This is a genomic window from Lentzea sp. NPDC058450 (assembly GCF_042721395.1).
Lineage (GTDB): Bacteria > Actinomycetota > Actinomycetes > Mycobacteriales > Pseudonocardiaceae > Lentzea.
In genome coordinates this window covers 1-54261 of the sequence record NZ_JBHXLO010000048.1, presented here as the reverse complement: position 1 = coordinate 54261, position 54261 = coordinate 1, and the positions used below count along the sequence as shown (strand labels likewise).

Below are 54261 nucleotides of genomic sequence, written 5' to 3'. Positions count from 1 at the left end.
GACACGATGGCCGAGTTCGACCGCGCACTGGTCGACGTGCCGAACGTCGTGGAGGCGCAACGGTTGTTCGGCAGCCCCGACTACCTGCTGCGCGTCGTCACCGCGGACCTCGCGTCGTACCAGCGGTTGTACGAGGAGACGCTCGCGAAGTTGCCGGGCGTGCGGGGGCTGACGTCGACGATCGTGATGAAGCAGGTGATCGAGCCGCGCCCGTTGCCCACCAGTCCGTGAGCGCGACTACCAGCCGAGCGCTTTCCCGTAGGCCGAGCGCACCACCTGAAGGCAGTTCAGCGAGACGTGCGAGGTCGTAGAGGTCTCGTGCGGCGTGCCGGTCCGCCCAGGCGAGGGTCTTCATCGCCGCGAACGCTGGCTGTTTCGCTTGTCCAGAGCGCCCAGTCCTCGTGATCGAGCAGTTGGGTTCGGACCCGGAGATCTGTCGTGGTGACGAGAACGCCTTGCCCGACAGCGGTTCTCGCGGCCGGCAGCGGAGGATCCCGCCTCGTGCCCGGGACTTGCGGCGCAGGGCTCGTGGAAGTTTGTTCGTCGAGTGCGACTGCGACCGCAGGGTGATCAGGCGCCCAGAGGGACGTGGCTGATCAGGTGGTCTCGCCTGACCTGATCCTCCGCGACGCCGAACGTGTCGGCGACCGCGAAGAGTTCGTCCTGGTCAAGCAACCGCGACCTCCTTCATCCGTGCCAGTGCTCCCGGCCTGTGCTGGTCACGTGCGAGCTCCTCGACAACGGTCCAGTCGATCTTTCGGGCGAGCGCCCGCAAGATCGACCAGGCGTCACTTTCCGCGATACCACCGAGCTTGGGTCGAGCGGCGATGTCGAGCGCGGTCTGCTCGGGGGTGGTCATCCATCCGGCGGTCAGTTCGGTTTCGACGCGTTCCAGGTCCAGACGGCTCACGTCGCGCTTCACGAACACCACGACACCCACGTTCGTGTGCAGAACGGGCCGCTGTTTGGGCACGGCGACGACCGCGGTGCCGGTGGCCCTGGGGAGCGCGCCGTGGCGGCGTGCCGCAGTGATGCCCATCAGTGCCACGGCGTCTCTTCCGTAGTCGGCCTGGCCCACGCCGAGCGCCGCAGCCGCGAGATCCGGGCGCCAGCGCGGATCTCCGAGCCGCTCCATCGGGGCGATCGCGTAGTAGCCGGTGCTGATGTGGCTGAGCACGGCTTGGTCCAGCAACCGCTCGAACTCGCTGCGGGGATGGGCGTACACGTCCGCCGCGTCCCTGGGGCGCACTACCTTGTTGGCTCTCCTGGTGAGCTTGGTCGGGATGGTGACCCGGTCACTCATACGATCTCCGTAGGTTCTTAGCCTACGTTCATAATACTCGTCTCGACCGGGCATGCGCGGAACGCGCACGGGCGTTGACTCGTTGTATGAGCCTGCGCTTCTCACTGATGGGTCCGGTACGAGGCTGGCGCGACGACGAGGAGATCGACCTGGGCCCGCGGCAACAGCGGGCGGTGCTGGCGGCGTTGCTGCTGAACAACGGCGTCCGGCTGAGCAACGACCAGCTGATCGGCATGGTCTGGGACGACCCGAGGCCGAGCGCGGTGATGGCGCTGCGGACCTACATGTACAAGCTCCGCAAGGCGATCCCCGAGCTGGACCTGAAGTCGAAGGACGGCGGCTACACGCTCCACGCCGAGCTGTTCGACGACTGCCGCGGCGAGCCGTTCGAAGGCCTGAGCAGCACGTACTTCGAGGCGCAGCGGGTCAGGATCGCCAACGAGCGGCTGCAGTGCCGGGAGGCGTTGCTCGAACGCGAGCTGGACGTCCTCGACCTGCAGAAGCACGTCGCCGCCTTCCCGTTGCGGGAACGGCCGCGTGCCCTGCTGATGCAGGCCCTCTACCGCGACGGCAGGCAGGCCGAGGCGTTGGAGCAGTTCCACGAGGTGCGGTCGCTGCTGAACGAGCAGCTCGGCCTCGAACCGGGTCCCGACCTCCGCGCGACGCACGCCCGGATCCTGAAGGGCGATGTGCTGCTCTCCCGGCGGCTCGAACAGCTGCCGCCCGCGTTGCCCGACTTCACCGGCCGCACCGCCGAGGTCGCGCAGGCGTTGCGCGCCCTGCCGCAGACCGTCGGCATCACCGGCATGCACGGCAGCGGCAAGACGGCGTTGGCGTTGCACGTCGCGCATCTCGCGAAGCGCCACTACCCCGACGGGCACCTCTTCGTCGGGGGCGACGACGTGGCGGGCGCGCTGCTGCGGGCGGTCGGCGTCGAGAACCCCGCCGGCGACAAGGCCGCGCTGTGGCGGGAGAAGGCGCGCGGCAGGCGGTTCCTGGTCGTCGTGGACGACGTGCGTGATCCGGCGCAGATCGCGGACCTGCACACGCCGGGGTCCGCCTTGATCCTCACCAGCGTGCGGCGGTGGAACGAGCTGCCGGGCGTGCACTGGCTCAAGATCGCGGGGCTGACCGAGGCCGAGGCGAACCAGCTCTTCCGCCAGGTGCTCGACCCGGCACGGGCCGACGCCGAGGCCGACGTGACCGATGTGGTGCTGAAGAGGATCTCCTACCTGCCGAACCCCATCCGGGTGCTCGGCGGCAAGCTCGCCGGTCGTCCTCATTGGACGGTCGCGATGCTGCTGGCGCAGATGGAACGGGAGACGACGCTCGGCGACGCCATCCCGTCCGACTGCCGGGCCGTGCTCGCGCCGATGATCAAGGCCGCCGCCCAGCTCACCGACCAGGAACGGCACCTGTTGCAGTGCTTCTCCCGGCGCGACGCGGACGTGATCGACGTGTGCGAGGCCGCGGAGATGTCCGGTGGCGATCCCGGTGCGATCGAGTTCCTGCTGGAGGCGCTCGCCGACGTGCACCTGATCGAACCGCTGGTGCTCGGCCGGTACCGGCTGCCGCACTTCGTCCGGATGTACTTCGGCTGGCGCGTACCGGCGCTGACCAGCTGATTCATCCGGAATTTATGGCGCGACGACATGGCTCGGCCACGTTAGGAGACATGTCAACCAAGGAACTCGCAGGCAAGAAGGCACTCGTCACCGGAGCCACCTCGGGCATCGGCCGCGCGATCGCGGTCAAGCTCGCCGAGGCCGGCGCCACCGTCTACGTGAGCGGCCGCCGCGCCGAGCTCGGCAAGGAGACCGTCGCGCTCATCGAGGCAGCCGGCGGCACCGGTCACTTCATCGTCTCGGACGTTGCCAGTGTCGCCGACGTCCGCAAGCTCGCCGAGGAGGTGGGCGAGGTCGACGTGCTCGTCAACAACGCGGGCATCTTCCCGTTCTCGCCGACCGCCGACCAGTCCGTCGACACCTACCAGCAGGTGTTCGACGTGAACGTGCGCGGCACCTACTTCCTCACCGCCGCCCTCGCCCCGGCGATGGTCGCGCGGGGCAAGGGGTCGATCGTCAACGTCTCGTCGATCGCGGCCGTCGTCGGCACCCCGGTCGGGTCCGTCTACAACGCCTCCAAGGCCGCGATGGACGCGCTGACCCGCTCGTGGGCCACCGAGTTCGGGGCCGCCGGCGTGCGGGTGAACTCCGTGGCACCCGGCCCGGTCGCCACCGACAAGGCGCTGGCGGAGGCCGGCGAGGTGTTCGACGCGATCGCGAAGGACCTGCCGTTGCAGCGCGTGGGCCAGCCGGAGGAGATCGCCGAGGCCGTGCTGTTCCTGGCGACCGACCGGGCCAGCTTCATCACGGGCTCGGTGATCACCGCGGACGGCGGCTACGTCGCGAGCTGAGCGAGCAGGGCGGCGACGGCCGAGGGCGACTCGACGTGCGCGTTGTGGCCCGCGCCGGGGAAGATCACCGGCTCGGGCACCAGCTCCTTCAGGTGCTCCTGGGGGCTCATCGGGTCGTTCTCCCCGGCCGCCAGCACGACGTGGGCCTGCGCGGCCATGATCAGCCCGGCCATGTCCGGCCGGCCCACGCCGAACGCCCGCATGTCGAGCGAAGGCGCCCACCCACCGTCCACTTCGGACACCCCGTGCCGGAGCGTCGCGCCCGCCATCTTCGACGCCCGCTCGGTCGCTTCTTCCGCTGTCGCGAACACCTTGCCGGGCCTGGCCGCGAGAGCCGCCGCCTTGGCCAGCTCCTCGTCGGTCCACTGCACCTTGATCCCGACGCCGACCGCCGTGGTCACCTCGACCCCGAACCACCCGCTGGCCAGCGCCAGCCCCACCACGCCGCCCAGCGAGTGGCCGACGACCGTGACGGGCTCCTGCGGGATCTCCTCGGCGACGGCCGCGGCCAGCGCGCCGAACGTGTACCGCTGCAACCGCGAGCTGCGGCCGTGACCAGGCAGATCGGGGGCGATCCAGCTGCCGGGCCACTGGTCCGCGACCTCCTGCCACACCTCGCTCGTGGCTCCCAGCCCGTGCAGCAGCACCAGCAACGGCCCGTTTCCACCACGTTCGACATGAAGCACGTCAGAATCCCGTTCTATGCGGACCGATGCCGAGCTGATCCTCGACCCAGACACGTATACCTCGGGCGTACCGCATGACGCACTAACCCGCCTGCGTGAGAAGAACGTGGTCCGCGTGGCCGACTTCTGGGCCGTCCTCCGCCACGAGGACGTCCGCACGGTCCTGCGCAGCCCGTCCGTCTTCTCCTCGCACCGCGGCGCCACCCAGATCCGCGACCCGCGGCCGTCCGACCTGGCCTACGTCCAGCGCATGATGCTCAACCAGGACCCGCCCGGTCACACCCGGCTGCGCCGCATGCTCACCCAGGCCTTCACCCCGCGGGCGGTGGCCCTGCTGGAATCCCGGATCCGGGACAACGCCCGCGCGATCGTGTCCGCTCTGACCGGCGACTTCGCCGCGGACGTGGCCGACCTGCCGTTGCTGACCCTGGCCGACATCTTCGGCGTCCCCCGCCAGGACCGCGCGCTCCTCTACGACTGGAGCAACCGCGTGATCGGCCACGAGGACCCCGAATACGCCCTGTCCTCCAGCTCCACGGCGGGCATGACCGACATGGCGTTGCAGGCCCTGGAACTGCGCCCCGACGACGGCCGCGACCCGCGCGCACGCGACGGCATGCCTGATCTGTACGCCTACGCGCACGCGCTGGGTGACCACAAACGCTCCCATCCGGCCGACGACGTGGTCAGCAACCTCATGCGGGAGGACCTGTCGCTGGAGGAGTTCGAGAACCTCTTCTGGCTCTTCTCCGTGGCGGGCAACGAAACCCTCCGCAACGGCATCCCCGGCGGCCTGATCGCGCTGCTCTCGCACCCGGACGAGTACGAGCGCCTGCGCGCCGACCGGTCGCTGCTTCCCCTTGCGGTGGAAGAGATGTTGCGCTGGTGGACCCCGGTGATGCACTTCCGCCGGACCTGCGTGCGCGACACCTCGTTGTCCGGCACGGAGATCAGGGCGGGGGACAAGGTCGTCGTCTGGTTCTCGTCGGCCAACCGTGACGAGCGGGTGTTCACGGACCCGCATCGGTTCGACGTCGGCCGGCGCGAGGCCGACCACCTGAGCTTCGGGCACGGACCGCACTTCTGCCTGGGCGCGCAACTGGCGCGGACGCAGCTGCGGGCGATCTTCGACGCCGTCCTGGACCTGCCGCGGCCGCTGGAGCTCGACGGCGAGGTCAGCCGCCTGCGGTCGAACTTCCAGAACGGCGTGAAGCACCTGCCGGTGCGCTAGACCGGCGTCTCCGCGGTCGCGACGAGCACCGCGCGCCCGAGGACGTGTGCGGACATCAGGAACCCGAGCAGCGCGGGCGTGCCGTCGGCCGGCACCCCGATCGACTCGACGCCGAGGGCGTGCACGACCACGAAGTAGCGGTGCTCGCCGTGCCCGGCGGGCGGCGCGGCGCCGACGAACTGCGCGAGGCGGGCGTCGTTGGGCAGCTGGATCGCGCCCTCCGGCAACCCGGAACCGCTTGCTCCCTCGGGAAGTTCCGTGCACGTGGCGGGGATGTCGGCGACCGCCCAGTGCCAGAACCCGGACCCGGTGGGGGCGTCGGGGTCGTAGACGGTGACGGCGTAGCTCCTCGTGCCCTCAGGTGCCCCGCTCCAGCTCAGCTGGGGCGAGATGTCCTTTCCGGACAGTTGCTCGGGCGGCAGCGGGGCGCCGTCGGTGATCGAGGTGCTGGTGACGGTGAAGGACGCGGCCTCGGGGAGGCGGGCGAACGGGTCGTTGCTCATGCGATCGACGATAACACAGATAATCGATTATCTGAGGGTTCATCTATGCTTCGGCCGTGACGAAGTCGATGCTCTCCGAGCAGGTCCACGCCCGGCTGCGGGACGCGATCATGCACGGTCTCCACGCTCCGGGTGCCCCCTTGAAGCCTCAGGACCTGGCCAAAGAGCAGGGAGTGAGCCTCGCCGTCGTCCGCGAGACCCTCGTCCGCCTGGTGGGTGAAGGCCTGGCCGACCGCCTGCCGAACCGCGGCTTCGCCGTCCCCGCCTTCACCGACCGCCGCTGGCAGGAGATCGCGGAGGCCCGCCTGGCCGTGGAACCCGTCCTGCTGCGGATGGCGATCGACCGTGGCGACGTGGAGTGGGAGGCACGCGTGCGGGCCGCGCACCACCGTCTCGCGCGGACGCCGGCGTTCGTGGAGGGGGAGGGCGAGTACTACAGCGACGCCTGGTCCGAGGCGCACCGCGTGTTCCACCGGACGTTGCTGGACGGGTGCGGGAACTCCGTGCTGCTGGAGACGTTCGACCGGTTGTGGACCGCCAGTGAGCTGGGGCGCCGGTTCTCGGCTCAGCGCAACGGGGAGCGGGACCACGTCGGGGAGCACCGGGCGTTGGAGGAGGCCGCGCTCGCGCGGGACGCCGACGCCGCGGTCGCGATGCTGGTGCGGCATCTGTCGGTCACGGCGGCGGGGTTGGTCGCGGGCCTATAGGCAGAGCCCACCCGTTCTGGCACGATTCAGACGACAGGCCAGGGCGCTCCACTGTGATCCGAAGGTGTCGAGCCCCTGCCGGTCACCTGGCCCAAGTAGGCTCGTCACGACGACGAGACGCAGCAGAAACAGGGAGCGCAAGTGGCGGTCATCGAGCAGGTCGGAGCACGCGAGATCCTGGACTCTCGCGGCAACCCCACCGTCGAGGTCGAGGTGGCTCTGGACGACGGCACGCTGGAGCGCGCCGCGGTTCCGTCCGGTGCGTCCACCGGTGAGCACGAGGCGGTGGAGCTGCGGGACGGCGACGCCAAGCGGTACCTGGGCAAGGGTGTCGAGCGCGCGGTCACCGCCGTGCTCGACGAGATCGGGCCCGAGCTGGTCGGCATCGAGGCCGTCGAGCAGCGCGTGGTCGACCAGAAGCTCGTCGACCTCGACGGCACGCCGGACAAGGGTCGTCTCGGCGCCAACGCGATCCTCGGTGTGAGCCTCGCGGTCGCGAAGGCGGCGGCCACGAGCAGTGGCCTGGAGCTGTTCCGCTACGTCGGCGGCCCCAACGCGCACGTGCTGCCCGTGCCGATGCTGAACATCCTCAACGGTGGCTCGCACGCCGACACCGACGTGGACATCCAGGAGTTCATGATCGCGCCGATCGGCGCGGAGACGTTCCGCGAGGGCCTGCGCTGGGGCACCGAGGTCTACCACTCGCTGAAGTCCGTGCTGAAGAGCAAGGGCCTCGCGACGGGTCTGGGTGACGAGGGCGGTTTCGCGCCGAACCTCGGCAGCAACCGCGACGCGCTCGACCTCATCCTCGAGGCCATCGAGAAGGCCGGCTACCGGGCGGGCCGCGACATCGCGCTCGCGCTCGACGTGGCCGCCACCGAGTTCTTCTCGGACGGCGCCTACTCGTTCGAGAACAACAAGCGGTCGGCCGAGCAGATGATCGGCTACTACTCCGAGCTCGTCCGCGACTACCCGATGGTCTCCATCGAGGACCCGCTGTCCGAGGACGACTGGGACGGCTGGGTGCAGATGACCGCCGAGCTGGGCGAGAAGGTCCAGATCGTCGGCGACGACCTGTTCGTCACGAACCCGGAGCGCCTGGAGGAGGGCATCTCCCGCCGCGCCGCCAACGCGCTGCTGGTGAAGGTCAACCAGATCGGCACGCTGTCCGAGACGCTCGACGCGGTCTCGCTGGCCACGTCGTACGGCTACAAGTCGATGATGTCGCACCGCTCGGGCGAGACCGAGGACACGACCATCGCCGACCTCGCCGTCGCGACCGGTGCCGGTCAGATCAAGACCGGTGCGCCGGCGCGTGGTGAGCGCACCGCGAAGTACAACCAGCTCCTGCGCATCGAGGAGAGCCTCGGTGACGCGGCGCGCTACGCGGGCGAGCTCGCGTTCCCGCGCTACACGCCGGAGAGCTGAGAGGCTGTAGGACATGGCCGAGCGCGCGCGTCGTCCCCGTCGCCCCCGCGAAGAGCGGGAGGCGCGGCCCGCACGCGCGCGCAAGCCACCTCGTCCCAAGGCGCCGAGCAGGCGCAGTGAGGGCACGGGTGGCGCGTTCGGCATGACCGGTACGCGCCGGGCCGCGATGTTCGCGATGGTGCTGTGCGCACTGGCGTTGAGCATCGCGGTCCCGCTGCGGACCTACCTCTCGCAACGCGACGAGCTGCGCGATGTGGGAGCGGAACAGCAGAAGCTGCGTGAGACGGTCGCCGCGCTGGACAAGCGCAAGGCGGAACTGCAGGACCCGGCGTACGTCGAGATCGAGGCGCGCAAGCGGCTGCACTGGGTGCGGCCCGGCGAGGTGCCCTACATCGTGCAACTGCCGGGTGACGAGAGTCGCAACACGGAAACGGAGAGGCCGTCGGGCAAGCAGGCGGCACAAGGGTCTTGGTACGAGGAACTGTGGGAATCGGTGACGCACAAGTAAGTGCTGCTGACCTGGAAACGGTCGCTCAGCAGCTCGGCCGCACGCCACGAGGGACGCGGGCGATCGCTTCGAGGTGCCCCAGCGGGCACCCGAACGTCGTGCAGACCGCCCCGCGGCTGCCCGACGGGACACCGTTCCCGACCCTGTACTACCTCACCTGCCCCAAGCTGAACTCGCTGGTCAGCACGCTCGAAGGCGGCGGGCTGATGAAGGAGCAGCAGGAGCGGCTGGCCACGGACGCGGACCTCGCGGCCGCCTACCAGCGCGCGCACGAGGCGTACCTGGCGGAGCGCGACGCCATCGAGTCGCTCGGCACGCAGGTCACCGCCGGTGGCATGCCGGTGCGCGTCAAGTGCCTGCACGTGCACGTCGCGCACGCCCTCGCCAAGGGCCCCGGCGTGAACCCCATGGGGGACGAGGCCCTGGCCATCCTGGGCGAGCAGGGACTGTGGCCCGCGGGTGAATGTTCGGCCAGTTAACGGTCAATGGAACCGAACACACGCTTCACTCCGTCTTGGGTACACCTAGGCTTCGGAGTGAGGCAGGGTGGGACGGGTCACCGACTGGGGCATTCGCCGTAACGAGCAGTACGGCGAGCCGCGATGACACACGAGAGGTGATTATTCGTGGCAATGGCCAGACTGCGCGGTCCGTCGGTGTTGAGCCCTAGGCAAAAGGGCTTCGCCGTGGCGGCACTGGCTGCCATGCTCGCCCCCGCCATGATCGTCGGCACCAAGCTGGTCGACTGGGTCAACCTGGCCAAGCACAACGACATCGCCGTCACCCTCGGTCCCGCGGACGTCTACGGAGCGTTGCACCGCGACCCGTCCGAGCTCGGCGCGGCAGGCCGCCTGCCGCTGTCCGAGGAGCTGAGCGCCGCACTGCTCGCCGACCTCGAGGACGGCAGCCTCGACGGCGACCTCGACCCCGGCAACGACCTCGGCGACATGGCCGGCATCCAGGACATCCCCGGCGTCATGGTCGAGGCCTACCTGCGCGCGGAGGACAAGCTCGGTGAGCTCGTCCCGGGCTGCAACCTCGACTGGGCGTTGCTCGCGGGCATCGGCAAGATCGAGTCCGGCCACGCCAACAACGGCCGCGTCAACGCCGTCGGCGACGCCACGCCCAAGATCCTCGGCCCGGTCCTCAACGGCGCCCCCGGCATGGCCGCGATCCGCGACACCGACGGCGGCCGCCTCGACGGCGACACCGCCTGGGACCGCGCGGTCGGCCCGATGCAGTTCATCCCGTCGACGTGGGCGAGCTACGGCGGCGACCTGAACGACGACGGCATCGTCAACCCCAACAACATCTACGACGCCGCCCTGGGCGCCGGCCGCTACCTCTGCTCGGGCGGCGGCGACATGACCAAGCAGGCCGACCGGGCCGCCGCGGTCTTCCGCTACAACCACGACGACGCGTACGTGCAGAAGGTCCTCAACTGGGCCAAGGCGTACAGCGAGAACGTCGACACGCTGCCGCTCCTCCCGGACAACGGCAACGGCCAGCAGAACCCGCAGCCGGGCAACCCCGACCCGGGCACCCAGCCGGGCAACGGCAACGGCAGCACCACGACCAACCCCACGTCGACGACCACGACCACCACCACGACGACCACGACGCCGACCTGCCCGACCCCCACCACGGGCACCACGTCGTCCACGACGTCGAGCACCACCACGTCGACCACCACGACCACGACGACGCCGCCGTCCACCTGCACCACGACGACGACAACGACCACCACCACGACGTCGACGACCACGACGACCACCACCACGACGACGACCACGACGGTCCCGACGCAGCAGTCGACGACCCCGAACGGCTCCCAGTCGTCCACGCCCAACAGTGGTTCGAGCTCCGTCCAGACGACGTCGCAGAGCTTGGCGACGAGCACGCCCAGCTAGCCCGGCGTGTCGGGTTGGAACGATTCCAACCCGTACTTCGTTCGGGGTCGATTCGGGCAGAAACGTTGCGGCGCAGGGGATCCCGTCTCCTAGGTTCGACCGCATGCCCAAACGCAACTCGAGCGTGGTGGGCCGGGAACTCGGTGAAGGCGTCCGCCACGCCATCGAGCAGACCGGCATGACCCAGCGCATGCTCGCCGAAGTGCTGGACTGGCAGGAAGCCAAGATCTCCGACCTCGCCAACGGCAAGGGCGGAGTCAACGAGTCCGAACTCCGCGAGCTGCTCGCCTACTGCCGCACCGCGCGCGACGAAGTGAACCGCCTGGTCGCCCTCCACCGCGAGACGCGCGAACGGGGCTGGCTGCTGTTCTCCATGCCTGACCAGCCCATCCCGCTGCAGGCCCTCATCGATCAGGAGCGGCTGGCGAAGAAGATCACGGTGTGGTCGTTGACGTTCGTGCCGGGACTGTTCCAGATCACTGCCTACATCCGCGCGCAGCTGGAGCGCTCAGCGCGCGTCGACCCGACAGACATCGACACGTTGATCAGATTGAAGCTCGGCAGGCAGGCGATCTTCAACAGCAGTCGTGAGTTTCTCTTCTACATCCACGAGAACGCGCTCCGGTTGCAGGTCGGCGGTCCAGAGGTGATGCAGACCCAGTTGCTCCACATCCTCACCATGATGGTCCGCCCGTACATCACGGTCAGAGTCGTGCCGGCGGCGATCGGCGCGCACGCGGGCGGATCTGGTCCGTTCACCAAGTTGGAGTACCACAAGTACCAGCCCGTCATCTGGACCGAGTTCCTGCGAACAGGCTTGTTCCTGGACGACAAGGAGAGCCTGGACGACTACGACCAGGTGTTGAAGCGGCTCGACAAGGAGGCGCTGGATGCAGAAGAGTCGAGGAGACTCATCAGCAGCCTCGAAGCCCAAGGGGGCGTTCCACTTGTCGATCTGGCGCAAGAGCAGCTACAGCGACGACCACAGTGAATGCGTCGAGGTCGGTCATGGGCAGGGCATCCGTGACAGCAAGGCCCCAACCACCCATCTCCCGCTCTCGCGCGAGGCGTGGACGGCCTTCCTCCAACTCGTGAATCGCCTGCCCTGAGCTAAATCGGGTGGCACGGCGGGCGTTCCTTGGCACTGTGGGGGAGTGCTGAAGCCTGACTTCCCGATCCGGACGGAACGACTGCTGCTGCGGCCGTTCCGAGCCGACGACCTCGACGACTTCTTCGCCTACCGCGCGCTCCCCGAGGTGCACCGCTACCTCTACAACGACGCCACCACCCGCGAGGAGTGCGCGGACGTGCTGGCCAAGCGGATCACCGAGACCGAGTTGGCCGAGGAGGGGCAACGGCTGATCGTCGCCGTCGAGCTCCCCGAGACGAAACGGGTCATCGGCGACGCCATGTTGAAGTGGCGCAGCGAGGAGCACGCGCAGGGGACGATCGGGTACAGCCTGCACCCCGACTTCCAGGGCAGGGGCTATGCGACCGAGGTGGCGCGGACGATGCTCGCGCTCGGGTTCACCGACCTGGGCCTGCACCGGATCATCGCCGAGTGCGACCCGCGCAACGAGCCGTCGTGGCGGTTGATGGAGCGGCTCGGCATGCGCAAGGAGGCGCACTACCGGGAGTTCGAGATCTTCAAGGGGGAGTGGGGCGACCTCTTCGTGTACGCCCTGCTGAAGGAGGAGTTCGAGCGTGTTCAGGCCTGAGTACCCGGTCAGGACCGAGCGGCTCGTCCTCCGGCCGTTCGAGCCACAGGACTTCGACGACCTGCACGCGTACCGGTCGAGCCCCGAGGTCTGTCGTTATCTGTACAGCGAGCCCGCCACGCCCGAGGAGACGGCGCAGCGGCTGGAGAAGAGCCTCGCGATGGGCGAGCTCAACCAGGAGCGCGACTGGCTCGTGCTCGCGGTCTGCCTCGACGGCAAGGTCATCGGGGACGTCGTGCTGCGGTGGCGGAGCGAGGCCGACCGGCAGGGCGAGGTCGGGTACGTGTTCAACCCGGACTTCACCGGCTGCGGGTACGCGCTGGAGGCCACCAGGGCGATGCTCAAGATCGGCTTCCAGAGCATGGGCCTGCATCGGATCGTGGCCGAGTGTGACGCGCGCAACGAGGCGTCGTGGCGGTTGATGGAACGGCTGGGCATGCGCAGGGAGGCGCATCTGCGGCACGCCGAGTTCTTCAAGGGTGAGTGGGCCGACAGCTTCGTCTACGCCATGCTTGCCGCGGAGTACCGGACCGACCAGTAGGGGTGCACATGTCGCGGGTCGCGGCCATCGACTGCGGGACCAACTCGATCAGGTTGCTGATCGCGGACGTCACCAAGCGGGAGGACGGGACCGCGTGGCTGCGGGACGTCCACCGCGAGATGAAGATCGTCCGGCTCGGGCAGGGGGTCGACGCGACCGGGCGGTTGCACCCCGACGCGATCGAACGCACCCGGCAGGCGTTGCTCGACTACGCGCGCACGATGCAACGCAAGGGAGTCGAGACGGCACGCATGGTGGCCACCAGTGCCACGCGGGACGCGAGCAACCGCGACGAGTTCTTTGACATGACCGAGCAGATCCTGGGTGCGCCGGCGGAGGTGATCTCCGGGGACGAGGAGGCGAGGCTGTCCTACCTCGGAGCGGTGGCCGATCTTGACCCGGACGAGGGACCCTTCCTCGTCACCGATCTGGGTGGTGGCAGCACCGAGTTCGTCCTCGGGACCGGCTCTGACGTCGAGGCCGCGCGGTCGATGGACATCGGATGCGTCCGGTTGACGGAGCGTTTCATCCAGTCGGATCCGCCCGGAAAGGACGAAATCGAACAGGCGGAAGCGTTTGCGAGGGCCGCGATCAAAGAGGCCTTCGAAGTCGTTCCGGTGGAGAAGACGAAGACGTGGATCGGGGTCGCCGGCACCGTTACGACATTGTCAGCCCTGGTCCAGGGGCTGGAGGTGTACAACAGCGACGATATTCACCTCAGCCGCATCACACTTGACAATGTTCGTGAAATCACCGACCGTATCCTCTCCATGACGCATGATGATCGTGCCTCGTTGGGACCCATGCATCCCGGCCGAGTGGACGTGATCTGCGGTGGAGCGGTGGTGCTGCGCGCGATTGCCGAGGAGCTCGAGAATCGCGCGGGTATTCGCACGCTCGTGTGCAGCGAGCACGACATCCTCGACGGCATCGCGTTTTCGCTGGTCTAGCGCCGAATTAAGGTGCGCTTGAGGTGATCGTGACTATTTTGTGACCGATTTCAGTGCGCGATGTACTGGACGCCCCGGTTAACGTCCTCTCACGTTTTGGGAGGTGGACGAGACCTCCCGGGGAGGCGCGCGCACGCAATATCTGCGGAGCGGCGCCGGGGAAAGGCGGGAGAGACTGATGTCGCGATCACGGGTTGCGTGGGTGGCTTTGCCTGCCGCGCTGGCCATGACGCTCAGCGCATGCGGCGGCGGTGGCGGTTCCACGAACGCTGCCGATGGCAAGGACAACCCGGATGGCACGGTGTCGATCTACGGCACCGAGCCCAAGAGCACCCTGTTCCCGGCCAACACGACCGAGGCCGGCGGTGGCAAGGTCACCGACTCGCTGTTCTCGCGGCTGGTCGGCTACAAGGCCGAAGACGGCGCGCCGTACAACTTGATGGCGGACAAGATCGATTCGGCTGACGCCAAGGTCTACAACATCAAGATCAAGCAGGGCTGGAAGTTCCACGACGGCACCGAGGTCAAGGCGAAGAACTTCGTCGACGCCTGGAACTGGGCCGCGTACGCGCCGAACGCGCAGCAGGCCGCGTCGTTCTTCTCCGTGATCCAGGGCTTCGACGCCGTCCACCCGGCTGACGAGAACGCCAAGCCGACGGCCGAGAAGATGTCCGGCCTCGAGCTGGTCGGTGACTACGAGTTCAAGGTCACCCTCAACGGCCCGACCTCGGTCTTCACCACGATGATCGGCTACACGCCGTTCTCGCCGATGGCCGACTCGTTCTTCGCGGACCCCAAGGCCGCCGAGGCGAAGCCGATCGGCAACGGCCCGGTCAAGTTCGTCTCCCGCACGCCGAACGCGCTGATCAAGATGGAGCGCTTCGACGACTACAAGGGCGAGGACAAGGTCCACTTCAAGACCCTTGACTACAAGATCTACTCCTCCCAGGAGACCGCGTACCAGGACCTGGTCGCGGGCAAGCTGGACTTCATGGAGGCTCTGCCCCCGTCGGCCAAGGTCGGCGAGAAGTACAAGGCGGACCTCGGCGACGCCGTCGTGACCGCGAACCTGCTCGGCCAGAGCGCGATCGCGTTCCCGCAGTACATCGACGCGTTCAAGAACGTGAAGCTGCGCCAGGCCGTCTCGATGGCCATCAACCGGGAGCAGATCACGAAGACCGTGCTGGCCGGCTCGTACGTGCCGTCCACCAGCTTCGTCTCGCCCGGCATCAAGGGCTACCGCGCGGACACCTGCGGCGAGTACTGCAAGTACAACCCGGAGAAGGCCAAGCAGCTGTTCCAGGAGTCGGGCTTCACCGGCAAGCTGACCATCCAGTCCAACCAGGACGGTGGCCGCAAGGAGCCGCTCGAGGCCGCGTGCAACAGCATCAAGCAGGCGCTGGGCGTCGAGTGCGAGTTCGTCGGCGCCACCAACTTCGGTGCGTTCCGTCAGATCGTCGACGGCAAGCAGCTGACCGGCATGAGCCGTTCGGACTGGTCGGCCGACTACCCGTCGATCGAGAACTTCCTGAACCCGCTGTACAAGACCGGCGGTTCCTCGAACGACTCGAACTACTCCAACCCCGAGGTCGACGCCCTGCTGCAGAAGGCCGACCAGACGGCGAACGAGGACGAGGCGATCAAGCTCTACCAGCAGGCAGAGGACATCATCGCCAAGGACCTGCCCTCCATGCCGACCTGGAACGAGAAGGGCATCGGCGGCCGCTCGAAGAACCTGCTCGACGCCAAGATGTCGTTCAAGCGTCAGGGCGTTCTGGAGTCCTTCCGCGTCAAGGCCTGATTGCCTAACACCTGAGTTCTGAAGCAACACACCGTCCGGCCCCGCGTCCCTCAAGCGTTACGGGCGCGGGGCCGGAGCGGTGTTCAGGACTTCGGGCGCCCCCCACCACGCAAGGAGCCGACCTCATGGGTCGCTATGTGCTGCGCCGTCTGCTGCAGCTGATACCGGTCTTCCTGGGGACCACTTTTCTGATCTACGCCCTGGTCTGGGCGATCCCGCAGGACCCCTTCGCGGGCAAGTGCGGCCAGCGGCCGTGCGATCCGGCCTACATCGCCGAGATGAGCCAAAAGCTCAACCTCAACGACCCTCTCGTCATCCAGTACTTCAAGTACCTGGGCAACCTGATCGTCGGTGACTTCGGCACCACCTTCAACGGCGTGTCCGTCGGTGAGCAGATCGCCACCTCGTGGCCGATCACCCTCAAGATGGGCATCATCGCCCTCATCATCGAAGCCGTCATCGGCATCATCGCCGGTGTCCTCACCGGCCTGCGCAAGTCGGGCTTCCTGGACAACCTCGTCCTGGTCTCGACGCTGTTCCTGATCTCGCTCCCGGTCTTCGTCACCGGCTTCGTGCTGCGGCTCTACCTCGGCCCGCAGGGCTTCGACATCATGGACACCTCGGTCAGCTCCGATCCGACGTTCGGGGAGCTGATCCTGCCCGGCTTCGTGCTCGGCAGTCTCTCGATGGCCTACGTGGCCCGGTTGACCCGCACCAGCATCGTCGAGAACCGTCGCGCCGACTACGTGCGCACGGCCATCGCCAAGGGCCAGCCGCAGTCCCGCGTCGTCGGCATCCACCTGCTGCGCAACTCGCTGATCCCGGTGATCACGTTCCTCGGCACCGACCTCGGCAGCCTCATGGGCGGCGCGATCGTCACCGAGGGCGTCTTCAACATCAACGGCATCGGCGGCCTGATCTTCCGCGGCATCCAGGAGAAGGAAGGCGTCATGGTCACCGGCATCGTGACGTTGCTGGTGCTCGTGTACCTGCTGATGAGCCTTCTCGTCGACCTCCTGTACGCCGTTCTCGACCCGAGGATTCGCTATGAGTGACCCAGGATCCGTGTCCGGCGGAACCGGACTCGAGGCCTCCGCGGCGGCCGGCGTCGACCAGCTCAGCCACGTCGACGACTCGTCGCAGAAGCAGAAGAAGCCTCGCTCGCTCTGGAGCGACGCGTGGGGCGAGCTGCGCCGCAAGCCCACGTTCGTCATCTCGCTGGTGATCATCGCGGTCATCGTGCTGATGGCGATCTGGCCGACGCTGTTCACCTCCGTCGACCCGCGCCACGCGGACCTCGACAAGTCGCTGCAGGCGCCGTCCGGCGAAGCGTGGTTCGGCTACGACCTGCAGGGCTACGACGTCTACGCCCGCGCCATGCACGGCGCCCGCGCGTCGCTGCTCGTCGGGTTGTTCGCGACGATCCTGACCGTCCTCATCGGATCGATCATCGGCATCTTCGCGGGCTACGCCAAGACGTGGATCGACTCGCTGCTGTCGCGCTTCGGCGACATCTTCGCGGGCATCCCGTTCGTGCTCGGTGCCATCGTCATCCTGACGACGCTGAACGCGCCGACCGAGAACCCCGGCGCGTTCCAGATCATCACGCAGGTGGTGCTCTCGATCGCCGTGCTGTCGTGGCCGGTGGCCATGCGCATCATGCGTTCGGCGACGCTCGTGGCGAAGCAGCAGGACTACGTCAAGGCCGCCCGCGGTCTCGGCGCCTCGCCGCTGCGGATCGTGCTCCGGCACCTGCTGCCGAACACCGTGGCGCCCGTTCTGGTGTACGCGACGATCGCGCTGGGTGCCTTCATCGGCGCCGAGGCGACGCTCGCGTTCCTCGGCATCGGCCTGCGTCCGCCGGTCGTGTCGTGGGGCGTGATGATCTCCGAGTCGCGCGACTACTTCCAGGCGGCACCGCACATGCTGCTGTTCCCCGCGGGCTTCGTCACGATCACCGTGCTGGCCTTCGTCATGCTCGGTGACGCCGTGCGCGACGCCCTCGACCCCAAGTCCCGATAGGGGAATCCTGTGACTCAGCCATTGCTGGAGGTCGAGGATCTCCACGTGGAATTCCGCACTCGCGACGGTGTCGCGAAGGTGCTCAACGGCGTCTCGTACCACGTCTCCGCGGGCGAAACCCTTGCCGTGCTGGGTGAATCCGGCTCCGGCAAGTCCGTGACCGCGCAGACGATCATGGGCATCCTGGACACGCCGCCGGGGTTCATCACCAACGGTTCCATCAAGTTCCGCGGTGAGGACCTGCTCAAGCAGTCGGCGGACGAGCGCCGCCAGGTCCGTGGCGAGGGCATCGCCATGATCTTCCAGGACGCCCTCTCGGCGCTGAACCCCGTGTTCACCATCGGGTTCCAGATCGAGGAGCAGCTCAAGGTCCGCCGCGGCATGTCCAAGGCGGACGCGCGCAAGCGGGCGATCGAGCTGCTCGACCAGGTCAAGATCCCGAACGCCAAGGGACGGATCACCGACTACCCGCACCAGTTCTCCGGCGGCATGCGGCAGCGCGCGATGATCGCGATGTCGCTGGCTCTCGACCCGGAGCTGCTGATCGCGGACGAGCCCACGACCGCGCTGGACGTCACCGTGCAGGCCCAGATCATGGACCTGCTCGCGGAGATCCAGAAGGAACGCGACATGGGCATGATCCTGATCACCCACGACCTCGGCGTCGTCGCCGACGTCGCGGACCGGATCTCGGTCATGTACGCGGGCCGCATCGTCGAGCACGCCGACGTCTACGAGCTGTTCCGCGCGCCGGGACACCCGTACACCGAGTCGCTGCTCGAGTCCCTGCCCCGCGTGGACCTGCGCGGCCAGGAGCTCAAGACGATCAAGGGTCTGCCGCCGTCGCTGACCAACATCCCGCCCGGCTGCCCGTTCAACCCGCGCTGCCCGCGCGTGTTCGACAGGTGCTCCACCGAGGTGCCCACCGTGCACAACCTCGGCATGGGCCGCACCAGCCGGTGCCACATCGCGGAGGAGGTCGTCGCTCGTGGCTGAGCCGATCCTCGAGGTCGAGAACCTCGTCAAGCACTTCCCGGTCCGCGTCGGCGTGCTGTTCAAGCGCACCGTGGGCCACGTCAAGGCCGTCGACGGCGTCTCGTTCTCGCTGAACAAGGGCGAGACCCTCGGCGTCGTGGGCGAGTCCGGCTGTGGCAAGTCCACGCTGGCCCAGGTGCTGATGCGCCTGGAGCCGCCGACGTCGGGCGTCGCCAAGTTCGAGGGCCGCGACATCTTCGGCATGAAGGGTTCCGAGCTGCGCAAGCTGCGGCGCGACATCCAGATCGTGCTGCAGGACCCGTACACGTCGCTGAACCCGCGCATGACGGTCGGCGACATCGTCGGGGAGCCCTTCGAGATCCACACCGAGGTCGCCCCCAAGGGATCGCGCCAGCAGAAGGTCCAGGAACTGCTGGAGACCGTGGGTCTCAACCCGGAGCACATCAACCGGTACCCGCACCAGTTCTCCGGCGGTCAGCGCCAGCGCATCGGCATCGCCCGCGCGCTCGCGTTGAAGCCCAAGGTGATCGTGTGCGACGAGCCGGTGTCCGCGCTGGACGTGTCGATCCAGGCGCAGGTCATGAACCTGCTGGGCGACCTCCAGTCGGAGATGGGCCTCTCGTACGTCTTCATCGCGCACGACCTGTCGGTGGTCCGCCACCTGTCGGACCGCGTCGCGGTGATGTACCTCGGCAAGATCGTGGAGATCGGCACCGAGGAGCAGATCTACGAGCGCCCGATGCACCCGTACACGCAGGCGCTGCTGTCCGCCGTGCCGGTGCCGGACCCGACCCAGCGCGGCCGGCGTGACGTCATCCGCCTGACGGGTGACGTGCCGTCGCCGATCGACCCGCCGTCGGGTTGCCGGTTCCGGACGCGGTGCTGGAAGGCGCAGGACATCTGCGCCACCGAGGTGCCGGAGCTCGTGGTGCGCAAGGACGACCACCCGGCCGCCTGCCACTTCGCGGAGGAGCGCGCGGTCGTCTGACCGGGTTTCCTGCTAGGAGCTTGAGGGGTCGTGCCTGCGGGCGCGGCCCCTCAGTTCGTCGAAGACCCTGTTCCGCGACGGCCTGCCCACGAACTCCTTGATCGCGCGTGCGCACTGCCGCGCGCTGTGCACGCCGGTGTCGACCTGGAAGTCGTAGAGCTGATGCCGGTGCACCTCCTGGAGCTGCTGGGCCGCTGCCCCCGGCACCCGGTCGCCCCTGGCCCGTTCGCGCCGCTCCAGCACGTCCAGAGGGCAGTGCACGGCCACCAGGACGACGTCCAGGCCCGCGAAGACGTCGAGGCAGTCCTGCAACCGCCACGGCTCGCTCAGCACGTGGTCCATCACGACGTCGTTGCCCGCGGCCGCCATGCCGGCGACGGCGCGGTGGAAGCCGGCCCTGGTGCGGCGCAGGAGCTCCCGCTGGGCCGGTTCGCCGAGTTCCAGCGTGCGCTTGACGGACCGCATGGTGCCGAACGCGTCGACGGCCATGTGGAAGAACGGGGTGTCCAGCTCGTCGAGCAGCTCGGCGGCGATGCTCGACTTGCCGGAGCTGGACGTCCCGTTCAGGAAGATGATCATTCTCGGACCAGGTTCGTGATCGACACACCCGGTGCCACCTCGCGGGTGCCGACCTCGACGAAGCCGTGCTTGCGGTAGAGCGCCAGCGCGGGTTCGTTGGTGCTGCCCGTGCTGACGATCGTGCGCTTCGCCGGTTCCAGTGCGTCGAGCAGCTTCGAGGCGATGCCGCGGCGGAAAGCCCTGGGGTGCACGAACATCCGGCAGATGTCCAGTTCGGACTCGTCGCGCACGAACGCGATCGCGCCGGCCAGGCCCTCGTCGTCGTAGTAGCCGAGGAACTCGTGGTGCGTACCCGCCAGGTCGTCCCGCGACTCCAGCAGACCGGGGATGCGGTCGAAGCCGATGATCTCGGCCTCGACCGCGTACCCGAGCCGCTGCACGGTGAAGAGCTCGTCGAGCACCGCGTCGTCGGTCAGGTCCAGTGGCCTGATCACGTGTTGGAGGAGTTCCGGACGAACGCCGCCAGGTCCGCGGACTGCTGGATCCGGCTGGGCTCATGCACGTACATCATGTGTCCGGCGGGGTAGTAGGCCGACTCGATGTTCGCGGTGAGCTCCTTCGGGATCTGGAGGTGCGCGATGAGGTGCTCGGCCGCGAAGTACGGCGTGGCGCCGTCGTACCAGCCGAACGCGACGTGGACCTTGAGGTGCGGGTTGGCCCGCATCGCCGCGGAGAGCTTGCCCGCCGTGGTGACGTGCCGGCCCTCGAACTCCTTGTACGACCACTTCTCGATCGCCTCCGACGCGAACGTCGTGTACGGCAGGTCGTTGGAGTAGCCCAGCTCGGCGTGCAGGTAGTGGTTGATCGTGGCCGTGTACGGGCCGAGGATCGCGTCGATGGACGGGTCCGCGGAGATCTCCTCGCGGCCGTAGTCCTTGTCCCAGCCGGTGAACCGGCCGTCGATGCGCCCGACGGTCTTGCGGTCGCGGCGCAGCAGTTCGGTGAAGAACCGGATGTGCTCGACGCGCAGGTCGACCGCGTCCACGTACTCCTCGGACAGGCCGGTGAGGCGGGCGATCTTCTCGATCGCGGCGGCGCGCTCGACGTCGGTCAGCCGGTTGCCGCGGGCGAGGGCGTACGGGTAGTCGCGGACCGCGAACTCCTCGGCCTCCGCGAGCACCTCCTTGAGCGGCCGGTCGCCGTGCAGGCCGTGGTAGTTCGCGATGGCCGCGTACGTCGGCAGGAAGAGCGTGTAGCCGAGGTCGTGGCCCTCGTTGAACTCCAGCGTCGCGAAGTCCAGCACGCTGGAGATCAGCATGAGGCCGTTGAGGTACATGCCGTGCTTGCGCTGCAGCTGCTCGGCCAGACCGGCGGCGCGCAGCGTGCCGTACGACTCGCCGCAGAGGAACTTCGGCGACATCCACCGGCCGTTGCGCGCGGTCCAGAGGCGGATGAGCTCGGCGAGGGAGTCGACGTCGGGCTGGTAGCCGTGGAAGCTGCCGGGCTTCTCGCCCTCGGCGGCCCGGGAGAAGCCGGTCGACACCGGGTCGATGAACACGAGGTCGCTCTCGGCGAGCAGCGTCTCCTCGTTGTCCGCGATCCCGTAGGGCGGGGCGGCGAGGTCGCCGACGTCACCGCTGAGCACGCGGCGCGGCCCGAGGACGCCCATGTGCAGCCACAGGCTCGCCGAGCCGGGCCCACCGTTGAACGCGAACGTGACGGGCCTCTTGGTCGGGTCGGCGCCGTCGAGCGTGTAGGTGGTCAGGAACACCTCGGCCTTGGGCTTGTGGCCCTCGAACACGCCGTCCTTGAACACCTCCTGCTTGAGCACGACCCGCCCGGTCGTGGCGGTGTAGCTCAGCTCGCGTCCCCCGACCGTGATGCTGTGCTGGGTGGACACCAGATCATCGGTGGGAGACTTGGGCTTCTCTTCGGTCTTCTCCTCGGACATGGGAGCAACACTACGGAACTCGACGATCGAATAACGGCCTGTCGGGCCTGCCCGCGCCTGGTGGAGTGGCGCGAGAAGGTGGCCCTGGAGAAGCGCGCGGCGTTCCGCGACCAGACCTACTGGGGCAAACCGGTCCCGGGGTTCGGTCCTCTCGACGCCTCGCTGCTGATCGTGGGCCTCGCCCCCGCCGCGCACGGCGCCAACCGGACGGGCCGGATGTTCACCGGCGACCCGTCCGGCGATTTCCTGTTCCGCGCGTTGTACCAGGTCGGGCTGGCCTCGCAGCCCACGTCGGTGTCCGCGGACGACGGCCTGGAGCTGCGCGGCGTGCGGATGGCGGCGCCCGTCCGGTGCGCGCCGCCCGACAACAAGCCGACGCCGGTGGAGCGGGACACGTGCTCGGGGTACCTGCGCGAGGAGATGGGGCTGATGCGCCGGCTGCGGTCGGTGCTGGTGCTCGGCGGGTTCGGGTGGAAGGCGTTCCTGCCGTTGCTGGGGCCGGAGCGGCCGAAGTTCGGGCACGGGGTGGAGGTCGAGATGGGCGGGCTGCGGGTGTTCGGCTGCTACCACGTGTCGCCGCACAACACCTACACAGGCAAGCTGACCCAGCAGATGCTCCAGGACGTGCTGAAGAAGGCGATGGGCTGATGCCGAAGCCGACGCCGGTGCAGGTGTTGCGGGACGAGGGGCCGCCCGCGTTCGCGTTCCTGGTCGAGCGGCACGACTTCCTCGGTCCTGAACTGGTCGACGACGGCTTCCTGTTCCACCGCCCCGACCTGCGGATCAGCGTCAGTTCCTGGGCGTGGAAGGGCGAACGCGGGTTCACCACCACCGTCTCGCTGCCGGACCTCGCGATGTCGGCCGACCTGAGCTGCCTGTACGTGGCGTGCGGCCTCGGCCCGGCGCAGGCGGTGGGCGGCTCGACCGGGACGGCGCACGTCGTGCGGAAGCGGATCGCCGAGCACGCGGCGGCGCTGGGCCGGGTGGTGGTGCGGCTCGACGGGCCGGAGCGGATCGACCTGGTGCGGCGGTGTCGCGGGCGGTCGCTGCCCGACTGACCGACCAAAGGATCATCCGAAGTGTCCTCCCGCGTGTCACGCTGACCGCCATGAAGTGGTGGCGGGCAGGGGTGGCGGTGGCGGCGTTGCTGATCGTCGTTGTCGCGGCCGGCGGCACGTCGCCGATCACGCTGGTCCAGCGGCTGGACGACCGCCCGCCGGCGGACAACGGCGCCGGGCAGGTGGACGTGCCGCTGCCGACCGAGTTGCCGGGCATGTTCGCCGTGCCCCTCACCGTCTACCTGGTGGTGCTCGCGGTGCTCGTGCTGTTCGGGTTCGTCGGGATCCTCCTGGCCCTGCAGCTGCCGCGGTGGCGCCGGCGCGGGGGAGTGCGCGGGGTCGAGATCGAGGGCTTCGAGGTGGGGGAGCAGGCGGTGGTGCGGCGGGTCGAGAAGGCGTTGCAGGAGTTCACGAAGCATCCCGAACGGCCGCCGCGCGACGCCGTGATCGCCGCCTGGCTCGCCCTCGAAGCCGCTGAGGAACGGCTGCCGCACCAGACGCCCACCGAGTTCACCGACGAGCTCGGGGTGGACGCGACCGTCCTGAAGGACCTGTACCAGCGCGCGCGGTTCGGGCACGAGGACGTGACGGCCGCGCAGGCCGAGCAGGCTCGGCAGGAGCTCGATCGCATCGTCCGGGAGCTCGCGTGAAGACCGTGCTGGCGTTGGTGGTCGGGGTCGTCATCGGCGTCGTCGTCTGGTTGCTGGGCGTGCCCGCCCAGTGGGCCGTCGTGCTGGCCGTGCCGCCGACGGCGTTCTGCGTGCTGGTCAGCAGGTTGCCGCGCGCGACCGACGTCCTGTGGGTCTCGGCACCGCCGCCGCCCGGCTCGATCAGCACCGCGCACGCCAGCACGCTGGCCAGCCGGCTCGAGGAGGCGGCCGGGGATCCGCGCCGCTACGACGAACGGTTCCGCGCGCGGCTGGCACGACTCGGGGTCGAGGTGGACGTGCCCGATCCGAAGACACTCGCGGAGAAGCTCAGGAGGGTCGAGTGACGATTGCGCTGGAGGCCGAGGCGGTCCTCGACGAGATCGGCAAGGTCGTCGTCGGGCGCACCCGGACGGTGCGGCTCGCGCTCGCGGCCGTGCTGGCGGGCGGGCACGTGCTGCTGGAGGACGTGCCGGGTCTCGGCAAGACGTTGATCGCGCGGTCGCTCGCGCAGGCGTTGTCGTTGGACTTCCGGCGGTTGCAGTGCACGCCGGACCTGCTGCCCGCCGACGTCACCGGGTCGTTCCTGTACGACCCCGGCAGCCGCGAGTTCGAGTTCCGGCAGGGGCCCGTGTTCACCGGGTTGCTGCTCGCCGACGAGATCAACCGGACGCCGCCGAAGACGCAGTCGGCGTTGCTGGAGGCCATGCAGGAGCGGCAGGTGACGGTCGAGGGGCGCACGTTCCCGCTGCCGCGGCCGTTCCACGTGCTGGCGACCTCGAACCCCGTCGAGTACGAGGGCACCTACCCGTTGCCCGAGGCGCAGCTCGACCGGTTCCTGGTGCGGCTCGACATCGGCTACCCGCCCGCGGAGGAGGAGGTCGAGGTCATCAGGCGTCGGCTCGCGCGGCAACGGGAGGAGGCCGAGGTCCCGCCGGTGCTGGCTCCCGGACGGCTCGGCGATCTCCAGGCGCTGCTCGAACAGACCACAGTGGACGACGATCTCCTGCGGTACTGCGTGGATCTGGCGGTGGCGACGCGCGGGCACCAGTCCGTCGAGGTCGGCGCGTCACCGCGCGGGGCGCAGGGGCTCGTGCTCGTCGCCCGCGCGCTGGCCACTGTGGACGGTCGCTCCTACGTGACGCCCGAGGACGTCAAGGAGTGCGCGATCGCCGTGCTGGCGCACCGGCTCGTGATGAAGCCCGAGACGTGGACGTCCGGCGTGAACGGCGTGCAGGTCGTCACCGAGCTGCTCGGCAAGGTTCCGGGCCCGCCCAGCTCATGAGCAGGGCGGACAAGCTCAGGGAGGCGTTCTCCCGGACGCACGGCGCGCACTGGCACCCGACCGACGCCTACTCGCGGGCCGTGTGGCTCGGCGTCGGGCTGGTCGTGGCCGGGATGTTCCTGCACCAGCCCGAGCTCGTGCTGTTCGGCGTGCCGCTGGTGCTGTCCGTGCTGCTGACTTCGAGGCCCAAGGGCACGCCGACCGTGAGCGTGCGTCCGGTGCCGCGCGGGGCCGGAGCCGGGGTCGTGCACACCGTCGCGCACGTCGACGGCGCGGACGCGGAGATCGCCGTCGTGAAGCTGCCCGGCGGGACCAGGGCGATCCCGGCGCACTCGCCCGACCTGCCGGTGGAGATCCGGCGCGACGCCTGGGGACCCGGCGTCGACCTGCGGCTGGACCACCTGTTCGCCGGGCCGGACGGCCTGCACGTCTACGGGCCGATCGTGGGCGTCGAGCACGTCCGCACGATCCTGCCGCCCGTCGAGCACCACCCGTCCGGACCGCTGCCGCCCCGTCCGGCGGGCCTGGTCGGCATCCACCGCTCGCCGCGCGCCGGCGACTCGACCGAGCTGCGCGACATCAGGGCGTTCCAGCCGGGGGACCGGCTCAAGCGCATCGACTGGCGCGTCACGACCCGCACCGGCGTCGTGCACGTCCGGGAGCGGCACGCCGAGGCCGACGCGGAGATCGTGCTGGCCCTCGACACCCGCGCGGACGTCGTCGCCGAGGTCGCCGAGTGGTCGTCGCCGCGGTACGGGGCGTCGGCGCGGCCGGGCGGCAGTCTCGACCGGGCGGTGCGGCGGGCGGCGTCGATGGCCGCGGGCTACCTGCGCCAGGGCGACCGGGTGGCGTTGATGGACCTGTCCCGGCCGCAGCTCAACGTGCGGTCCGGGGTCGGGCGGCGGCACCTCATGCGCATCCGCACGCAGCTCGTCGTGTGCGTGCAGGCCGCCGGGTGGTCGTCGCACGTGGCGTTGCGCCGGCTTCCGCACGGATGCGTGGTCGTGCTGCTGTCGCCGTTCCTCGACGACGAGATCGCGGAACTGGCCGTGCAGACGCGCAAGCGCGGGCACGTCGTGCTGGCGGTGAACACGCTGCCGTTGGAGCTGGTGCCGGACTCCGAGTCGGCGTGGGGCGAGGTGGCGGCCGAGCTGATCGCCGCCGAGCACCGGGTGCGGCTGCGGAGGATGGCCGAGCACGGGGTGGCGGTGACGCGGTCGTGCTGATGCGGCTGGCGATCCTGCTCGCGGCGGTGCCCGTGGCGGTGGTGCTGCACCTGGAGGCGACGTCCGCGGTGCCGCTGGTGATCGTCGTGGCCCTGACGGTGCTGACCGTGCTGATGCCGGGGAGCGCCGGGCCGGCGTTGCTGATCGGGTACGCGGCACTCGCGATGGCGTTCGCGGACGGGCACCCGTTGCGGCTCGGAGTGTTGATCATGATTCCGGCGTTGCACCTGATTCACGTCACTTCCGCGCTCGCCGCGGTCGTTCCGGTGAAAACGAGAATCGAGCCCGCTGCGCTGAAAGCACCAGCGCGCCGGTTCGCCATTGTCCAAGTGATCACATTTGTCGTGGCGGCGTTCGCGGCCGTGGTTCCGTCGGGTGCCGGGATCGGGCTCGTGGAGGTGCTCGGACTGGGTGCTCTGACGGTCGTGATCGGGGTCGTCGCACTGAGGATCTGAATCGAGACTCTCAGGCAGAACAGCTCGAGTCGGGGTGGAGGCGCAGGTCAGCCCCGATCGTGTCCCGCATCACCGGGCGACGGTAGTCACAACGGCCCCTTCGGACGCGCGAAAAATGGGGTCCTGGTGCGACCATGTGTGTATGGCTGCTGTGAAGTCGAACCCCACGCGAATCGTCATTGTCGGCGGTGGGTACGTCGGGATGTACACGGCTCTCGGACTGCAGAAGAAGCTGCGTTCCGGCGAGGCGTCCGTCACTGTCATCGACCCGCAGCCGCACATGACCTACCAGCCCTTCCTGCCCGAAGCGGCGGCCGGCTCCATCGAGCCGCGCCACGTCGTCGCTCCACTGCGCAAGGTGCTCAAGCGCTGCCACGTCGTCACGGGCCGCGTCACCAAGATCGAGCACGCGCGCAAGATCGTGACCGCCGAGCTGTCGGACGGCCACGTCGAGGAGATCGAGTACGACGTGCTCGTCTCCGCGCTGGGTGCGATCTCCCGCACGCTTCCGATCCCCGGCCTGGCCGAGGTCGGCATCGGCATGAAGACGATCGGCGAGGCGATCTACGTCCGCAACCACGTGCTGTCACGCCTGGACCAGGCCGCGAGCACGAACAACGCGGACCTGCGCAAGAAGCTGCTCAGCTTCGTCGTGATCGGTGGTGGCTTCGCGGGCATCGAGACGCTCGCCGAGCTCGAGGACATGACGCGGTATGCGCTCAAGTACTACGAGGGCATCAAGCCCGAAGAGATGAACTGGGTCCTGGTCGAGGCCGCCGGGCGGATCATGCCCGAGGTCTCCGCCAAGCTCGGCGCGTGGACGGTCGAGGCGCTCGAGAAGCGCGGCATGAAGATCTACCTCGACACCCGCGTGAAGTCCCTGGAGAACGGTCACGTCGTCCTGGACGACGGCACCGAGTTCGACTCCGACACGATCATCTGGACCGCCGGCATGAAGGCGAACCCGGTGCTGCGCAACACGGACCTCCCGCTCGACGAGCGCGGCCGCGTCCGGTGCACCGCCGCCATGCAGGTCCAGGGCCTCGACGGCGTGTGGGCCGCCGGTGACTGCTCCGCGGTGCCGGACCTCTCGCGCATCGAGGAGGACCCGACGGCGACGTGCGTGCCGAACGCGCAGCACGCCATCCGTCAGTCGAAGCTGCTGTCGAAGAACATCGTCGCGTCGCTGCGTGGCCAGAAGCCGAAGGACTACTTCCACAAGTACCTCGGCTCGGTCGCGGGCCTCGGCCTCTACAAGGGCGTCGCGGACGTGTTCGGCCTGCGCTTCAAGGGCGTGCCCGCGTGGTTCATGCACCGCAGCTACCACGTGGCGTTCATGCCGACCGTGAACCGCAAGCTGCGCGTGCTGATGGACTGGACGCAGGCGCTGTTCTACGGCCGCGAGATCGTGGCCCTGGGGCAGATCAACGACCCGAAGTCGGACTTCGACCGCGCTGTGCAGTCCTAATTACTACTCTCAGTGAGTGACGAAGTGCCCCGAACGAGACCTCGTTCGGGGCACTTCGTTGGTCCGTGGGCTTAACTTGAGCGCCCAAACGGAGTAAAGCTTCGAGGGTCGCCTTGACATTGCGTTACGTGTTTCGGAGACTACGGCTGGTGCATCACCTGAATGCGTGATTCGCCATGTGGGGAGAGAGGTGATCCCGATGTCTCTCGAGGAGCTGGCCGCACAGCTTCGTCGCGGTGAGATCGAGGACCCCGCGTTGGCGCAGTACGCCGCAGAGTACGCGCAGGCGGGGCAAGTTTTCCGCAGCAAGAAGGACGATTGACCAGGTCGGCTGACGGGCGGGTGCCAGGTGCCCCGTCCGAGGCTGCCAGGCCCCTTCTGCTCCAGGGCCAGGAATATCTCTTCCGATCGCCGCCCAAGTGCCTGGACTTCCAGGAACAGGTCCACCGCCTCGGCATGGTCGACGAGGGCGACGGCAACCCGCAACCGTGCGTGCTCGTCCTCGCCCGCGCCGCCGACATGGAGATGAACGAGCTCTCCATCGCCCTGGCCGAACGCGGCATCCGCATGGCCCGCATAGACGCGGACAGGTGTGTCGACCTCCCGCTGTCCGTCTACACCGACCAGCCGTTGATCGAGCTGGACCGCTGGCTGCTCAGGCCGTTGCTGGTCTGGCGCCGCCACTTCGAACTCTCCGCGGTCCCCGTGGAACCCGGCACCCTCGCCGGCGCCTACGCGGTCGACCAGTGGGCTTCAGTGGCCAACTGGCTGTCCTCCCGCGCCGACTGGGCACATGTGAACCCCTCGCGCTTCTCGACGCACCTGGACCGTCTCACGCAGCTTTCCGACGCATCGGCCTTCGGTCTCCGTGTGCCCCGCACGGCCGTGACGACCCGCCCAGGCCGAACGCGCCCAGGCGGAGGCGCCTGCATCGTCAAAACGGCAGGCCGCCACCTCCTGGAACCCCGCCCGGGCGTCCAGCACGGCCTCTTCCCCCGCCCTCTGGAAACCTCCCGCGCCTCCGACACCCCGGAACCCGCGCCGGTGATCGTCCAGGAGTACGTCCCGTCCGAAACGGAACTGCGCGTCTTCGTGGTCGGCGAGCAGTGCATCGCCTACCAGGTCGACAAACTCGACCCGGCCCAACTCTGGGTGGATCCCGACGCAGTCCGCGTCACACCCACCGAGGTACCGACGTCCCTCTCGGACAAACTGCTCGCCCTGGCCCGCCACTGGCGCGTCCAGGTAGCGGCGTTCGACCTGCTCGTGACCGGTGGAGACCACGTGTTCCTGGAGATCAACGTCAACTGCGACTGGCGCTGGTTCGAACACCGCGCCGACGACACCAGCGTCTCCACGGCCGTCCACGACTGGGTGGCGCTCCGCTTCAAGGAGCTCCTCGGCGCAGGGAGGACCCGCTGATGTTCGGGTCCGTTCGACGCTTACCCGGATGCTCGCTCTAGTCCAATTCGCTGGGCCGCTCGGGCGAGAAACCACCATCCGCTCACACAAGCCGACGATCAAGGCCTAGGCTCACCGCGCCCCCGTAGCCCAATCGGTAGAGGCAGGTCCCTTAAAAGGATCACAGTACGGGTTCGAATCCCGTCGGGGGTACCAACTAGATCCGTACAAGGATCCGGTACCTGATCAGGCGTTTTTCCGGTTTTACCGGTCGCTTCGGCGACCCGTTCGGCCGCGTCGGCTACCTCCAAAAGATGCGCGGAGGGGAGCCGGAGAGTAACCAGAAGATGATCATGGTCATCGTTCAGGCGGACGCCGAGCTGGGTGATCTTGAACAGCCGCCGTAGCAACAGGTCAGGAGCCTTGCTCAGGTCCGTGACCAGGAGCGGAAGAGCGTCGAGCAGCGCGATGTCCTCGGTTGTCGGCCCAGTTGGCACTGGTGTACCAATCGCTGTGTTGTTCGTCACGAGCGACTGCTTCTGCGTGTCCAGTTCGTTCTAGGTCTGCCGCAGCCCGCGGCTGAACGCATCCTCGCCGTCCTGGGCTTGACGGAGGATCGCCGCCTGTCGCCGTTCGATGTCGGCCAGCGCCCGCTCGACCCGTTCGGCTTCAGCACGCCGTTCCTCGGCCTCACGATCGTCGACGTTCGCAAGATCGGCTTCGAGCAGTGCGCGGCGCTCGGGACCGAACACACGATCCGCGAAGAAGGCCGCAATGCCCTCCAGGATCGCGTCCTCGCGGACGTAGACCACCTCGGCATGGTCGGAGTACCTGTTGGGCCGTCCGCGGTTGTTGCTGCGCGCTGAGCACATGTAGTAGACGCGCTTGTTGCGGAAGCTGCCATACATCCGCCGGCCACACGCGTCGACCACCATGCCGCGCAGCAGGTACGTACGCGTGGCCGTGGAGTGCACACTCGCGTCGTCGTCACGCGAGCCCTGCCTCGCCCGCCGCTTCGCGGCCATCTCGTCGAACATCCACTTCGGAATCAGCGGCTCGTGCACCGGCTCGGGCGACCACACCCACAGAACCGGCGAGTTGACCTTCCCGCGCTTCGAGCGGGTCGCCCGCCGGTTGAACACCTGGAACCCGGTGTACTTCGGGTTCCGCAGGAGGTCGCAGACGCTGGACTTGCTCCAAGCGCCTCGGGCTCGTGCCTTGCTGGGCGGTTGAGGCGGCGGGTACTTGGCCAGGTCGGCGTTGAGCAGGTCGGCGATCGTGCCGTAGCCCAAACCCTGGTGGTGGCGCCACGTGGCGATCTGGGTGACGGCCTCGGCCATGATGCTGTCCGGCTCCAACCGCGTCTTCGTCTGCCCTTTGGCCGCTTTCGTGGGGTTGGGATGCCGGTAGGTCTTGGCCTTGTAACCGTACGGCGGCTTGCCGATGTTCCAGCCTTCGCGGACATGGGTGCACAGCCCACCCCACGACTGCTCCAGCGTGTTGAGCACCTCGTACTCGGCCACCGACTGGTTGATCCGCCGTTGCAGGATCCGTTGCGCCCTGCTCCCGGTCAGCGTGATCGGCTCGTTGGAGGCGAACAACGGGACTTCGACCCACTCCAACTCTCGTTCGATCGAGAGCCCTTCGTACGTGCGCCGAGCGACGCGCGAGACGCTCTCGCAGATCACGACATCGAACCTGCGGCCCTTGTGCGTCGCCTCGTCAAGCAGGTCGTTGACACCACCGTCACGAGCGATCGGAATGTCATAGCGCTCGTAGTTCTCGCCGCGCCCACGCTGGTTCAACTCCATACGCCCGGACTCGACGTCGTAGAAGTGCGCCACGATCACCCAGGACTCAGGGATGGACGCCTTGCAGTTCCCGAGTTGCCGCAGCATGGACTGCCGCGGGTCCTGCTGGTCGTCGGTGGACGTCCGGCCGAGAAACGCCACCCGAACCTCGTTGCGCAGCAACGCAACCGGCATACCGAGCGGTGAAACTGCATAGTCCGACAGGCCGGACGGCCCAGACGGAACGGCCTGTAGCCGCGGTTGATTCATCAGGCAGCCTCCTGATCATCGGCCTGATCGGCGCGCTGACTGGCAGCCCAGTCGAGGAGGTCTCTGATCACGGCGGCCAGTTCGCCGCGCAGACGATCGCCTTCGGCGCCGCTGACATAACGCACGTGACCGGAGAAAGCCCAGCTCTTCGTGCGGTTTCCTATCTGATTGTAGTGCCACTCCGGATGCTCAGAACCGTTGTCGCACAGAGGTTCCATGTCACTAACGGGTGGTCTCTGAGGCAGCGGAACAATGTTCATGCCCATCGCCTCTCAACTCCCGTGATCTGTCCAACCACGGTGGTGTTCTTGGGATCCCATGACGCTTCACTGAAGGGGATTCCTAGGGGCGACGAGTGCTCTGGGACGCGCGGACCACGTTGCGGAAGCTCTGCCAGGCGCCGCCGTTCCGAACCCTGGTCTTGGACGGACCACAACGCCCAGATCGGCCCAGCCGGTCCATCAGGATGGCCATGATCACGAGACGCGGTAGCGATGACGAAGCCGAGCTTCTCGTAGCCGAGCTGCTGGCGCATCGCCGAGCGAAGGTTCCGTTCTCGCAACGACGAGTGGATCGAGAACAGCAGAACGCCGAAGACATCGGTACCGAACCGACTGTAGTCACCGAGCTTGCTCACCACTTTGGACAGCGTTCGGTCCCGGTGTCGTGCTCCAGGAAGAACCGAACCCGTCGCCCGCCCTCATCCCAACAGCCGTAGGCATCGGGTCTGAGCTTGATGTCACCGTGCCAGAAGAAGTCCGTGCAGACCTTCTCCGACCACCACTGCGTAAGGCCGGCGTCCGGCCGAGTGCGGGCATACGCAGCCAGCCCACAGAAGAAGTCGTTGACGCCAAGCTGATGCGCCAGCTTCGGCCACAACCCCAGCCGCTCCAGCCGTTCTGCGTAAGCACCGGCCACCGGCGGCTTCTCCGCGCGCTGCGCAGCGATCACCCGCGCCCCGCGGTAACCGAGCGCGTACCGCGTCTGACTGGTGCCGCCGGTGCTGTAAGAGTCGCGAAACGCGAACACCACACCTAGCTCACGCAGCTGTCGCAGACGATCCTGAGCACGTCGCACCGAGGAGAACTCGATCGCCGCAATCTGGTTGGTGGTGAGCACCTTGTGCTCGTGCAGGAGGGCGAGGATCCGTCGATCCCGCTCAACGAGCCGAAACCACAAGGCCGCATCCGGCTCGCCAACTCGGCCGCCGCGCCGTCCACGAGTGTGTGGAGTTCCTTTGTTGTCACTCCTCAGTCGGCTTTTGGTCGGCCTTCCTCGATACCACTGCTGAAGTGCGGTGACGTGACTTCGCGCCTCGGCGGTTGGGGCAGCGGATTCAGAACGCCGGACACCCGCCTCCCCATGTGCCGGACCACGCGCTGACCAACCCGCGCTGTCACCCATCGGCCTCTCCCTCCGGAGCTGCTCAAGCGGTGATCGCTCAAGCACTCCTGAACTCCGGATTTCGAGGCTTCTTGGGACACGCGGTCGCCGATCGTTATGGCTTCGTCACGTCATGAAGGCGGAGAAGCAGCTCCTTGGATTCGGCCTTGTCGAGGCTCTCCGCGTCCAGCGCACGAACGACAGCGTCGTATCCCGCGACCGCATCTCGTGACTCGGCAAGAAGAGTTGAGTTCTCGGCGCCAACCCAAACCAGCGGCTCGTACTTCGGAAACGTCAGCAGGGTGAACGGCCCTGCCAACCCTGCGTGCGCACCTCGCGCGACCGGCAAGATCCTGATCTCGACGTTCGGGCGGTTTGCCATAAACATGAGCTGCAGCAGCTGCCCGGCCTGTACCTCAGCACCACCAACCTGAAGCTGCAGCGCCAACTCGTGAATAAAGAACGTGCAAGTGGTGCCTTGTCGAGGCAGCCGTTGCATCGCAAGGCTCGCCTGAACCCGGGCTTCCAACGCATCAGCCGGCGAGGTGACCGAGGCGCGCAATGCCTCACGCATGTAATCGGCTGTCTGCAAGAACAGCGGCACCGCGTGCGTGTGCCAGCACGTGAGCGTCTCCGCCACCGCCAGGTTCTCAACGACAGTGCGAAGCTCGATAGGCGAACACACCCCGTGCTGCTGCCACCAACCCACCACACCCGTCTCGCTGTGTAGAGCCAGAAGGTGAGCGCGCTCATCGGACTTGACCCGGCAGGCACCGAGCAGTGCGGCAATCTCAACGAGGTTGGCGCCGCCCTTTCCGTTCAGCACGTCCGAGACCTTGGCCTCGTCCCAGTCCATGACCTCAGCGGCCCCTCGCGAGGTCATGCCAGCTCCCGCGATGGCCGCTCGTATGCCAGCGCCAAGCTCACGGCCACGCGCGGTGGAGATCCTCTTCGGCATACCTAGCTCCTCGCTTGATCGGTAACCAGCTGCAAATGCCGTGCCGGTTCCCGAAGCCGCAGCGAGGCCTCGTTCAACCAGAGCAAGGACAGCTCCTCGGTGCGGACAACATCGTCGAGCGCGGTAAGGACTCGCTCGTAGGGGGCGCGCTCGGCAGCGGACTCAAGCCAGGTATTGCCACCATGCAGCGTGTGCAGCAGAACCACGTCGTCAAACCGCTTCTCCACGAACCGCATCACGGCGAAGGACATGCCCATGCCGAAGTAGGCCCCTACATCGCCGTCCACGATTCGAAGCTCGAATCCAGGCAGCTCGCGCAGCTCTTCCAGGTGCTCCAGCTGATCTGCCAACACCTTCGAATCGCCAACGCCGCAGAGCGCCCGCTCTGTCACGATCAGCCGGACGCTCAGCCGTCGCAGCTTCGACGCCTGCTTGACGTCCGCTCTCAAGCGGCTCAGGGCGTCTTGTTGCTTTACAACATCGAGGTCATTCGCCGCTGCACCGGCCGCGACGAGAGCAGCGTGGTAGCCACCAGTACGTACAAGCTCAGGCAGCGTCTCCGCCGCCACGATCACCAACTCACTCGCCTCAGCCAGGACATCCCACGGTGCCCCCTAAGCCGAGCCCAAGCGTCGCCGTTGATCCGATCCCACATCTGCGGATCAACAGCTCGCTGCGCAACCCGCATGCACAGCTCAACTTCGTCATCGGGCGCGCCACACGCAGCCCCAACCACGACGACCTCACGAGGCGACATGCGTTGCGCGGCTCGGCAGAGGTGCGACAACTTCGCGGTGGAGAAGCCAACCCGAGCGCCCAACTCGAGGAGCGACCAGTCCTGCCTCATCCGCCAGCCCAGCACTGTCCGGCTCAGAGCACGGACCTCCAGACTTGCTCTCCCGTTGACCAGTTGTAGAGCCATATCCCATCAGCCTGTTCTCGATCCGTGAGCTTCACGCCCGGTGCCTCTTCGGCTGCCAACGCGCACGCTCGTGTGTCGTCGCAGTCGCTGCCTGAACGGCAAGATGAACGTCGAGCAACATCCGGCAAGGCGCCGGCACTCTCCGCCAAACAGGCCCGCCGCGACACTTCCTGCACCAGCCATTCGCGTCCGCTTGGTGCTCGTCGACAAACACACGCAACGCGGCCACCAACCGCGGAACTTCGTGCCGTGCCATGGACAGCGCGGACGTGACATCACCGTCAGCAGCAATTCGCGACACAAGATCCAGGTGCTCAACAAGCCGTCGGCGCAGCTCGGAAACAAGACCAGGTTGCCCATGGCGACACGCCCTTCGGCTAGCTGGCTCGGAGACGGGAACACCGAGGACGCTCGGCCGGTTCCGATGTCCTGTCGTTGGCGAAGGCCCGCGCAACCGCCTGCCGGAACACAAGAAGCCCTTGCTCCGCAGCATTGGCCTCCCTGCAATCCAAGGCAGAAGTGACCACCACAGCAGCGCGCGAAAGCACCGCGGTCTGCGTCCGCGTCAGGTTCACAACGACGTGAACAACTTCCTCACCACGCTCCATCGCCAGAACCCTCCGTCGGACCGACCTGGGGCCGACGGAACCCTTGGGCGTGGCGCGCTACCAGCCCGGACACGCCCGTCCAGACCAGCTCCCACAAGGGGCCAAGGATCCCGTCGACAGCGACTACATTAGGGGTTAATTAACCCCTAATGCGATAACCAGAACGTGTGAACCTGCCCTGACCTGCGCGTGACTAGGGTGATCACGAGTTCCGCAGCGCGAGGAGGCAACCGGGTGCCGAGCGACAAGACGTACAGGAAGTCCAAGCTGGGCCGCCTGCTCGATCAGCTGCGCAAGGACGCGGGCAAGGACCTCAACTACCTGGCGAGCGAGCTCCGCAAGACCGAGGCGCACCTCTCGAAGTGCCTGAACGGCACGAACCTCCTCGGCTGGGCAGACCTCGGCCTGTACCTAGACCTCGTAGAGGCGGACGAAGACCGCCGGCGCAAGGCAACCGAGTACTGGGAAGACGCCAAGCAGGACAGCACGCGCGTCCAACACCCAGCCGCGTACAACCAGGCGGCCCGCTCATACGCTCGCGCCGAAGCCGACGCCTCAAAGCTGAAGCAGGTAGAAGCGGTCTGGATCCCAGGCATGCTGCAGGTCCCGGAGTACACGCTCGCCCTCCGCGAAGCGGCGCACCTCTTCGTCAACCCGAAGGTCCCCGCCAACCGCACCGTCGCCGCCCGCCAAAGCCGCCAGATGCGGCTGCACGGCGACGTTCCGCTGCAAGCGCACTTCCTGATCGACATCGCAGCTCTACGTCGCGCAGTCGGCGGCCCTGCTGCCATGTACGCGCAGCTGCTCCACCTGCAGGCGTCCGCGGCTCTCCCGAACGTGACGATCCAGGTGATCGGCGAAGACGCCGGCGCCTACGCCATCGACGGCGTGACCATCCTGAGCTTCGACGACGAGGACTTCCCTGACGTCGTCTACCTGGAGACCAGGGGAGGTGGTCGGTGGGTGGAGAATGACGTTGACGTAGACAAGTTCCGCAAGTCGTTCAACGAGATCGCGGACGAGCTGGCCTTCACGCCCGAAGAGTCGCTCAAGGTCATCCGCGACCAGGCTGAACTCTTCAAGGAGAGACTCCAGCGAGATGACGAACCCTGAGAAGACGTGGCGCAAGTCCAGCTACACCGCACCAGACAACAACTGCGTAGAGCTCGCCGTCGGCGAGGCTGAGACCGAGGTGCGGGACAGTAAAGATCCAGACAGCGCGTCGGTCGCCGTCGGAGCGAACTCGTGGCTCAGCTTCCTCGCTTTCACCAAGGCAGACGGCCTCAAGTACTGAGCATGTGTCGACCCGCTGCTGCGAATCTCTGTTAGCCCATAGAAGAGGACGAACAGGCGGGTTGACGTGAGGACTATCAGCTCATGAGACGGCGCACGCGGCTAATGAGCCATTTCCACGTGCCGACTCGGCTTCTGTCGGCGCCGAGGAAGTCGGACGTGATCCCGGCCGAGTCGGTTCGCTTGTCGATCAGCTGTTCATTTTCGCTGTCTTGTTCTTCAAGAAGTGCGCGATCGCGTGTCCTGTTTCGCTCGATCTCGCGTTCAGTGAAGCTTCGAGCCCAGCGGACTCTGCTGCGGTCCACGATGTAATGTGATCGGCACGGCAATGACCAGTTGCCAACTGACGGCCATATTGAGATGCTCTCGCCGTCGTAAGTGATCGCCCACTGTGCTGGCGACAACGGTGTGATCACTTCCAGGCCGCACCCGCAGGCGCAGAGGTGTCCGCAGTTGTTGTACTCGATTGACACGTACATCACTCCGCGCTCCATAGGAGTGGGGAATGATGCCACGAACTCCGGTCGAAGATGAGTTTCTTCGCTCATTAGTCAACCTCGTTGGAGAGCTCGTTGACGTAAATTGAGTAAGTCATGGAGGTCTCCTCGGACCCGTCTGCGTAGAAGCCGAGCCAGCGCTTCCATCTGCTGACGGCGAAGGCTGCGTTCAGGCAATTGAGATCCGCGATCTGGATGTTGCGGCTGTAGTCATCCTCCTCGGCATCGTCGTGCCTTGTTGGGATCTGGGTATCGGCCGAGGCGGAGTCGGGCAGGTTCAGGGTTACGCGAAGTAACCCAGAGAGTTTCCCGTCGATCTCCTCCACTCCCATTCCTACGTCAATGAACGGAATCATTCGTGCCCTGAGGTGTTTGATGATTATGGGCTTGGCTGGAGTGTTGTCCATCGACAGAAAGACGAAAGTGCGATCATCAAGTAGTGTTAGGTTGTTTTCGTCGATGAAGACCGGGTGTGCGGTAATGCCGGTGTGCATGTGCCCGTACGTTTGCGCGAAGTACTCCGCCTTGTTTGGTCGAGTGCGAAGAACCTCTAGTTCGGCGGCGCCAGGTGCTCGAAAGGCATTGTGATTGTCGAACGTGTCCCCGTCGTACAGTGCGATGTCGGCGACTGGCATCTTCGCTACCAGATCGATGACATAGCCACCTGTGCCACCGGTGCCGACTACGCCGATCTTCTGGCTGTAGAAGACCTTGTTCAGTGCAGCTAGCCCAGCGCGAGCGGTGGCGGTGTCCCGGTAGCGGAAGGGCAAGTCGTCTTCCACCTCCTGCCATGCTGCGCCAGGAGTCGGGGTAGCGCTCTCGTCGAGAGCGACGGCCGGGTGGGACAGGATGCGGACGTACGCGGTCACCTTCTCGTACTCGCTGGCGTACCCATTGGGCCGCGGCTTGCTAGAGAGCATGAAAGCGGCACGCATGTCGGCAGTGACGGCATGGTCTTCTGCAGTCGCGCACTTGATGGGCTGGCCACGCTCGTCGCATGGAGTGCTGCCGCCGAACCAGATGCGGTGATCGGTTCCGGAAACGACGCGGTCGCCGGCAACCGTTACCGGGTACGTAAGAAAGCCCTGCGCAACGGTCGCTTCGGTTGTGACGTATGGGATTTGGCGAACGATCAGGTGGCCCTCCTGGACGACGACGTCGTAGCCGTCGTCCAGAAGACGCCCCAGATCGGTGTCACGAACGAGTGGTGAGGTAGACATCGAAGACCATCTTGTTCTTGACCTTCACGCTGTGGTTCGCGGTGAGCGAGCCCTTGGGCTTCTCGTTCGGGCCGCGCGAGTACTGGATCGTCACGGTCTCGCCCTCCGCGAGCTGGTGGCCTGGGTAGGCGAGTTGGAAGGCCTGCTCGAACGAGATCTCCTTCTTGTCCCACAAGTGCTCGCGGGTGTTGACCACGATGGTCACGGTCTTGCTGTCGTGACCGGGGTGCTGCTTGTCAACTTCTGCGGTCGTCATCGACTACTCCCTGATGTACTCGACGGCGTGTGAGCCGTCATGGCATGGCTACTTGGTGTCGCGCGGGGGAAACGGGTCGTGGCCGGGTGCGATGGTGTCGGAGTCGCAGATCCGGCCATCGCGGCCGTGAGTAACAACCTCACCGCCACCGGCGTTCTGAACGATCTCGCGGGCACGGTCGACCGCCTGCTGCTGCGTGGGGTGGTGGCCGCTCGACCGTTGTCCACCGGGCTTCTTGATGTCCCAGCCGCCGTCCGGGTTCGGCACGACGTGCCGCTTGGTGTTGCTCACCTCTAGACCTCCTGTTCAGGACCTGTTTGGCGGATGCCGCCTGCCCAACCTCGGTTGTATCATCGGTTTCACTGTACTCCGTGAAACCGAGTCGCGGAAGGACCACTGTCGGTGCGTGCGGACCTCGGGGAGACTGGAGACATGGAGCTGAACCTCATCGGGGACAAGCCGCTGGCCACGGCAGCCATGCTGAACTTGGTGGGTCCCGAGGTTCTGGTGATCGACGCGAGGCAGATCGGCTTCGTCTGCCCGCTGGACCTGGCTGGAATGCTCGCCATTGCGCACTGGGCGTCCGCGGTAGCGATTCCCGTAACCTTCTTCCTTCCCAGGGAGCCGAACACAGCCTCCTACTTTCAGCGGATGGATGTGTTGCGCCGAATGCCTAGGCACACCCAAATATTGGGCCGCGTTGCGCCCGAGAAGCGTGTGGATCTACCGCATCGCTTGCTTGAGGTTTCACCGCTTACTCGAGCCACGGTGGATGATCTAGCCGAGAAGGTGGGCTACTTGATCACCGAGTTCTATCCGCCTGATGTTGGACCGGCTCTAACGAAAGCCTGCAACGAGCTTCTCGATAACGCGGTTGAACACGGCGAGAGCACTGAAGGAGCCTTCATCGCGGCGCAGACCTACACAGGCGAGACCACCGAACAACCGCGTTTGGAATTGGCGGTTTGCGACAACGGCATTGGAGTGCTAGAGCATCTGCGCCAGAACTCGGAATATCAGCACCTCAACGCCGATGTGCACGCACTCGAAGAAGCTTTGAAAGACGGCGTTACGGGCACATCCGACAAACGAGGCCACGGTCTCGGCGACCTCATAACCGGTGGAGAGAAGCACGGCACGATCCGCTTCCATATACGCTCGGGCAGAGGTGAGATCACCGTCACTGCCGGCGATCGTCCTCGAACCGTGTCGCGACGCTCTCGTCCTGACCAAACCCGAGGTACTTGGGCGTGGCTGTCCCATGAACTACCGCAACACCCGTAAGGATGGTTCAATCGGTACAATGAAACCGGAGAAACCATGACACACGTAGCCGTCTTCAACGTCGTTCAGCTGGGTGAGTTCCCCGCTACGCGTAGCAAGGCCCGCGATGGTCGTAGCTTGCTGGAGGGGATCCTCGCAGGTAAGACTGGAGTTGATCTTACTATCGACTTCACCGCCGTGACTGCGATGACCATCAGCTTCGCTGACGAGTTCCTCGGTAAGTTCCTGGCTTCGCTCGATGCCGCGAGTCAAGACGTGACGCTCAAGGTCGCTGGCTTGAACGTTGAGAACGCTGAGACGGTCACCATCTGTCGCGAACGGCGAGACGTGCAAGTGGTTGTCCTCGGTCGGGATGGCACGCTCAAGCTCGATGGAGCAGCGCCGCTCCCTGAGACTTTCGATGCAGCGTTGGACCTGGGTGATTTTAAAGCAAATGACCTGGCTCAACGTTTGGGTATCAGTTCTCAGAATGCTAACAACCGACTAAAGCGCCTTGCTGCCGTGGGGGCACTTCGAAAAACTAGGGCTGTCGGCGCGGCGCGCGGAGGTAAAGAATTCGCGTATTCGGCTGTCAGGGCAAGTGTCCCCGATATGGATAGCCTAACTATTTAGATGATGTGAGTTCTACTGTGCGTGCCGCCATGCAAAGTTCTTTTGTTTCTTCAACTCTGAGGCGCGGTCGGCATCGGTTGGGATGAGTGTGCCATAGGGATCATGATCATTTCTGCTCTCCTTCCAGCCGTCAGGCCAGCGCCTCAGGTTCGGATCTTTGATCTTGGAAATTTTGGCACCACCAAAGAAGACGCCGTTAACGGAGTTGTTGCGCTCGGAGTCCTCCGCATCGAAGATGACTCCTCCGAATAGTGCGCCACTGTCGAAAGTTGCTCCGCTGAAGTCGGTAAAAATTTCGTCGCGGAACCTGGCGCTTTCGGCGTAGATTCCTTCCGGCTGAAATGAGACGAGCCCCCTAAAGTGGGTCCCTTTGAAGCTTGCCGTGTCGTGGAATTCCGATCCTTCGAATAGGCAGTATTGGTCGAATCGCGCTTCGTCGAAATCGGACTTTCCATAGAAGTGCACTCCTCCGAAGTATGCCTCCTTGTTAAATGACGCGGAACTAAAGGTGGCGTCACCGAGGAACATTGTGTCCTCGAAAATTGCCCCTTCCTCGAATTCTGCTCCGATGAAGCGCACGCCTCCTGTGCCGGATGGGCCTTTTCTTCCCCATGGTTCACCTTCGAATGTTGCCCTAACGAAGAACGCGCCCCTCGTAAAAACCGTTGAGTTGAAGAGTGCTTGTCGTGCTCGACAGTTCTCAAAGTTGAAGTGGCTTAGCTTCGCGCCTGTCAGATCGATGTCGATGTTCGACCAGAAGTCGACTGGGGCTATTTTGTTCCAGTGTGGCCACTTCAGATGCTTGCAAAGAAGCCGTTGTGCGGTATTTCTAACTTCCGACTCTTGCTGAATGCGGACCTTTTCGCTCGGGTTCTCCTTAGTGGAAGCACTGTTCTTATCTTGCTTGTCTTCGGTTTCATTAACGGGCATGCGTAGATATGCGCAAATTACATCCACGACCGTCTGGCGATGGCTTTGATTGGCTTGGGCGAGACGTTCCAGGGCGTATAGGGCGGCTAGTCTGACGGCGGCGTTCTCGTGGCCAAGCTGATTGACGGCATTGTTGTAGAGTTCGGTGATTCTCTTCTCTGTGGCATCGTGATTAGTGTCCGCTGCGGTGATCTCCTGATGCCATTGGCGGCGTACTGCTAGGAGCAACGCGAACAATCCACCAGTTCCGGCGCCAATGCTAAGTCCGGTTTTTATTGCTTCGATACGGGCAGCCGCTGGGTCCTTTGCCTGGTTCGCCTGTGTGAGGAGCCAGCTTGTTGTCAGCCATCCGACTGCAATGACGATGGCGCCACACGCTGCAACGGTCCACCCGCTCAAGTTGAGCGTGTCAGGAGACTTTTCTTTTGGCGGGACTATCAGGCGTCTGACGGTGATGGCGAGAAGCACTACGGCGATGATCAAGAGTGCCACTTCGGGCAGGTGCGGGCGCGTGGCTCTTCCCACGGCAATCCAGTCCGGCCAGCCGGAGATGACGCTCAACGCGGCGGCAACCGCGATGAGACCGCCGATACCTGGGACAAGTGCGCGCTTTGCTCTCGATGCGACCACCACGCTAGATACTGTCGTGCCACTGCCTTCGATCGCTACATCGAGATCCTGCGAGATGCTGTGTGTGCAGTTTTGGCGACTGTTCCCAGACGCGGGCCGCTTCTTTGACGGCGGCGATGCTTTAGCGGGATCGCCGCAGATATGTGCAGGTCACGGCAGGCGTGAGCAGGGAAGGGACTAGTGCGTACCGTGTCGGGGGTACTTCCGTTCACCTGTATGGATCAGACCCTGACCAGCGAGTACGCGGTCAGGGGATGATCATGTAACTGCCGGTGACGTTCCGTTCGTGACTGCCTGTACGGGCCGTTCGCGCCCAGGTGGCACCGCGGTTCTGGACCACTCGCCGCCCTGTCGGACGCTTGATCGATGTGGTCTTCATCACGAGGGCGCACGGCTGGTGGTGGCCTCGGGTTTTGAGGATTCGCTCGGCCTGCCGGTGCAATTGCTGACTGGCAGTATGGCCTCGGTTACGCATCGTGGAGGCCAGATGACCGATCCGGACGCCATTCTCAGTCAATACGAAGGCAAGCTGGCAGACGCCCAGCGCAAGAGCGACGCGATACGTGAGGAACTCGCAAACCTGCGTGTTGTGGAACGCAGTGCTGACGGCCAGATCGTCGTGACGATCAACGACGCGGGCAACCTCGTGGACCTGAAGCTCGGCACCTCGTTGCAGCGCAAGGACGGCGACAGCGTGGCGCAGGAGGTGCTGCGCGTGCTGCAAGGTGCGCAGAGCCGGGTGGCCGCGACCGTGCAGGAGGCCATGTCGCCGATGCTCGGCGCTGACTCCGAGGCGATGCACTTCATCGTGGACAAGCTGCGCAGCGCACATCCGTTGCCACCCCCGCAGTACCTGCCAGGCGGCGGGTACGGGGACGAGCCGCATCGGCTCGGCGCCATCGAGGACGACGCGCCGCCTTCGCCTCCGGTGGCCCGGCCCCGTCCGCAGATGCCTCGCTCGTCCCAAGACGACGAGGAAGACTTCGGCGACAAGGGATTTCTGCGATGACCTACCGCATCGACCTCGTTGAGATGCAAGCACATTCGGCCAAGCTCGACAGCGTGGGTGCGCACGTGAACCAGGCGCTGGGCGCGGCGCAGACCGTGTCCAGCCCAGAGGCGTTCGGCAAGCTCGGATTTCCGCTCGCGGCTCTCTGCTCTGTCGCACAGAACTCGGCGATGGACACGTTGCGCCAAGCCTCGGATGCCGCGGCGGACCATCTCAGGCGGTTCGACTCCTGGAGGAAGTCCGTCGAAGAACACGAACAGCTCCAGACTGACGTATTCGACGGGATGCACGAACGATGACCACAGTTGGACCTGCCCCGGCACCTGGGCCGAACCCCTTGATCGTCACCGGGGAGGAGACGGCCGGTACCGAAGGCGCGGGAATCTTCCACGACGCCACGGAGACCGTGAAGGGCTTCTCGGGCGGTAACTGGGCCGAGGGCTTGATCAACGCCGGGGCGACGGCCGCCGGTGTGGCCGGCGCTCTCGCTGATCCGATGGCCGCCCTGCTCAGTGCGGGCTTCGGCTGGCTGATCGAGCACGTCAGCTTCCTCAAGGAGCCGCTCGACTGGCTCGTCGGAGATCAAGAAGCCTTGGACGGCATGGCGAAGACCTGGGAAACCGTCTCCGGGTTCATGAAGGAGACCTCCGAAGACCTGCGGACCTGGGTCAGGAACGACACGACCACGTGGGCAGGAAAGGACAGCGATCAGTACAAGACGTTCGGTGCTGATCGCGCCGACACCTACGCCGGTGTCGCGACGGCTGCCGGAGGCATCGCGGGTCTGGTCCGCATGTGCAAGATCGTGCTCAAGGTGGTGCGTGACATCGTGCGCGACCTCATCGCGGAGGCGATCGGCAAGCTGATCTCCATTTGCCTGCGGTGGGCGCCTGCGGTCGCGGCGGCTGGTGCGGGCCTGGCCGGGGCGATCGCCGAGTGCGTGCCGACCGCGATCAAATGGGCCAACAAGGCATTGGAAGCGTGCCGCAGGCTTACCAAAGCGTTCCGCAACGCTGGCGGTCTGTTCCAGAAGCTCGACGACATCCTCATCAACGCCAAAACGGCGCTCTCCAAGAGCGGCGACGACTTCGTGAACGTCCTCAAGAAGAGCATCGACGCGGACATCCGACGGAGCGGAGCTGACTTCTCCATCGCCGGCATGGCCAAGGACGCACTCAGTGAGGCGAGGACGGTCGCCGCAGACGGCATCAAGAGCGTGCCGTCCGAGGTCCTTCCGAAGCTCGGGATCGAGGCGACCAAGGAGTCCACCAAGTTCCGCGACTGGGAGGACAAGGCCAAGGACGGCGGCGGATGGCGGACGTGGCGCGACCTACGTGCGGAAGAAGAGGAGAAGCAGGAAGAGAAGAGAAGGGAGGCCAACGGCGGATGACGGTTGTCCGCGTCCTGCACAGGTTCTCCGCGTTCCTGCTCGTGCCCGTTCTCGGCTACCTGCTCGGCGCCACGATCTTCAACCACTTCTGGAACAAGGTCGAGACCGACCTCCACGGCGCCGACCTCGTCATCACCGCCACGTCCTGCGAACGCAGCGGGCCGTTGACCTTGCGCGGCTTCGGCTACGTCTACGACTGCCGCGCCAAAGTGGAGAACAAGACCAACGGCAACGTCACCACGGCAACCACACGTGGCTTCCTCACGCCCGAACTCATCGGCACCGAGGTGGCCGGTTCGGGCTTCCGGCGCGGCGAGTTGTATCCGGAGCGCCCCTATGCGGGATGGGGCATGGCTTTGCTGCTCCCGTTCGGCGTTCTCTGGTTCTACGTCTACATCCGGATCGCTTGGCCGTTGCTGCCTGAACGCAGGAAGGCTCGGCGGAAACCGGTGAGGTACCAACGGCCTGACAGTGCGGCCGAGCCTGATCGCACAGTGCGAGTGTTCGGCGGGCATCGGCGAGTGTGGTTGTTCGTCGTCTTCCTGCTCGGGTGTGCAGGTGTGTTCATTCACCCCGCGTCCTGGGCGGTGGTCGGTCTCGTGCTCCTCGCCGTCGCGTGGCAAGCGCTGCGAGGGCCGATGATCGCTGTTTCTCCCGACGGACTCGCGTGGCGCGGGACGAGCCTCACCTGGGCCGAGATCCGGGACGTCAGGCTGACACGGCGCAATTTTCTGCTGGTGCAGCCTAGGAACGGCGAAGAGGCGCGCATTGGCAGGTTCGGAACCGAACAGGCCACCCGCATCCATGTCGCCATGGGTCATTTCGCTCAGGCGCCCTATGTTCGTGACGATGTAGTGCTCGGGTGAGCCCGAACTCGGCGCGGACGAGTGCGGCAACGCACTAGATCAGCTAGATTCGAACCCGTGTTCGACGACGGTTGCCACTCGCTCAACCGCGGTGTCCAGGGTTTCGTGTTCCCAAATGCGGATCACGGCCCATCCCGCCGCGGTCAGCACCTCGTCGGCCCGCCGGTCCCGCTCGATGTTGCGCCTGAGCTTCGGCGTCCAGTACCAGTCGTTGGTCGTGGGCTGCCGGCCGTGCTCAGGGCACACGTGCCAAAAGCAGCCGTCGACGAACACCGCGATCTTGCGAGCGGTGAAGACGATGTCCGGACGCACCTTGACGCCCTCGTCGAACCGGAGCAGATGGTCCTTCCGGTAGCGCATCCCGCGTCGGTGCAGCGCACTGCGCAGCGCCACCTCGGGTTTGGTTCCCGAGCGCCGGTTCGCCTGCATGTTCCGCGAACGGCCCTCGTTCAGAGGGGCGGGGTAGCGGCCGTCAGCATGAGCCTTCGCACGACGAGCACTGCGATCTTCGTCTGGCACGTTCATCCCGTCTGGCGAGCAACTTTGCGCCATTCGTAGCCGGTGCCGGAAGATACCTCAGTCCCAGCGCGAGCTGAAGACCAAACCATGAGAGGAGGGCCTGTGGAAGCCCCCAAGGCCGCGACGCCGTTGAAGGTCGTCGAGATCTGCGCTGGCGCTGGTGGGCAGGCCCTCGGGCTTATGCAGGCTGGTTTCGAGCACGAGCTCGCCATCGAACTTGACCCCACTGCGGCGGACACCCTCCGGGTGAACCTGCTGGCCCGGCACGGCCAGCCGGTGCGAGAGGAACTGCTCGCCACGAAACGCGGCGGCAAGAAGAAGGAACCCGACGCCCCCGCTCCGATCCAGATCGTCGATGGCGTGATCACCGGCGACGTGGCTTCCAAGGAGGTCTGGGAGGTGGCGCGCAAGGCGGGTGTCGCCATCCCGGAGAACTTCGACCTCCTGGCCGGTGGCGTTCCGTGTCCTCCGTTCAGCCTGGCCGGGCAGCAGCACGGCTCGACTGATGAACGCGACCTCTTCGCGTGGGCAGTGCACCAGTGCCAGACGCTCAAGCCGAACGCGCTGCTCCTCGAAAACGTCCGCGGCCTCAGCACGCCGAGGTTCTCCGCCTATCGGCAGGAGATCCTCGACCAGTTGATCGACATGAAGTACGTCGCCGAGTGGCGGCTCCTGCACGCGTCCGACTTCGGCGTGCCCCAGTTGCGCCCGCGTTTCGTTCTCGTGGCGCTGAAAGAGGAGTTCGCCCCGTACTTCCACTGGCCGAAGAAGCAGGCCGAGCCGCTCACCGTCGGCGAAACCCTGAAAGACCTCATGGGCGCTCGCGGCTGGAAGGGCCTGGACGAGTGGGTCGCAAAGGCCAACGACATCGCGCCGACGATTGTTGGTGGTTCGAAGAAGCACGGCGGCGCCGACCTCGGCCCGACGCGTGCCAAGAAGGCCTGGGAGCAAATGGGCGTTGACGCCTGGGGCATCGCCAACGAGGCGCCGGCCGAGGACGACGAGTTCAAGGTCGGGCCGAAGCTCACGACCGAGATGGTGCAGCTCCTGCAGGGCTGGCAGCCAGCTGAGTGGCAGTTCGTGGGCCTGAAGACCTCCAGGTACCGCCAGGTCGGCAACGCGTTCCCGCCACCAGTTGCCAGGGCCGTGGGACTCGCGATCAAGTCTGCGCTCCTCAAAGAGGGCGACCCGGTTGATCGCGACATCGACACCGAGCACGACCCGATCTACCGGGCGCTCCGCGACGCCGGCGACTTCCGGACCGCGGCACAGATCTCGAAGGCGATCGGCAAGGAACTCGAGGCGCACGAGCTGGAGCACAGGATCTCGTTGCTGAGCAAGGACTTCGAGCTTGAGATCGACCGGGACAAGCCCGCTGCGCCCAAGTTCAAGCTGGGCAGGTTCAAGGCGTTCGTCGGTCAGGACGACCACGTGCGTCACGACCTGTTCAACAAGAACAAGTCGAAGATCAGCTGATCGCTGGGACCACCGCATCCACCTGCTCGGTCTCGCGCTCAACGCCGAGACCCAGGTGACCATGCTCGTGGTGCGCGGTACGGATCGACGAGGTGGTCGAACTACGCCCCCAAGAAGAGGACCGGCGGTGGCGAGCGGATTGGAGTTCAGCGACGTTCGGGCCCTTCTGGGGCACCTAGGAAGGTGAAAGGCCCGCCCCCGGAGCAGATGCCGAGGACGGGCCTTAGCAGAACGCGGGTCAGTTCTTCTTCACCTGGTTGAGGCGCGTGATCACGGCCCCGCCGTCCTGCATCCCGAACGAGTTGCACGCGGTGTCCCACGGGAAGCGCGAGCAGGCGTTCGACTGCACCACGACGTCCTGCTCGTTGTTCCACCCGCCGCCGATCACCTTGGCGTTCTTCCACACCTTGGTGACCGGGTTGTAGCTGTACCAGAGCAGGTTGCCGTTGTTCTGGTTCACGGCGTAGAACGTCTCGCCGCCCGCCGAGCTGAGGTTCTTCAGGTTCTGCCAGCCGGTGGTGACGGTGGTGGTGGGCTTGACCCAGGTCGCGGTCGCGCCCGTCCAGAAGTCGATGTAGTAGCGGTACATCGCGCCCGCCGCGTTGCGGGCGTAGACGACGCCGCGGCTGGTGGCGACGATGGCGTTGTACTGCGTCAGGCCCGTGTCCAGCAGCGCGCCCTGGACGGCCCACTGCTGGGTGGTGAAGTTGTAGTAGTGGGCCTTGAGGTTGCCGGCCGCGTCGAGCGTGTAGATCACGCCGTCCTCGTCGACGGAGATGCGGTAACGGGTGTTGGCGGCGCTGTAGGACCAGCCCTGGCCGAGCACGAGGTACTCGTTGCCGTTGAAGCTGTCCCACGTGGTTCCGTTGTAGTGCAGCAGTCTCAGCTCGCCGCCGGTGGTGATGCTGAACGTCCAGCCGCTCGGGCCGGCGAGCACGCGGCCCTGCCAGCCCGCGCCGATCTGGTAGCTCTCGCCCCAGGCGAAGGTGCCGGTGGCCGGGGTCGAGTGCTCGAAGCAGTAGAGGTCACCCGCGGTGTCGCACGGGTAGACCGGAGCGAGTCCGTAGCGGGCCGACAACGTGGTGCTGGGTCCTGGCATGTCTCACTCCACCCCTCAGAGGTTCAGCATGGCGGTGCAGGCGTCGAGAACCAGACGCTCTGTGGACCCGGCCGCGGCGGCGCCGCTCGGGTTGAACTTCAGCGGGGCCGGCCAGGCGTAGAACGTCGTCCACGAGCCGGGGCCCGACATCTGGTCGTCGTCGGTCCAGCCGGCCTCGTAGCCGAAGTGCTTCGACTCGCCCGCCTGCAGGACGCTGTGGCCCGCGACGTAGCCCTCGGTCTCGTTGGCGTACGCCATGATCCACAGCCAGCCCGGGGTCTGGTTCTGCAGGACGACCGAGTACTGGGAGAGGACCTCGTGCGACATCGCGAGGATGTTCAGGCCGCCCAGGTTCCAGCGCTGGATGGGCATCGGGAACACCTTGGGCAGGCCGGGGCCGTGGAACTTCTCGATCATGACCTCGGCGTGGCGGTACGCGAAGTCGTCCGGCGGGAACGTGTCCAGCCTGTCGTTGTAGGAGTTGCGGGCCCTGATGGCGGCGGCCGGGTCGCCGAAGTCCACCTGCAGCGGGATCTTGATCTCGTTGTAGTAGGTGGCGACGGGGCCGGTGACGGCGTTCCAGCCGCCCGAGTTGACCATCGACACGACCGCGTTGCCGAGCGTGGTGCCGAGGCTCGTGACCATGCTGGGGGAGTGCGGGTCGTTGGGCTCCTGGTCGCCGGCGGCGCCCTGGAAGAACAACGCCTGGATGCCCAGCGCGTTGCTGATCACGTCGGTGGCGGCGCCGGGGTAGTCGCTGCAGAACGTCCTGTCGTTGCCGCGCGAGACGGCGTGGCAGGCGTATCCGAAGAGGACGGTGTGCAGCCCGTTGTCGCTGGTGCGACGGGCGATCAGCGCCGAGATCGTCGTCATGACGTGCGGCTCTTCGGCCCGGTTGTAGCCGATCGTCGTGCTGCCTTCCTTGTACCACAAGGTGACCGGCGTGCGGGCCATCGCGACGGTCTGCTGGACGAGAGCGACCATCTGGTTGATGAACACGGTCGTCGTGCCCTCGATCGCGTTGATGTCCGCGGGGGCGAGGTCCATCATCACGTACGGGCTGGGGCTCGTCGTGCCGATCATCGGGCCGGAGTGCGTGTGGCTCACGATGATCAGGAAGTTGCCGTTGTTGTTGCCCACCAGGGGAAGCACCGCGGAGCGGATCGCCTGGTGGACGTAGCGCGGGATGCTGACGACGTCGACGCGCAGCATGACCTTGGGGCCGGCGCCGTCGTCGATCACGACGCACTGGGCGCGCAGCCGGCGGTCGACCGCGCCCTGGTTGCCGCGCGGGGCGCCGCAGTAGCCGCCCATCCAGAGGCTGGGGTAGGTGGGCCAGGACGGGGTGTAGTCCAGGGTCTTCACGGACATGGAGAAAGGCATCTCGGGCTCCTCCCGGCGCTCAGGCGGTCTCGACGACGGCGACGCAGGTCGGCGTGTTCGAGTTGGGGGTGGACAGTGAGCTCTCCGGCTTGCCGGAGTCGGAGTTCGCGGACGTGATCTTGCGGTTCTTCTTGTCCAGCACGAACGTGCGGCCACCGTCCTTGCTCATCGCCAGAGGACCGTTCCCCTTGCCGTTGGCCTCCTTCGTCCTGACCTTGTTGGAGTTGACGTTCACCGTGACCAGCTGCGCGTCGACGTTGCGGCCCGCGTAGAGGCTGACGGCCGCGAACGTGCCGTTCGGGTGCACCGCGAGACCGCAGGGCACGCCTTCGAGCTCGGTCGCGCCGGCCTTCCCGCCGCGCAGGCCGAACGTGGCCAGCTCGCGCGACGACGCCACGTAGAGGTTCTTGCCCTTGGGGTCGATCGCGAGCAGCAGCGGCGTCTTCTCGGTCTCGAACCTGCCCGACACCGCGTTCTTGGCGGTGTCGACGATCGTGACGCCCTTCGCCCGCTCGTCGCCGACGAACAGCTGCTTGCCGTCGGGCGTGAGAGCGAGCGAGCGCGGCAGCAGGCCGGCCTTGATCAGCGTGCGGACCTGTCCGGTCGCCGCGTCCACCACGGCCACGTGCCCGCGCGAGCCACCGCCACCAGCGGTGCCGGTCGCGACGTAGATGGTCTTGCCGTCGGGCGAGACGAGGACCTCGTTGACGAACCCGCCGACCTGGATCTCGGTGGTCACCTTGCCGCCGTCCACGTCCACGACGCTCAGCCCCGGCCCGAAGACCGTCCCCACGTAGGCGAGCACTCCGTCGGGCGAGCCGGTGATCGCGTTCGGCTGACCGTTGACCGGGATGAGCGACTGCTCGCCGGTCAGACTCGGGTCGGCCAGCTGCACGACCCCGTTGCCGAGGCGGTCCACGCTGCCGATCAGAAGTTTCTTGCGAGCTGCCTTGGGTGCTGCGGCTGCGGTCCCCGCGAACAGTCCCTGACCGACGACGCCCACTGCGGCGCCGCCGAGTGCGGCGGTCAGGAGCGTTCGTCGGGAAATCGGTCGGTGCTGGGATGCCATGTCGTCCGTCCCCCTCCGGTCGAAGTCGACTCGTTGAACATTCGAGGAAGAGGACGTGTGTGTTATCACGCTGGGTAGTCCATTTTTGAGCTGTGACCCAGTTGAGACATTGCATAGCCGATTGATACGCACGGTGGCTGCCGTGTGACGGACTGCTCTTGACCAGGTCGTATGTAATAACGCAAGTAAAGCCGCAGAGGGGTCTTTAGGCCCTGTTCGACGGTGTGCAAACTGAGCTACGCGCGTGAACGACTACGTACTGTGACGTAAAGATGTTAACTAAGTGATGGCAGCCGTCGCAGTCGGCTCACCAGGTCGGCCGAGTGACCACTCCGCCGTCCACTACGAGGTCGTGCCCGGTGATCCACTGCGCGAGGTCGCTCGCGAGGAACACGCACGCGGCGCCGACGTCCTCGGGCGTGCCCAGCCGGCCCAGCGGCGCGGCGGCCCGCCACCGGGCGACGCCCTCCGGCCACTGCTCCTCGATGCCCGGCCGGCCGATCAGCCCCGGCGAGACCGTGTTGACCCGGATGCCGCGCGGCCCGTACTCCAGCGCCGCCGCCCGCGCGTGCATGATCAACGCGGCCTTCGAGGCGGCGTAGTGGGCGTGCCCCGGCGCCGGGTGCGTGCCCTCGATCGACGCGATGTGCGTGACCGACCCACCGGACGGCAGGTGCTCGACCGCCGCCTGGGTCACGGCGAACGGCCCTGTCACGTTCGTGTCCACAACGGATCGCCACTGCGCGGTCGTCATGCCCGGCAACGGTTCGACGGGCTGCACGCCCGCGTTGTTGACGACGGCGTCCAACCGGCCGTGCCGTGCGGCCGCCTCGGCGACGACGCGCTCGGCCTCGGTGCGGAGGTCGCCGTCCGCCCGGCCGAGGTGGCGCAGGACCGTCGCGCCCGCGCGCACGAAGCAGTCGGCGATGCCCGCGCCGATGGTGCCGCCCGCGCCGGTGACCAGGACGACCTGGCCGCTGAGATCGATCACGAGACGATGCCCTCCACCCGACGGACCAGCCAGTCGACGATCTCACCACGCCCCGCGGCGAACGCGTCGGCGGCGATCTCCACGAACGTGCCCCCGGCCTCGCGCACCAGCACCGCGCCCGCCGCCACGTCCCACGGGAAGGTGCCGATGTTGGCGACGGCGTCGGCCCGTCCGGCGGCGACCCACGCCAGGGACAGGGCCGTCGAGTAGACCCGGCGGACGTCCGCGATCGCCAGCAGGTCGCCCAGGAGCTCCATCTCGCCGGAGTAGGGACTGCCGGGCAACGGGATGTCGGTCAGCACCAACGGCCGCGGCCCGCCACCAGGCGGGATCACCAGCCCGGTCGACCGGACGCGGAACGGCACGCCCGCAGCCGCGGTGAAGAGCTCGTCGCGGAACGGGTCGAGCACGCACCCCGCGACCAGCTCGCCGTCCACCGCCGCGGCCACCGAGATGCACGACAACGGGATGCCGCGCACGAAGTTGCGGGTGCCGTCGATCGGGTCGACGTACCAGGTAACCGAGGCCGTCGCGCTGCCCAGCTCCTCGCCCACGACCGCCGAACCGGGCGCACCGGCGACCAGGGCCGAGCGCAGGAACGCCTCCACCGCCAGATCGGCGCTGCTCACCTGGTCGTACGTGCCCTTCGCCGACACGTCGACCTGGACGTCGTGCAGGAGCTTGGCGGCGTCCACGCAGGAGTCGGCCGCCAGCGAGAGGAGTTCGCCTGGAGTCACGTGCTCCATTGTGATCGGTCACAAACACGACCGGATGACTCTGGGCAACGTCCTACCCGCGCGCGTGACCTGAGCCACCACGATGAGCTCACCTGACAACGACGTTGGAGGATCGGGATGCGAATCGTGGCAGGCGTGGCGGCTCTGGCGATGTTGGTCGCCGGAACAAGCACCGCTCAGGCGGACGTCCTCGAGTACGTGGCCATGGGCGACTCGGCGGCGGCCGGTCCGTTGATCCCGAACCAGGACCCGGCGCTGTGGTGCCTGCGCAGCAGCAACAACAACTACCCGCAGGTGGCGGCCAAGATCCTCGGCGCGAAGCTCACCGACGTCACGTGCTCGGGCGCCACGACGGACGACTTCGCCGGACGGCAGTTCGGGTTCGTGAAGCCGCAGTACGACGCGCTCTCCAAGAGCACCGACCTGGTGTCGATCACCATCGGCGGCAACGACGTCGGGCTCGTGCAGACGGCGCTGGGCTGCATCAACCTGCTCCCCGAACCGGTCGGCCTGTCGTGCAGGGACCGGCTCACGGCGGGCGGCGACCAGGTGGCCGCGAAGATCGCCCAGTGGGCACCCGAGTTCGGGGCCGCGCTCGACGAGGTCAAGCGCAGGGCACCGCAGGCCAAGATCCTCGTCACCGGCTACGGCACGTACGTGCGGCCCGGCGGGTGCTACCCGGTGCAGCCGATCTGGGCGCGGGACGCCGACTTCATCCAGGGCTCGGTGAACCTGCTGAGCGCCACGGCCAAGGCGGAGGCCGAGAAGCGCGGAGCGTCCTACGTGGACCTGGCGGCGGTCAGCGTCGGCCACGACACGTGCGCCAAGCCGTCCGAGCGCTACCTGGAGGGCCTGATCCCGACGACGATCGCGGCGCCGTTGCACCCCAACGCGGCGGGCATGAAGGTGTTCGGCACTACGGTCGCGCGCGCCGTGCAGCAAGCGCAGCCGTCAAAAGCGTGACGTGCTCGATGCGCGTCGGGTCGAGGCCGGTCAGCTCCGCCACCCGCCGCAGCCGGTAGTCGACGGTGTTCGGGTGCACGTGCAGCTCGGAGGCGGCGGGCCGCCGTGAGCCGCGGCGGAGGTAGACCTCCAGCGTCTGCACCAGTTCCTCGGTCAGCGGCGCGACGATCTCCGCCAACGGCCCGAGCGCCGCGCTCGGCCGGGACAGCTGGTACTCCAGAAGCACGTCGGTGAGGCGGAAGAGCCCGGGGCCGGACGCCACGGCCAGCACCTCGCGCGCCAGCACGGCGGCGGGGGGGGGCCCCCCGGGGGGGGGCGGCCGCCCCCCCCCCCCCCCCCCCCCCCCCCCCCCCCCCCGCCCCCCCCCCCCCCCCCCCGGGGCCGGGCG

Annotated in this window: 64 protein-coding genes and 1 tRNA gene (1 of these 65 only partly in view); 40 read left to right on the top strand and 25 right to left on the bottom strand. The window is 66.7% G+C overall.

All coding sequences use genetic code 11. The annotated features are described in order from the left end of the window. Positions 1–231 carry the 3' portion of an Lrp/AsnC family transcriptional regulator gene (locus tag ACFWNN_RS42955; RefSeq protein WP_382445746.1) on the top strand. 219 nt of this gene lie to the left of the window's left edge, so 231 of the gene's 450 nt are visible here — the last part of the coding sequence; the start codon falls outside the window, past its left edge; its stop codon occupies positions 229–231. Positions 232–667: 436 nt separating this feature from the next. Here ACFWNN_RS42955 and ACFWNN_RS42950 read toward each other — a convergent pair whose 3' ends face one another. After that, positions 668–1303 carry a type IV toxin-antitoxin system AbiEi family antitoxin gene (locus ACFWNN_RS42950; RefSeq protein ID WP_382445745.1) on the bottom strand — a complete coding sequence of 212 codons (636 nt, stop codon included), beginning with the start codon at positions 1301–1303 and terminating at the stop codon, positions 668–670. An 86-nt stretch (positions 1304–1389) separates the two neighbouring features. Here ACFWNN_RS42950 and ACFWNN_RS42945 point away from each other — a divergent pair, with 86 nt between their 5' ends. Then, the gene (locus tag ACFWNN_RS42945) at positions 1390–2928 is read left to right on the top strand and encodes a BTAD domain-containing putative transcriptional regulator (RefSeq protein ID WP_382445744.1); all 1539 of its coding nucleotides are present in this window, start codon (positions 1390–1392) and stop codon (positions 2926–2928) included. A 50-nt stretch (positions 2929–2978) separates the two neighbouring features. Beyond that, the gene (locus ACFWNN_RS42940) at positions 2979–3719 is read left to right on the top strand and encodes an SDR family NAD(P)-dependent oxidoreductase (protein WP_382445743.1); all 741 of its coding nucleotides are present in this window, start codon (positions 2979–2981) and stop codon (positions 3717–3719) included. Here the strand turns inward: ACFWNN_RS42940 and ACFWNN_RS42935 are convergent. Continuing rightward, positions 3704–4405 (bottom strand): alpha/beta fold hydrolase, encoded by a 702-nt coding sequence (locus ACFWNN_RS42935; RefSeq protein WP_382445742.1) that lies wholly within the window; start codon positions 4403–4405, stop codon positions 3704–3706. The two genes, ACFWNN_RS42940 and ACFWNN_RS42935, sit on opposite strands and share 16 nt — an antisense overlap. Before the next feature lie 16 nt (positions 4406–4421). Here ACFWNN_RS42935 and ACFWNN_RS42930 point away from each other — a divergent pair, with 16 nt between their 5' ends. Then, positions 4422–5636 (top strand): cytochrome P450, encoded by a 1215-nt coding sequence (locus ACFWNN_RS42930; protein WP_382445741.1) that lies wholly within the window; start codon positions 4422–4424, stop codon positions 5634–5636. Here ACFWNN_RS42930 and ACFWNN_RS42925 read toward each other — a convergent pair. Beyond that, the gene (locus tag ACFWNN_RS42925; RefSeq protein ID WP_382445740.1) at positions 5633–6139 is read right to left on the bottom strand and encodes a YbhB/YbcL family Raf kinase inhibitor-like protein; all 507 of its coding nucleotides are present in this window, start codon (positions 6137–6139) and stop codon (positions 5633–5635) included. The genes ACFWNN_RS42930 and ACFWNN_RS42925 overlap by 4 nt on opposite strands. A 68-nt stretch (positions 6140–6207) precedes the next feature. Between ACFWNN_RS42925 and ACFWNN_RS42920 the strand changes: the two genes are divergently transcribed. The 15 genes from ACFWNN_RS42920 (at position 6208) to ACFWNN_RS42850 (ending at position 19708) form a co-directional block, all read left to right on the top strand. After that, on the top strand, positions 6208–6846 hold the full coding sequence (locus ACFWNN_RS42920; RefSeq protein WP_382445754.1) for a GntR family transcriptional regulator: 639 nt from the start codon (positions 6208–6210) through the stop codon (positions 6844–6846). Positions 6847–6987: 141 nt separating this feature from the next. Next, the gene (eno, locus tag ACFWNN_RS42915; RefSeq protein WP_382445739.1) at positions 6988–8274 is read left to right on the top strand and encodes a phosphopyruvate hydratase; all 1287 of its coding nucleotides are present in this window, start codon (positions 6988–6990) and stop codon (positions 8272–8274) included. Between the two features lie 13 nt (positions 8275–8287). Beyond that, positions 8288–8782, top strand: coding sequence for a septum formation initiator family protein (locus ACFWNN_RS42910; RefSeq protein ID WP_382445738.1), 495 nt, complete (start codon positions 8288–8290; stop codon positions 8780–8782). Beyond that, positions 8764–9261: a DUF501 domain-containing protein gene (locus ACFWNN_RS42905; RefSeq protein ID WP_191305776.1), complete on the top strand. Its 498-nt coding sequence runs from the start codon at positions 8764–8766 to the stop codon at positions 9259–9261. Before ACFWNN_RS42910 ends, ACFWNN_RS42905 begins: the two co-directional genes overlap by 19 nt. Before the next feature lie 153 nt (positions 9262–9414). Next, positions 9415–10692 (top strand): lytic transglycosylase domain-containing protein, encoded by a 1278-nt coding sequence (locus ACFWNN_RS42900; protein WP_382445753.1) that lies wholly within the window; start codon positions 9415–9417, stop codon positions 10690–10692. A 103-nt stretch (positions 10693–10795) separates the two neighbouring features. Continuing rightward, the gene (locus ACFWNN_RS42895) at positions 10796–11683 is read left to right on the top strand and encodes a helix-turn-helix domain-containing protein (protein WP_382445737.1); all 888 of its coding nucleotides are present in this window, start codon (positions 10796–10798) and stop codon (positions 11681–11683) included. Further along, entirely contained in the window at positions 11583–11801 is a 219-nt protein-coding gene (locus ACFWNN_RS42890) for a DUF397 domain-containing protein (protein WP_382445736.1), read from the top strand. The genes ACFWNN_RS42895 and ACFWNN_RS42890 overlap by 101 nt, the downstream gene beginning before the upstream one ends. A 45-nt stretch (positions 11802–11846) precedes the next feature. Beyond that, the gene (locus tag ACFWNN_RS42885) at positions 11847–12410 is read left to right on the top strand and encodes a GNAT family N-acetyltransferase (protein WP_382445735.1); all 564 of its coding nucleotides are present in this window, start codon (positions 11847–11849) and stop codon (positions 12408–12410) included. Then, positions 12397–12951: a GNAT family N-acetyltransferase gene (locus tag ACFWNN_RS42880; protein ID WP_382445734.1), complete on the top strand. Its 555-nt coding sequence runs from the start codon at positions 12397–12399 to the stop codon at positions 12949–12951. The genes ACFWNN_RS42885 and ACFWNN_RS42880 overlap by 14 nt, the downstream gene beginning before the upstream one ends. Positions 12952–12959: 8 nt before the next feature. Further along, positions 12960–13901 (top strand): exopolyphosphatase, encoded by a 942-nt coding sequence (locus ACFWNN_RS42875; protein WP_382445733.1) that lies wholly within the window; start codon positions 12960–12962, stop codon positions 13899–13901. Between the two features lie 178 nt (positions 13902–14079). Further along, positions 14080–15702, top strand: a complete 1623-nt coding sequence (locus ACFWNN_RS42870) for an ABC transporter substrate-binding protein (RefSeq protein WP_382445732.1) — start codon at positions 14080–14082, stop codon at positions 15700–15702. A 125-nt stretch (positions 15703–15827) separates the two neighbouring features. Continuing rightward, entirely contained in the window at positions 15828–16757 is a 930-nt protein-coding gene (locus ACFWNN_RS42865; protein ID WP_382445731.1) for an ABC transporter permease, read from the top strand. Then, the gene (locus ACFWNN_RS42860) at positions 16750–17724 is read left to right on the top strand and encodes an ABC transporter permease (protein ID WP_382445730.1); all 975 of its coding nucleotides are present in this window, start codon (positions 16750–16752) and stop codon (positions 17722–17724) included. The genes ACFWNN_RS42865 and ACFWNN_RS42860 overlap by 8 nt, the downstream gene beginning before the upstream one ends. 9 nt (positions 17725–17733) lie before the next feature. Then, complete coding sequence (locus ACFWNN_RS42855) at positions 17734–18720, top strand: ABC transporter ATP-binding protein (protein WP_382445729.1); 987 nt, start codon at positions 17734–17736, stop codon at positions 18718–18720. Beyond that, the gene (locus ACFWNN_RS42850) at positions 18713–19708 is read left to right on the top strand and encodes an ABC transporter ATP-binding protein (RefSeq protein WP_382445728.1); all 996 of its coding nucleotides are present in this window, start codon (positions 18713–18715) and stop codon (positions 19706–19708) included. Before ACFWNN_RS42855 ends, ACFWNN_RS42850 begins: the two co-directional genes overlap by 8 nt. Before the next feature lie 12 nt (positions 19709–19720). On the opposite strand, the gene ACFWNN_RS42845 is transcribed toward ACFWNN_RS42850, so the two are convergent. Genes ACFWNN_RS42845 through ACFWNN_RS42835 form a run of 3 tightly spaced genes read right to left on the bottom strand, consistent with a single transcriptional unit; the run spans position 19721 to position 22178 of the window. After that, complete coding sequence (locus ACFWNN_RS42845) at positions 19721–20287, bottom strand: chloramphenicol phosphotransferase CPT family protein (RefSeq protein ID WP_382445727.1); 567 nt, start codon at positions 20285–20287, stop codon at positions 19721–19723. Further along, a complete protein-coding gene (locus tag ACFWNN_RS42840; protein ID WP_382445726.1) occupies positions 20284–20721 on the bottom strand; it encodes a GNAT family N-acetyltransferase in 438 nt (145 codons plus the stop codon). Before ACFWNN_RS42840 ends, ACFWNN_RS42845 begins: the two co-directional genes overlap by 4 nt. Further along, positions 20718–22178 carry a S10 family peptidase gene (locus tag ACFWNN_RS42835; RefSeq protein ID WP_382445725.1) on the bottom strand — a complete coding sequence of 487 codons (1461 nt, stop codon included), beginning with the start codon at positions 22176–22178 and terminating at the stop codon, positions 20718–20720. The genes ACFWNN_RS42840 and ACFWNN_RS42835 overlap by 4 nt, the downstream gene beginning before the upstream one ends. Before the next feature lie 60 nt (positions 22179–22238). On the opposite strand from ACFWNN_RS42835, the gene ACFWNN_RS42830 reads away from it, so the two are divergent. From ACFWNN_RS42830 to ACFWNN_RS42780, 11 genes are all read left to right on the top strand, one after another. After that, on the top strand, positions 22239–22826 hold the full coding sequence (locus ACFWNN_RS42830; RefSeq protein WP_382445724.1) for a uracil-DNA glycosylase: 588 nt from the start codon (positions 22239–22241) through the stop codon (positions 22824–22826). Next, positions 22826–23236: a hypothetical protein gene (locus ACFWNN_RS42825; RefSeq protein WP_382445723.1), complete on the top strand. Its 411-nt coding sequence runs from the start codon at positions 22826–22828 to the stop codon at positions 23234–23236. The genes ACFWNN_RS42830 and ACFWNN_RS42825 overlap by 1 nt, the downstream gene beginning before the upstream one ends. Positions 23237–23286: 50 nt before the next feature. Further along, complete coding sequence (locus ACFWNN_RS42820) at positions 23287–23886, top strand: DUF4129 domain-containing protein (RefSeq protein ID WP_382445722.1); 600 nt, start codon at positions 23287–23289, stop codon at positions 23884–23886. Beyond that, entirely contained in the window at positions 23883–24230 is a 348-nt protein-coding gene (locus tag ACFWNN_RS42815) for a hypothetical protein (RefSeq protein ID WP_382445721.1), read from the top strand. The genes ACFWNN_RS42820 and ACFWNN_RS42815 overlap by 4 nt, the downstream gene beginning before the upstream one ends. Further along, positions 24227–25168, top strand: a complete 942-nt coding sequence (locus tag ACFWNN_RS42810) for an AAA family ATPase (protein ID WP_382445720.1) — start codon at positions 24227–24229, stop codon at positions 25166–25168. Before ACFWNN_RS42815 ends, ACFWNN_RS42810 begins: the two co-directional genes overlap by 4 nt. Then, complete coding sequence (locus ACFWNN_RS42805) at positions 25165–26394, top strand: DUF58 domain-containing protein (RefSeq protein ID WP_382445719.1); 1230 nt, start codon at positions 25165–25167, stop codon at positions 26392–26394. Before ACFWNN_RS42810 ends, ACFWNN_RS42805 begins: the two co-directional genes overlap by 4 nt. Then, positions 26388–26849, top strand: a complete 462-nt coding sequence (locus tag ACFWNN_RS42800; protein WP_382445718.1) for a hypothetical protein — start codon at positions 26388–26390, stop codon at positions 26847–26849. Before ACFWNN_RS42805 ends, ACFWNN_RS42800 begins: the two co-directional genes overlap by 7 nt. Before the next feature lie 142 nt (positions 26850–26991). Continuing rightward, a complete protein-coding gene (locus ACFWNN_RS42795) occupies positions 26992–28317 on the top strand; it encodes an NAD(P)/FAD-dependent oxidoreductase (RefSeq protein WP_382445717.1) in 1326 nt (441 codons plus the stop codon). A 199-nt stretch (positions 28318–28516) separates the two neighbouring features. After that, entirely contained in the window at positions 28517–28639 is a 123-nt protein-coding gene (locus ACFWNN_RS42790; protein ID WP_256238980.1) for a hypothetical protein, read from the top strand. Continuing rightward, positions 28636–29739 (top strand): RimK family alpha-L-glutamate ligase, encoded by a 1104-nt coding sequence (locus tag ACFWNN_RS42785; protein ID WP_382445716.1) that lies wholly within the window; start codon positions 28636–28638, stop codon positions 29737–29739. The genes ACFWNN_RS42790 and ACFWNN_RS42785 overlap by 4 nt, the downstream gene beginning before the upstream one ends. Before the next feature lie 118 nt (positions 29740–29857). Then, positions 29858–29934, top strand: a tRNA-Leu gene (locus tag ACFWNN_RS42780). Between the two features lie 341 nt (positions 29935–30275). On the opposite strand, the gene ACFWNN_RS42775 is transcribed toward ACFWNN_RS42780, so the two are convergent. From ACFWNN_RS42775 to ACFWNN_RS42745, 7 genes are all read right to left on the bottom strand, one after another. After that, on the bottom strand, positions 30276–31703 hold the full coding sequence (locus tag ACFWNN_RS42775; RefSeq protein ID WP_382445715.1) for a recombinase family protein: 1428 nt from the start codon (positions 31701–31703) through the stop codon (positions 30276–30278). 74 nt (positions 31704–31777) lie between these two features. Continuing rightward, positions 31778–32038 carry a hypothetical protein gene (locus ACFWNN_RS42770; RefSeq protein ID WP_382445714.1) on the bottom strand — a complete coding sequence of 87 codons (261 nt, stop codon included), beginning with the start codon at positions 32036–32038 and terminating at the stop codon, positions 31778–31780. Then, positions 32035–32418, bottom strand: coding sequence for a hypothetical protein (locus tag ACFWNN_RS42765; protein ID WP_382445713.1), 384 nt, complete (start codon positions 32416–32418; stop codon positions 32035–32037). The genes ACFWNN_RS42770 and ACFWNN_RS42765 overlap by 4 nt, the downstream gene beginning before the upstream one ends. Next, on the bottom strand, positions 32412–32897 hold the full coding sequence (locus tag ACFWNN_RS42760; protein WP_382445712.1) for a replication-relaxation family protein: 486 nt from the start codon (positions 32895–32897) through the stop codon (positions 32412–32414). The genes ACFWNN_RS42765 and ACFWNN_RS42760 overlap by 7 nt, the downstream gene beginning before the upstream one ends. A gap of 379 nt (positions 32898–33276) precedes the next feature. Continuing rightward, positions 33277–34017 (bottom strand): DUF5753 domain-containing protein, encoded by a 741-nt coding sequence (locus tag ACFWNN_RS42755; RefSeq protein WP_382445711.1) that lies wholly within the window; start codon positions 34015–34017, stop codon positions 33277–33279. A 104-nt stretch (positions 34018–34121) separates the two neighbouring features. Next, the gene (locus ACFWNN_RS42750) at positions 34122–34715 is read right to left on the bottom strand and encodes a Scr1 family TA system antitoxin-like transcriptional regulator (protein ID WP_382445752.1); all 594 of its coding nucleotides are present in this window, start codon (positions 34713–34715) and stop codon (positions 34122–34124) included. Then, on the bottom strand, positions 34691–34966 hold the full coding sequence (locus ACFWNN_RS42745; RefSeq protein WP_382445751.1) for a helix-turn-helix domain-containing protein: 276 nt from the start codon (positions 34964–34966) through the stop codon (positions 34691–34693). The genes ACFWNN_RS42750 and ACFWNN_RS42745 overlap by 25 nt, the downstream gene beginning before the upstream one ends. A 917-nt stretch (positions 34967–35883) precedes the next feature. Here ACFWNN_RS42745 and ACFWNN_RS42740 point away from each other — a divergent pair. Beyond that, positions 35884–36762 (top strand): helix-turn-helix domain-containing protein, encoded by an 879-nt coding sequence (locus tag ACFWNN_RS42740; protein WP_382445710.1) that lies wholly within the window; start codon positions 35884–35886, stop codon positions 36760–36762. Continuing rightward, positions 36749–36943 carry a DUF397 domain-containing protein gene (locus ACFWNN_RS42735; RefSeq protein ID WP_382445709.1) on the top strand — a complete coding sequence of 65 codons (195 nt, stop codon included), beginning with the start codon at positions 36749–36751 and terminating at the stop codon, positions 36941–36943. Before ACFWNN_RS42740 ends, ACFWNN_RS42735 begins: the two co-directional genes overlap by 14 nt. A 76-nt stretch (positions 36944–37019) precedes the next feature. Here ACFWNN_RS42735 and ACFWNN_RS42730 read toward each other — a convergent pair whose 3' ends face one another. From ACFWNN_RS42730 to ACFWNN_RS42715, 4 genes are read right to left on the bottom strand one after another with little or no spacing between them, the layout of a single operon-like run. Continuing rightward, positions 37020–37490, bottom strand: a complete 471-nt coding sequence (locus tag ACFWNN_RS42730) for a DUF6527 family protein (protein ID WP_382445708.1) — start codon at positions 37488–37490, stop codon at positions 37020–37022. Then, positions 37490–38659: a ThiF family adenylyltransferase gene (locus ACFWNN_RS42725; RefSeq protein WP_382445707.1), complete on the bottom strand. Its 1170-nt coding sequence runs from the start codon at positions 38657–38659 to the stop codon at positions 37490–37492. The genes ACFWNN_RS42730 and ACFWNN_RS42725 overlap by 1 nt, the downstream gene beginning before the upstream one ends. Beyond that, a complete protein-coding gene (locus tag ACFWNN_RS42720) occupies positions 38634–38915 on the bottom strand; it encodes a multiubiquitin domain-containing protein (protein ID WP_382445706.1) in 282 nt (93 codons plus the stop codon). Before ACFWNN_RS42720 ends, ACFWNN_RS42725 begins: the two co-directional genes overlap by 26 nt. A 48-nt stretch (positions 38916–38963) precedes the next feature. Then, positions 38964–39206 carry a DUF2188 domain-containing protein gene (locus ACFWNN_RS42715; RefSeq protein WP_382445705.1) on the bottom strand — a complete coding sequence of 81 codons (243 nt, stop codon included), beginning with the start codon at positions 39204–39206 and terminating at the stop codon, positions 38964–38966. Between the two features lie 141 nt (positions 39207–39347). Between ACFWNN_RS42715 and ACFWNN_RS42710 the strand changes: the two genes are divergently transcribed. Both ACFWNN_RS42710 and ACFWNN_RS42705 read left to right on the top strand, forming a co-directional pair. After that, positions 39348–40199, top strand: coding sequence for a hypothetical protein (locus ACFWNN_RS42710; RefSeq protein ID WP_382445704.1), 852 nt, complete (start codon positions 39348–39350; stop codon positions 40197–40199). 117 nt (positions 40200–40316) lie between these two features. Beyond that, positions 40317–40811, top strand: coding sequence for an STAS-like domain-containing protein (locus tag ACFWNN_RS42705; protein ID WP_382445703.1), 495 nt, complete (start codon positions 40317–40319; stop codon positions 40809–40811). Between the two features lie 12 nt (positions 40812–40823). Here ACFWNN_RS42705 and ACFWNN_RS42700 read toward each other — a convergent pair whose 3' ends face one another. Further along, a complete protein-coding gene (locus ACFWNN_RS42700; RefSeq protein ID WP_382445702.1) occupies positions 40824–42374 on the bottom strand; it encodes a pentapeptide repeat-containing protein in 1551 nt (516 codons plus the stop codon). Between the two features lie 484 nt (positions 42375–42858). Here ACFWNN_RS42700 and ACFWNN_RS42695 point away from each other — a divergent pair, with 484 nt between their 5' ends. The 4 genes from ACFWNN_RS42695 to ACFWNN_RS42680 are packed head-to-tail and all read left to right on the top strand — an operon-like array spanning position 42859 to position 45636. Beyond that, on the top strand, positions 42859–43380 hold the full coding sequence (locus ACFWNN_RS42695; RefSeq protein WP_382445701.1) for a YbaB/EbfC family nucleoid-associated protein: 522 nt from the start codon (positions 42859–42861) through the stop codon (positions 43378–43380). Continuing rightward, positions 43377–43679 carry a hypothetical protein gene (locus ACFWNN_RS42690; RefSeq protein WP_382445700.1) on the top strand — a complete coding sequence of 101 codons (303 nt, stop codon included), beginning with the start codon at positions 43377–43379 and terminating at the stop codon, positions 43677–43679. The genes ACFWNN_RS42695 and ACFWNN_RS42690 overlap by 4 nt, the downstream gene beginning before the upstream one ends. Then, positions 43676–44770: a hypothetical protein gene (locus tag ACFWNN_RS42685; protein WP_382445699.1), complete on the top strand. Its 1095-nt coding sequence runs from the start codon at positions 43676–43678 to the stop codon at positions 44768–44770. The genes ACFWNN_RS42690 and ACFWNN_RS42685 overlap by 4 nt, the downstream gene beginning before the upstream one ends. Beyond that, complete coding sequence (locus ACFWNN_RS42680) at positions 44767–45636, top strand: DUF6346 domain-containing protein (protein ID WP_382445698.1); 870 nt, start codon at positions 44767–44769, stop codon at positions 45634–45636. Before ACFWNN_RS42685 ends, ACFWNN_RS42680 begins: the two co-directional genes overlap by 4 nt. Positions 45637–45675: 39 nt before the next feature. Here the strand turns inward: ACFWNN_RS42680 and ACFWNN_RS42675 are convergent, their stop codons facing one another. Next, positions 45676–46161: a very short patch repair endonuclease gene (locus tag ACFWNN_RS42675; protein WP_382445750.1), complete on the bottom strand. Its 486-nt coding sequence runs from the start codon at positions 46159–46161 to the stop codon at positions 45676–45678. Positions 46162–46257: 96 nt separating this feature from the next. Here ACFWNN_RS42675 and ACFWNN_RS42670 point away from each other — a divergent pair, with 96 nt between their 5' ends. Then, entirely contained in the window at positions 46258–47631 is a 1374-nt protein-coding gene (locus tag ACFWNN_RS42670; protein ID WP_382445697.1) for a DNA cytosine methyltransferase, read from the top strand. Between the two features lie 238 nt (positions 47632–47869). Here ACFWNN_RS42670 and ACFWNN_RS42665 read toward each other — a convergent pair whose 3' ends face one another. The 5 genes from ACFWNN_RS42665 to ACFWNN_RS42645 all read right to left on the bottom strand — a co-directional run bounded on the left by ACFWNN_RS42665 (position 47870) and on the right by ACFWNN_RS42645 (position 52910). After that, positions 47870–48730: a tachylectin-related carbohydrate-binding protein gene (locus ACFWNN_RS42665; RefSeq protein WP_382445696.1), complete on the bottom strand. Its 861-nt coding sequence runs from the start codon at positions 48728–48730 to the stop codon at positions 47870–47872. Positions 48731–48745: 15 nt separating this feature from the next. After that, entirely contained in the window at positions 48746–50113 is a 1368-nt protein-coding gene (locus tag ACFWNN_RS42660; protein WP_382445695.1) for a hypothetical protein, read from the bottom strand. Between the two features lie 19 nt (positions 50114–50132). After that, entirely contained in the window at positions 50133–51032 is a 900-nt protein-coding gene (locus tag ACFWNN_RS42655; RefSeq protein ID WP_382445694.1) for a YncE family protein, read from the bottom strand. Positions 51033–51489: 457 nt separating this feature from the next. Beyond that, positions 51490–52173 (bottom strand): SDR family NAD(P)-dependent oxidoreductase, encoded by a 684-nt coding sequence (locus ACFWNN_RS42650; protein WP_382445693.1) that lies wholly within the window; start codon positions 52171–52173, stop codon positions 51490–51492. Next, complete coding sequence (locus tag ACFWNN_RS42645; RefSeq protein ID WP_382445692.1) at positions 52170–52910, bottom strand: inositol monophosphatase family protein; 741 nt, start codon at positions 52908–52910, stop codon at positions 52170–52172. The genes ACFWNN_RS42650 and ACFWNN_RS42645 overlap by 4 nt, the downstream gene beginning before the upstream one ends. A gap of 117 nt (positions 52911–53027) precedes the next feature. Between ACFWNN_RS42645 and ACFWNN_RS42640 the strand changes: the two genes are divergently transcribed. Then, the gene (locus ACFWNN_RS42640; protein WP_382445691.1) at positions 53028–53873 is read left to right on the top strand and encodes an SGNH/GDSL hydrolase family protein; all 846 of its coding nucleotides are present in this window, start codon (positions 53028–53030) and stop codon (positions 53871–53873) included. Here the strand turns inward: ACFWNN_RS42640 and ACFWNN_RS42635 are convergent. Continuing rightward, positions 53827–54159, bottom strand: coding sequence for a PucR family transcriptional regulator (locus ACFWNN_RS42635; RefSeq protein ID WP_382445690.1), 333 nt, complete (start codon positions 54157–54159; stop codon positions 53827–53829). The genes ACFWNN_RS42640 and ACFWNN_RS42635 overlap by 47 nt on opposite strands. Positions 54160–54261 lie beyond the last annotated feature (102 nt).

Coding starts and splice junctions, on each gene's coding strand:
- ACFWNN_RS42820 (WP_382445722.1), top strand. CDS start 23,287: ATGAAGTGGTGGCGGGCAGGGGTGGCGGTGGCGGCGTTGCTGATCGTC.
- ACFWNN_RS42875 (WP_382445733.1), top strand. CDS start 12,960: ATGTCGCGGGTCGCGGCCATCGACTGCGGGACCAACTCGATCAGGTTG.
- ACFWNN_RS42640 (WP_382445691.1), top strand. CDS start 53,028: ATGCGAATCGTGGCAGGCGTGGCGGCTCTGGCGATGTTGGTCGCCGGA.
- ACFWNN_RS42940 (WP_382445743.1), top strand. CDS start 2,979: ATGTCAACCAAGGAACTCGCAGGCAAGAAGGCACTCGTCACCGGAGCC.
- ACFWNN_RS42930 (WP_382445741.1), top strand. CDS start 4,422: ATGCGGACCGATGCCGAGCTGATCCTCGACCCAGACACGTATACCTCG.
- ACFWNN_RS42730 (WP_382445708.1), bottom strand. CDS start 37,490: ATGAGCGAAGAAACTCATCTTCGACCGGAGTTCGTGGCATCATTCCCC.
- ACFWNN_RS42675 (WP_382445750.1), bottom strand. CDS start 46,161: ATGAACGTGCCAGACGAAGATCGCAGTGCTCGTCGTGCGAAGGCTCAT.
- ACFWNN_RS42795 (WP_382445717.1), top strand. CDS start 26,992: ATGGCTGCTGTGAAGTCGAACCCCACGCGAATCGTCATTGTCGGCGGT.
- ACFWNN_RS42660 (WP_382445695.1), bottom strand. CDS start 50,113: ATGCCTTTCTCCATGTCCGTGAAGACCCTGGACTACACCCCGTCCTGG.
- ACFWNN_RS42920 (WP_382445754.1), top strand. CDS start 6,208: ATGCTCTCCGAGCAGGTCCACGCCCGGCTGCGGGACGCGATCATGCAC.
- ACFWNN_RS42860 (WP_382445730.1), top strand. CDS start 16,750: ATGAGTGACCCAGGATCCGTGTCCGGCGGAACCGGACTCGAGGCCTCC.
- ACFWNN_RS42925 (WP_382445740.1), bottom strand. CDS start 6,139: ATGAGCAACGACCCGTTCGCCCGCCTCCCCGAGGCCGCGTCCTTCACC.
- ACFWNN_RS42910 (WP_382445738.1), top strand. CDS start 8,288: ATGGCCGAGCGCGCGCGTCGTCCCCGTCGCCCCCGCGAAGAGCGGGAG.
- ACFWNN_RS42805 (WP_382445719.1), top strand. CDS start 25,165: ATGAGCAGGGCGGACAAGCTCAGGGAGGCGTTCTCCCGGACGCACGGC.
- ACFWNN_RS42755 (WP_382445711.1), bottom strand. CDS start 34,017: ATGGACTGGGACGAGGCCAAGGTCTCGGACGTGCTGAACGGAAAGGGC.
- ACFWNN_RS42825 (WP_382445723.1), top strand. CDS start 22,826: ATGCCGAAGCCGACGCCGGTGCAGGTGTTGCGGGACGAGGGGCCGCCC.
- ACFWNN_RS42790 (WP_256238980.1), top strand. CDS start 28,517: ATGTCTCTCGAGGAGCTGGCCGCACAGCTTCGTCGCGGTGAGATCGAG.
- ACFWNN_RS42835 (WP_382445725.1), bottom strand. CDS start 22,178: ATGTCCGAGGAGAAGACCGAAGAGAAGCCCAAGTCTCCCACCGATGAT.
- ACFWNN_RS42775 (WP_382445715.1), bottom strand. CDS start 31,703: ATGCCGGTTGCGTTGCTGCGCAACGAGGTTCGGGTGGCGTTTCTCGGC.
- ACFWNN_RS42695 (WP_382445701.1), top strand. CDS start 42,859: ATGACCGATCCGGACGCCATTCTCAGTCAATACGAAGGCAAGCTGGCA.
- ACFWNN_RS42945 (WP_382445744.1), top strand. CDS start 1,390: ATGAGCCTGCGCTTCTCACTGATGGGTCCGGTACGAGGCTGGCGCGAC.
- ACFWNN_RS42895 (WP_382445737.1), top strand. CDS start 10,796: ATGCCCAAACGCAACTCGAGCGTGGTGGGCCGGGAACTCGGTGAAGGC.
- ACFWNN_RS42890 (WP_382445736.1), top strand. CDS start 11,583: ATGCAGAAGAGTCGAGGAGACTCATCAGCAGCCTCGAAGCCCAAGGGG.
- ACFWNN_RS42745 (WP_382445751.1), bottom strand. CDS start 34,966: ATGAGGCAGGACTGGTCGCTCCTCGAGTTGGGCGCTCGGGTTGGCTTC.
- ACFWNN_RS42735 (WP_382445709.1), top strand. CDS start 36,749: ATGACGAACCCTGAGAAGACGTGGCGCAAGTCCAGCTACACCGCACCA.
- ACFWNN_RS42770 (WP_382445714.1), bottom strand. CDS start 32,038: ATGAACATTGTTCCGCTGCCTCAGAGACCACCCGTTAGTGACATGGAA.
- ACFWNN_RS42900 (WP_382445753.1), top strand. CDS start 9,415: ATGGCCAGACTGCGCGGTCCGTCGGTGTTGAGCCCTAGGCAAAAGGGC.
- ACFWNN_RS42685 (WP_382445699.1), top strand. CDS start 43,676: ATGACCACAGTTGGACCTGCCCCGGCACCTGGGCCGAACCCCTTGATC.
- ACFWNN_RS42870 (WP_382445732.1), top strand. CDS start 14,080: ATGTCGCGATCACGGGTTGCGTGGGTGGCTTTGCCTGCCGCGCTGGCC.
- ACFWNN_RS42950 (WP_382445745.1), bottom strand. CDS start 1,303: ATGAGTGACCGGGTCACCATCCCGACCAAGCTCACCAGGAGAGCCAAC.
- ACFWNN_RS42845 (WP_382445727.1), bottom strand. CDS start 20,287: ATGATCATCTTCCTGAACGGGACGTCCAGCTCCGGCAAGTCGAGCATC.
- ACFWNN_RS42710 (WP_382445704.1), top strand. CDS start 39,348: ATGGAGCTGAACCTCATCGGGGACAAGCCGCTGGCCACGGCAGCCATG.
- ACFWNN_RS42690 (WP_382445700.1), top strand. CDS start 43,377: ATGACCTACCGCATCGACCTCGTTGAGATGCAAGCACATTCGGCCAAG.
- ACFWNN_RS42680 (WP_382445698.1), top strand. CDS start 44,767: ATGACGGTTGTCCGCGTCCTGCACAGGTTCTCCGCGTTCCTGCTCGTG.
- ACFWNN_RS42865 (WP_382445731.1), top strand. CDS start 15,828: ATGGGTCGCTATGTGCTGCGCCGTCTGCTGCAGCTGATACCGGTCTTC.
- ACFWNN_RS42665 (WP_382445696.1), bottom strand. CDS start 48,730: ATGCCAGGACCCAGCACCACGTTGTCGGCCCGCTACGGACTCGCTCCG.
- ACFWNN_RS42720 (WP_382445706.1), bottom strand. CDS start 38,915: ATGACGACCGCAGAAGTTGACAAGCAGCACCCCGGTCACGACAGCAAG.
- ACFWNN_RS42725 (WP_382445707.1), bottom strand. CDS start 38,659: ATGTCTACCTCACCACTCGTTCGTGACACCGATCTGGGGCGTCTTCTG.